Consider the following 53211-nt stretch of genomic DNA (forward strand, 5'->3'; position numbering starts at 1 on the left):
GCTGATACTGGCCACAAGTTTAAGTGAGCTAGATAACCTACACCAAGTATGGCCGCTCACGGCCGGTCTGCCCTGCGGGACCTGTTCGACGAGTCGCCCACCCCCCACATCGCCCACCCTCCGCGAACCCACCATCGCGACTTCTACGTCGCCACCGACGGGTCCTTTCGCGAATCGGGCGGTGGTCTGGGCGCCGTTATCGAAACGCGCGACGGCACCCGCGTCGCTCGGATCGCGACTGCGGACGCGCCGCCGGACAACAACGTCGCCGAGTACCGAGCGCTGCATCTCGGTCTCGACGTGCTGGCCGCTCGAGCCCCGGCGGACGCCCGGGTCGGCGTTCTCGTCGACCACGACGCCCTCGCCAGCAACGTCAACAACACCGTCCTCGCGACCGGTCATCCCGACCGGAAACCGCCACAGCCGATCTCGGTCCCGACGGCGACGCGGTACCACTGGCGAGGGATCCAGGCCCGGCTCAGCGGGTTCTCGGAGATTCGGGCCGCCCGGATCGACAGCGATCAGAACCCCGCTCACCCGCTCGCGAACGCGCCGGCACAGTACCAGCACGTCAACCGGGAACCCGATCGCTGCGTCCTTCCCGAACCGCCCGAGGCGAGCGCGCCGACCGAGTTCCCGCCACCCTCGCGCGCCGACCGCAACGGCGGAGGCCGCGCCTCGGACTGACGCCGACCGGAACCGCCACCGTTTTTCCGTCCCTCGAGAGAGTCGTCCTCGATGAGTCTTCGCGTCGCCGTCGCAGCCCCCTTCATCCAGCACGGAACCGACCGCCTGCAGGAACACGCCGTCGTCGTCGCGCTCTCGCTGGATCGCGACTGGTTCTCGCCCGACCAGGCAAAGCGGCTGATCGACGTCGCGACCCAGGAGGGGCTGCTCGACCACGAGGACGGCGACCTCGTCGCTGCCTTCGACCCCACCGACGTTCGAATCCCCGAGGAGTTCGTCCCCGACGAGGACCTGCTCCGGGAACGGTCGGCGTTCGAGCGGGTTCTCGACGGGCTCGTCGCCGAGGGCGTCGAGAAACACGAGGCCGTCGGCGCAATAAACGGCCTCCAGGGGGAGCTGGGGGTGACGATCGAGGCCGCGGCCGTCGTCTACGCTCGCCGGCGGGGGATCGACGTCTCCGAACTCGTCCCGGTCGCTCGCTCGGCGCTGATCGAAGAGCGTTAGGTCGCCGACAACTGACCCCGACCATGGTCGAGGAACGAACTACCGACGGCCGACGGATCGCCGAACTGCTCGCCTCGGAGCTCGACGGGCGCGAGGACGGCTCGCTCGAGGCCGTCTCGGTCGCAAACGCCGACCGGGACGTCGAGCCGTCGGCCGACGGCGCGCGGGCGTACGACCTCGTCGCTGGAGCGGAAGCCGACCGAATCGCCCGAGCGTTCGTCCACCCGGACAGACTCCACCTCGAGTTCGAGCGCGGGCGGGAGCTCGCGGCCGAGACGGCGACGGAACTCGAGTTGCGAGTTCGACCGAAAGCGTCGAAACCTCCGAAAACGCTGGTGTTCGTCGAGAGCGGCGCCGCGGTAAAACGAGCGACCGACGTCGTCGATGCCGTCGTCGGCACTGACACCTAACCTTCAGACCGGGCGCTACGATCCGATCGCCGAGTCCGTCTCCTCGAGCGCCGCGACCGCCTCGGGGACCGCCGTTGCGACCGCGTTCTGGTCGACGTGGGCGGCCGCGCGCGGATCGGGATCGGGGCCGTCCTCGAGCAGGATCTGGATCGCGGTCATTCCGGCGCCGGTTGCGCCCTCGACATCGGCTTCGACCTCGTCGCCGACGTACACCGTCCGTTCGGGATCGACGGCGAGCTCGTCCGAGATCGCCTCGAAGGCGCGGATATCGGGCTTGCCGGCCTCGAGCTCGCCGGTCACCAGCGCCGCGTCGAAGGCGTTCTCCCAGCCCAACGTCGTCAGTTTGTCCCGCTGGGCGCGGACGGGACCGTTCGTCAGCAGCCCGATGCGGTAGCGTTCGTTTAGCTTCGCGAGCATGGACTCGACGCCCGGCAGGGGCTCGAGGTCGGCGGCGATCTCGTCGCGGTAGGCCGCGGCGACCTCGGCCGGCTCGGCCTCGGTCTCCCGTCCCTCGAGCAGCTCGGTGAAGATCGGCTCCCGGGTTTCCTGGGTGAGGTTCCGGCGGTGAGCCTCGAGGTAGTCGGCTCGCGACAGCTCGGGCGCGCCGGCGGCGTCGGTCGCCGCCTCGAGGATCGTCGTCCGATCCCGCTGGGGAACTGCGAGCGTGTAATCGAGGTCGAAGACGACCGCCTGTAACATGGTCGCAGCAAGGGAGCGAACCCGTTTGAACCTATTGTTTCCGCGCTGTGGCGATCCGGTCAGTCGTCGCTCGAGCGCGCCGCGGGATCCGAACGAGCCTCGAGTCGCGGGACGACGACGTCCTCGATCCGGCACGTACTGTATGGGCGCCGTTCGGATAATGACGGTAAAAGAACGTCGTCGACGGCGAAGGCGCAGATCGTCTCGGCGGTCCCCTAGACGGCTCACTTGCGTGTCCGCGAGCACGATACTCGCGACATCGAGAGCCGTGAGACCGATCGGAAGGGATAGGCAGCTTTTCCCGTCGCAGGGATGCTAGCTACGGGTATGTTCGAAGCAGCCGACGTTGGAGTACTCGCACGAAACTTCGGTATCTACGCCGTCGGCGTCGGGTTGGCAGTCGCCGGGGCGCTCGGTCTCGCCGGCGCGGTCGAACTGCTGCCGGCTCTCGCCGCGGTGCTTTTCGTCGCCGGTCTCGCGCTCGTCCTCGTCGTTCACGAATTCCTCGGCGGGCCGGTTTGAAAGGGCTCAGTCGCCGAACCGCGTGGCGAACCCATAGCGCTCGAGCGTGGCGAGGGTATCCCGGTGGTCCTCCCGAATCTGTTGTCGCGATCGCTCGTCCTCCAGGACCGTTTCGACAGTCTCGACGAGCTGATCGGCCGCGAGGACGCTGGGAACGTTGACGAACGTCGCTCCGGCGTCCAGCAGTTCGCGCCCTTCCCGGGACGTTCCGGCCCGGAGGATCACGCCACAGTCCGCCTCGAGGTCGAGTACAGCCTCCGAGACCGGGCGGTGTTCGACCGTCGACACGGTGAGGATCGCATCGTCGACGTTCGCTTTCGTCCAGGGATACTCCGCCATGGCGTCGCCGAGGACGTAGTTTCGACACTCCGCGCGGAGGTCCTCCCAGATGACCGGATCGTTCTCGATGACGACGTACTCATGATCGATCCGCTCGCAGGTCTCGACGAGCCACCGACCCTGGCGTCCGTAGCCGACGATAACGATGTGGTCCTCGAGACCGTCCGTGACGTAGCTTCGGTCGTCGATCTTTCTGGTCTGGCGCTTGCTGACGAATCGGCTGACGACCGTCTCGTACACGTCGTCCTCGTAGCGTCGGGCGACGGAGGTGAGGATCATCGTGACTGCCGCGGCGAGGATGATCGCGTCGAACAGGGTCGGGGCGATGGTTCCGAGAAGCAGCCCCTGGATCGCGATGACCAGCGAGAGTTCGCTCACCTGGTTCAAACTCGAGCTGGCGAGGTAGCCAGTTCGGATGTCGTACCCTTCGTAGGTAAAGGCGAGCATGAGGACGATCGGGTTGACGACCAGCACGAGACCGACGAGCGCGAGCGAGATCGTCGCCATCTCCACGGTGGGAAATTGGACGAGCGCGCCGACGGTGACGAAGAAGATGGCCACGAAGAAGTCCCTGATCGAGCTGATCCCGTTTCGAACGCCAAGCGATTCTGCGCCCTCGCTGCGAACGGCGATCCCGGCCGCGAACGCACCGACGACGATCGAGATGCCGACGTACTCCGCAGCGGCGATGAAGCCGATGAGTATCGAGATGCTCCCCATCAGGACGAGTTCCTCGACGCCGTCGGCCAGCCGAAGCAGTAGCGGGAATCCGTGGCGATAGATGAGCAGCGCCGCGATCAGAAACAGGACGCCGTACCCGATTTGTGACGTGACGACCTCCGCAGTGAAGACCTCGGCCGAGAGGATCAGGATGAGACCGATCGCGACGAGATCGTCGAAGAAGTGGATCGAGGAGGCGAGCCGTCCGTGGACGAGGTTGTCGCGGATCTCCGTCTCGAGCAGTCCGGCGCCGACGATCGTCGAACTCAGGGTCGCCGCGGCGCTGAAGTAGATCGCGTTTCTGACCGGGTCGGTGAAGCCGAACCACTCGCCGAAGAGGTAGCCGATACCGAACGCGATCGGAGCGACGACGACGAGCAGCGTGATCGCCGCTCCCTCGCCGTCCCTGATGACCGATCGAAGCGCGTCGAACTCGACGCGGATGCCGAACACGAACACCAGGAAGGCGATTCCCCACTGGGCGAGTTCGATGAGGTCGGTCTGTTCGATCGAGACCACTCCCATCTCGGCGCCGAAACCGACGATCAGACCCGCGATGATGTAGAACGGGATCGGCGAGAGCCCGAAGTGATTCGCAAACAGCAACAGGATCCCGGCGGTAACGAAGACGACCGAGAGGGCGATGACCAGCTCAGCCATCGGTCTCACCTCCGGCCTCAGCTCGCGCTGATTCCGGTCGTAGTTCGTCCGCTTCGATACGGCCCTCGCGTCGAATTCGTTCGATATCTTGCTCGATAGCGTCCATAAAGGCCGCTCGGTCGGTGATGTACTGCTCGAGGAACTCGCTCAGCTTCTCGGCGGTCAGATACGTGTTCATGATGACGTACGCCGCTCCGCGATCGTAGAGGTCGCGAGCGTCGTCGATCCGCTCGGCCTCGACGAACACCGCCGCGTCATCGGGGGCCTCGTCGAGGACGGCCTTGTTGACGTCGACCTGCACGCTCGAGCTCAGCACGAAACTCGCGTTCTTCAGGTTCGCCGCCTTTCGGACCTCGCCGTGGCGGAAGTCGCCGAAGATGTGGTCGTAGCGTCCCTCCCGCTCGATCTCGTCGATGTGTTCGGTCTTGCGGTCGATGACGACGACGGTACCGTACTCCTCCTCGAGAACCGGCAGCGCCCGTTCGGTAACCTCGTCGTAGCCGATCGCGATCGCGTGATTCTTGTACTCCGCGAGTTCGGTGTCGACTTTCCCCTCGGACTCGAACCGGCCGAACCACGGTTTCACCCAGCTGTAGATGGTGTGGTTGTACGCGATGATGTACGTCGAGACGCTCATCGTCAGCAGCGCCATCAGGCTCAGGTAACCGAGCACGTCGGAGTCGATATAGCCCTGCGTAAAGGCGAGCGCACCGACGACGAGCGAGAACTCGCTGACCTGGACCATGTTGATCGAGCCGAGGAACGAGGTCTCGACGCTGAACCCCTCGCGGTCGATGAGGTAGAACATGATCCAGAAGTTACCGACCATCAACACGATCGACGCGATGATCGCCTCCTGCCAGTAGGCCAGCAGGGCGCCAACGCCCTCGATCTGGAGCCCGATGCTCGCGAAGAACACGAGGATGAAGAAGTCGGTGATCGGGGTGATCCGGTCCTCGAGTTCCTTGCTGTAGGGCAGTTGTGCGAGGCTGATCCCCGCCAGGAACGCGCCGACCTCGACCGAGAGGTCGAACCCTTCGGCGATCGCGATGAACAGGAAGGCCCACGCGATCGCGACGATCAGGAAGACGTCCTTGTTGTTAGCGATCCGGCGGAAGACCTGCGGCAGGAGATACCTCGAGGAGGCGATCGAGAAGAGGCCGATGAAACCCATCATGACGAAGATTACGGCGAGCGTCGTGGCGATCTCGCCCGCGTTGTCGAGCGAGTCGGCGCTGAAAAGCGCCAGCACGACGACGAGGTAGATGTCCTGGACGATGAGGACACCGACGTCGATCTTGCCGGGCAGCGACGTGATCTCGTCCTTGTCGGTCAGCACCTTGACGATGATCGGCGTCGCACCGAAGACGGTCGCCAGCGCGATGACGAGCACCTCGGTCGTGTCGAAGCCGAGCACGAGCGCGACCAGGAAGGCGAGTGCGGTTTGGAGTACCGTCTGCCCGATGGCAACGTTCGTGATCGGACGTAAGATCTCGCGGATATCCTCGAAGCGCATCTTCATCCCCAGCAAGAACAGCAGGAAGCCGAGCCCGAGTTCGGCCATCAGATCGACGAGCCCCTCGTCGGTGACGACGTCGAACATCACCGGGCCGAGGATGATTCCGGTTAGAATGTAGGCGATGATCGTCGGCTGGCCCGTCTGCCGAGCGATCAGTCCGACGGTCGTCGCGACGACGATAATGATAGCAAAGTCGGCTGCGAGGGCGATTTCACTCATCTACGGACCAAGTCGTGCGGGTCTTTGCGCAGTTCCATTTTATGCGTTGCGTTTCGAGCGCGAAATCAGCAGTTCGAACGGGACCGACCGGTCCTCGTGTGGACCGCCGTACGTCGGCTCCAGCGAAACTGCGATCCGAGTCCTGCGGTCGCGCCGGAGCTCGGTACAGCAGATCGTCTCAGTCCGCAAGCCCCTCGATGAGGAACTCCGCCGAGGTGAGGTTCGTCGCGATCGCGGTGTCGTGGACGTCACAGATCCGGAGCAGCGCGGAGATGTCCGGCTCGTGGGGCTGGGCCCGCAGCGGATCCCGAAGGAAGACGATCCCGTCGACCCGCTCCTCGGCGACCTCCGAGCCGATCATCAGGTCGCCGCCGAGCGGTCCCGACTGCTTGCACTCGATCTCGAGGTCGGTCTCTTCCATCAGTCGTTTCCCGGTGGTTCCGGTCGCGATCAGTTCGTACTCCCGGAGTTGGTCCTCGTGAGCCTGTGCGAACTCGATCAGGTCCGACTTCTTCTCATCGTGGGCGATGAGCGCGACGCGCGTCATACATCCCCCTTCTCGCAGAGCCAGATAACCCTAGGTGAGCCGGCGCGAACGGAAGCGCTTTTGTCGGCCGCTCGCACGAGCCAAACCATGACAGCCCTCGATGCCCACCACGTCGGACTCACTGTCGGCGACCTCGAGCAAACGCTGCCGTTCTACCGCGACGTGCTCGACCTCGAAGTGCTCGACCGGTTTTCGGTCGAGGGCGAGGCGTTCGCCGACGCCGTCGGCGTCGACGATGCGGGCGCCGACTTCGTCCACCTCGACGCGAACGGCGTCCGCCTCGAACTCGTGGAGTACGACCCCGAAACCGACCCCCGACCGGCGCCGGAACTCAACGAGCCCGGGGCGACACACGTTGGCCTCGCGGTCGACGACCTCGAGGCGTTCTACGCCGACCTGCCCGAAGACGTGCCGACGATCAGCGAGCCCCGAACGACCGCGAGCGGAACGTCGATCTGGTTCCTTCGGGATCCGGAGGGAAACCTCGTCGAAGTACTGGAAACGTAACGGGCGAAAAGGAGGTCAGCTCAGCAGGTACCGGAGCCCCGGGAAGCGCTCGACGAGCGTCTGCCCGCCGACCTCGAGGCGTGCGATGTAGCGGTCCAGGCCGAGGATCCGTCCGGCACCGAAGGCCGCCAGCGCCAGGAAGACAACGGCGTAGATCAGCGTCGAGTCGAACAGCGCGAGCCAGGCGCCCTCCCAGCCGCCGAGGTAGAACATGCTCATCTGGATGGCGCCCCCCAGGGCTGCCAGCCGGACGAACGCGCCCGCGATCAGCGCGACGCCGATCAGCACCTGCGTGACTGGGACGACGACGTTGATGATCTCGAGCAGCATCGCGTTGCCCGCCATCGCGGCGTACAGTCCGCTGACGGGACTGACGGGGTCGACGCCGTGGAGCAGGAAGCCGCTGGCGTCGAACGCCTCGCCGCTGACGAACGCGAACTTCCCCAGACCGGCGAACAGCATCATTCCCCCCATGACGGCTCGTAGTGCAACGACGAACCACGCGCTAAGCGCGTGGGGTTCGCCGACGAGGTCGATCCCCCCGTAGCGGCTTTCGAGCCGGTTTCGAGCTGTCGTGGACATTGTCGGTCACCGTTACACTCGAGTGTAGACGCCCTCCCATCATATATCGGAAACTCGATTCTCACGGGTGTGGAAACCAGCCCGACGTTCAGAGTTGTTTTCGTTCGAGTATCCGTCGTCGACGATCGCTCCGGAGGATGACAATCTTTTCGACCGACCCGAACCACGTTCGGACATGAACTTCTTCGATCGCCTGCGCGACCGCATTCGAACGGTCGACAGCGTCGTCTCGGTCGGACTCGACCCCGACCCCTCGAGAATCCCCGACCACCTCGCCGAGCACGACCTCCCGCGGTGGGCGTTCAACCGACGGATCATCGACGCGACTCACGAACACGCGGCCGTCTTTAAGCCGAACGCCGCCTTCTACGAGGATCCCGACGGCTGGCGCGCTCTGGAGGAGACGATCGCCTACGCCCACGGGAAGGACGTTCCCGTCCTGCTCGACGCCAAACGGGCCGATATCGGCAACACGACCCGGCAGTACGCCGAGTTGCTCGAGCGCGCGGACGCGATCACGGTCAACCCCTACATGGGTCGGGATTCGCTCCAGCCGTTTCTGGCTGACGAGGAAGCGGGTGTGTTCGTCCTCTGTCGCACGTCGAACCCCGGCGGAGAGGACCTTCAGGACCTCGAACTCGCGAGCGGCGAGGCCGTCTACGAGCGCGTGGCCGCGCTTGCGGACCTCTGGAACGAGAACGACAACGTCGGCCTCGTGGTGGGTGCGACCAAACCCGAAGAGCTCGAGGAGCTGCGCGAGCAGGTTCCCGATCTTCCCTTCCTCGTGCCGGGAATCGGCGCCCAGGGCGGCGACGCCGAGGCCGCCGTGGAGTACGGACTCGCCGACGGCGTCGGGCTGGTTAACTCCTCGCGAGGGATCATCTTCGCGGGAGAAAATAGCGAGGACTTCGCGAACGTCAGCGGACAGGCAGCGAAACGGCTCAAAAAGCGGCTGAACCGGTACCGCGACAGTTAGCTTCCTACTCCGTTCGCTCGCCGACGTCGCCGTCCTCGCAGGCGGTCGAGACGACCCGTCCCGCGACCCGCCCGTCGACGACCCGGCCGACGATTTCGACCTCGATCGGTCCCCGAGGGGGTCGCTCCTCGAGTTCCTCGAGACCCTCGACGACGGCGACGTCCATCGGGCTGGCGTCGGAGGGGTGGGCAGCCACGAGGGTCCCGTCCCGCTGCTCGAGCTCGAGGCAGAACCGCTCGCCGACGGCGAGCGACTCGCCCAGCAGATCGCGGATCGACGTCATCGACGGGCACCCATCCTCTCAGAACCGGTGGACGTCGACGTCGTCGGACTGACGATCGGGCTGGCCCTGGGCCACGCAGTCGGCACACAGCCCCGGTCCCGTCTCGTAGTGTTGCTCGCAGGCGAGCGTCCCGCAGTTGGCACACCGCTCCTGAGCCGGCTTCGACTCACAGATCTGGCAGAGGCCACTGATGCTCATAGCGGATAGTACGGGCTCGAGCGGCTTGAAAGGGAACCCGGCAACGCCCGTTCGATCGACCCGGTATCCGTCGACGGCGACCGCCGATCACGCGCTTCCGATCTCGAGTTCGTAACAGCGCTCGAGCAGCGCCTCGAGTTCGTCGCTGGGTACCGACCGTCTGACGGTCCCGCTTCGCCGGTCGTACTCGATCAGTTGCCGGTCCGCCAGCTTCGGCAGGTGTGCGTGATAGAGGTCGATCAGCACAGACTCCCGGTCGTCGACCGAGACTCGCTCGGCGGGAACCGACGTCTCCCGGGCGGCGATCGTCGTCGCCAGCGACTCGATGCTCGCGACCTCCGTCTCGGAGAGATAGTAGAGCACGTCGCGGCGTCGTCGGTTACTGAGAATGGAGAGGAACTCGTCCATCGACGATCGTTGCTCGCCGACGGCGGGTAGTTCGACGCCCGATTCGGCCGTCGTACCGTGGTCCTCTCCGTCTTCCGAGCGATAGTCGACCATATATCCGTACGATCTCGAGCGGCGTTAATAAACTTACTAGAGAGCTGCTACGCCGGAACGTACGAAATCAATACAAAAACCATCTGGTAAGATTAAATAAATTTGTCTATTGAGTCCTTGGTCTTATTCTCAGAGGCTGCATAACATCCGCGAGCTTTTCCTAAGCGACCGTCGTACCCCGTGACGGATGACGAACGACCGATCCCGGAACAACGCCGGAGTCGACGAGAGAGACGGGACGGCCGCCGGGATCCGGTCTCGTCCGAGTATCTCGATCGTCGAACGGGTCGCGGACGAAACCGGTCGATCCCCCCTCGAGTTGCCGCCGCTGAACGAGACGGTAGACGTCGACGCGCTCGATCGGTTGCTCGAGACCGACGGCTCGAGCGGTCCGTGGCCGACCGTCGTCTTCCGGTACGCCAACCGTCGGATTCGGGCGACCGCCGACGGAGTGATCGAGCTCACGAACCCGGAGGAAATCGACGTCTCTGCCGTCGACGAGTGGACCCACGTTTCGATCGTCGAGGAACAGGGCGGGCGCCCCATCGCAGTACGCATCGCGTCGGCCATCGCGAGTCGGTCCGGTTGGGATCGAGACCGAGTACGGACGGCGATCGGAGAGGTGATCGATCCGGACGCACTGGCCCGCCTCAGCCGGCAGCGTGAGAACGGTATCTCGCGTCCCGGTGCGACGGTCCTGCTCTCGGTGCTCGGACACGACGTCGTCGTCGACCCCGGTGGGACGGTCAGCGTCGGCTCCACACTCGGACGGCTGAAGCGAACGGGCGGGAACGTGTTGATCGCCGGCGGCGTCCCCGACGACCTCGTCGACGTCGCCAGCGCGAATCTCCTCGGCGATCCCGACCGAAACCGCCGCCACCTCTTCGCGCTGCTCGATCGCGACCGACGGGTCGTCTCCGACCGACTGGCGACGACCGATATCGCGTCGGCACAGATCGTCGACTACGCGATGACCGCACGCTCGGTCGCGTCGGCGGGAGCGCCCGTCGCCGACGCCGTCGCCGTCGTCGACGAACCCACCGATCTCGACGAACTCGAGGCTGCGGTCGACGCACGGGTCCGGGCGTTCGGAACCGACACACCACTCTCCGAACCCGGGGATCTCCGGCTCTGTGTCGACTCGCTGCGGCCGATGCTCGACGAGCGCGGAACCGACGGCACCGTCGCGCTCCTCGAGCCGATCTGCGAGGCGGTTCGTGACGTCTCGGGCCTGGGCCACTACGTGTTGCCGGTCGACCGCGACGACCCCCTCGTCGATGCGCTCGAGTCGCTGTTCGACGCGACCGTCGAGCTTCGCGTCGGCGACTGCGGCCCGCAGCAGCGCTGGCACCTCCACGAGAGCGGGTACACGACCGACTGGATCGGGCTCGCCCGATCCGGCGAGCGATGACCGCCGATCCGAGGTTCCAGCCGCTCAACGACGGCGCCGGACTCACCGTCGTCGATCCGATCGAGAACAGGCAGTGTCCGTTCCGAACCGACGAGCCCGTCTCGCCCCGCCCGATCGAACCCGCCGGATTCTCCTTTCCCGTCGACGGCGCCGTCGAGCTGACGGCCGCCGAACTGGTATTTCCGTACGTCGTTCCCGTCTACGTCCGCGACCCGACCGGCGAGATGTTGCTCGAGACCGACTCCTGTGCCTACGAACGGCTCCCCGACGGGGAGTACGTCCTCGAGCTGATGGCCCCGATCCAGCTCTACGTGCGCGTCCGGAGCCCGGTGACGATCGCATCGGCCGACGACCGGCTGGCGTTCGACTTCGGCGAGTCGACGACGGTGCGTCTGGGGGCGCGGTCCCGACACGAACGCCCCGCCGCCGCGGTTACGACGACGACCGAGCCGGCGGACCTGGCGCGTGCCGTCTCGACGTTCGGCTCGGCGCTGAAGACCCACAGCTGCGATCGCTCGCTGCCGTCGCTTCGGGGCCACCCGCCCCGACTGGAGCTGGGATCGGCGGTTCGAATTCCGTCGGCGGTCGAACCGCCCGACTCCGGCGTCCGCCTCGTCGTCCCCCCGAATCGGTCGGCGATCTACGCCGCCAGCCCGCTCGCGTACTACCTCGCGGCGACGGTCGAGACCGGTCCGAACCCGAGAATCGAAACCGAGGGCGGATTCGTCTATCCGCTCGGGGAAACGACCGAGTCCGTCGTCCGAGCGATCGAACGCGCGCTCGAGCAGGTGTTCTTCGTCGACTGCGTGGCCCGAACGGAGGGGCTGTATCGGGTCGCCCTCCACGAGCGGGATCGGTTCGAGGAGCGGTTCGACCTCGCGCTCGGCGAGCTGTACGAGGCCGACCTCGCCGACCGGCTCGAACCGGTCCTCTCGATCCCGTACGACTCGATCGCGGACCTCCTCCCGCGGTGGAACCTCGTCACGCACGCGACGGCCGACCCGGAGAACGCGACCGTGCTCCCCTATCTCGCCGACGAGCTGTCGATCGTGCGTCCGGCTCCCGAGGACCGGTCCGAGACCGACGCGGCCCCGATCGCTACGCTCGCGATCGACGAGTTCACGCGTTCCCGCGCGGGAGTCGACCACGGGACGGAGTTCTCGTACGTCTCTCCCCCGTCGACCGACGCCTTCGGCCAGGCGTGGCTGGGCGAGGGCGTTCCGATCGGTGCGACCAAACTCCTTCGGAGCGCCTTCGAGAACGGGCTCGAGCGCTCGCCCTCGACCGGCGCCGTCGAGGTAGCGATCGTCTGTAACGACCCGGAGATGGCCGCGGAGTTCGATACGAGCGACGGCACTCTCTACGGGGAACGCGAGAAGCTTCCGTTCGAGGTAACGGTACACAGATCCGTCTCCGGCGAGGAGCTCCGGGAGCTGTTCGCGACCGATATCGACTTCCTCCACTACGTCGGCCACGTCGAGAACGGCGCGTTCGTCTGTTCGGACGGCCCGCTCGAGGCACGGGAACTGGCGGACGTCGGCGTCGACGCGTTCCTGATCAACGGCTGTCGCTCGTACGACGTCGGCGTCCGCGTGATCGAGCGGGGCAGCGTCGGCGGAATCGTCACCCTCAGCGACGTCGGCAACCGGGACGCGATCGCCGTCGGTCGGCTCGTCGCGCGGCTGTTGAACAACGGGTTCTCGATCCGGGACTCGACTTCGATCGCCCGCAATCAGCGGCTCGTCGGCAACCAGTACGCCGTCGTCGGCGACGGGAGCGTCACCGTCGGCCAGGCCGGCAGCGGGGTTCCGAACACTGCCCGGATCGAACCGCTCGGCGACGGCGAGCACCGGCTGCGACTCGAGCTTCACCACGTCGATAGCGGACCGGGCGCCCAGTACGTCCCCTACATCGACGGCGTCGATCGACACTTCCTCGCGGGCACCGAACTCCCGCCGATAGACGTCTCCATCGGAGCCCTCTCTCGGTTCCTCAGGCTGGCGGAGATCCCGGTTCGCTGGGGCGAAGAATGGTACTGGTCGACGGACGATCGGTTCGCCGAGTAAGGACGGCTTACCAGGTGCCGCCGCCGTTGCCGGCGATCCCGACGTCCGCTGCGGCCGTTCCGACCTGCGAGAGCAGGAGACAGGCCGCGAACAGGACGCCGATCAGTCGTGGGTGCTCCGTGAGGACCGTCCGTAACGCATTGTTACTCGAGGACATCGCGTCGAACGGTACCGCTGCACGAGCCATAGCTATTGTTCAGTTAACCACACGCAGATTGCTAATCCTTGCTCCGATGGAAATCGGAGTTCATCCGAGGGTAGACGGCTATTACCGACGCGTGAGCGGAGTTAATCGAGTATTGAGACCGGCGAAACGGGGTCGCCGTCAGCTGTGACCCCCGTCGCCCGACAGAGTCCCATGCTAACACGTCTCTCCGCCGGGAAGTTTTTATCGGCTCGCCAGTTACCCCCTCTTATGAGCCGTGACCGGGTCCTCCTCGAACGGGCCCTGGACCGTGGCGAACAGGACGGCGGAAGCGTCGAGTTCAAGGAACGGCTCCTCCGGGACGTCCACCTCGAGGGCGGGCGCCGAGAGAGTCTGGCCGCGCAGCTTCGACATCGCCTGCTGTCGGGTGACGGCGAGGCGACCTACGTCGTCGGCGTCACCGACGACGGCGGGCTCGCCGGCATCGACCACGACACCTTCTCCGAATCGATGGACGTCCTCTCCCTGCTCGCCGAGGAGGCCGACGCCCATATCGACGACGTTCAGACCTGGGGCGTCGAAGAGGGACTCGTCGGCGTCGCGCAGGTCCAGGACGGATCGATCCTCGAGACCGACGACGAACACCTCGTCATCGGGACCGCCGGCCACGTCGACCACGGCAAGAGCACGCTGGTGGGCTCGCTGGTCACTGGCACCGCCGACGACGGTGACGGGGCGACCCGAGCGTACCTCGACGTCCAGCCCCACGAGGTCGAGCGCGGGCTCTCGGCGGATCTCTCATACGCCGTCTACGGCTTCGACGACGACGGCCCGGTTCGCGTTCGCAACCCGGATCGCAAGGCCGACCGCGCGAAGGTCGTCGAAGAGGCCGATCGGCTCGTCTCGTTCGTCGACACCGTCGGCCACGAGCCCTGGCTGCGAACGACGATCCGCGGGCTCGTCGGCCAGAAACTCGACTACGGCCTGCTCGTCGTCGCCGCCGACGACGGACCGACCCAGACGACCCGCGAACACCTCGGCGTCCTGCTGGCGACCGAACTGCCGACGATCGTCGCGATCACGAAGACCGACGCCGTCTCCGAGGAGCGGGTCGAGGAGGTCGAACGCGAGGTCGAACGACTCCTTCGGGACGTCGATAAGTCCCCGCTTCGGGTCGCCCGTCACGGCGTCGACGCCGCCATAGAGGAAATCAGCGAACGCGTCGTCCCGATCGTGACGACCAGCGCGATCACGATGGACGGGCTCGACACCCTCGACGAACTGTTCGACCGGCTTCCGAAGACCTCCCAGGACGCCGGGGAGTTCCGGATGTACGTCGACCGCAGCTACTCCGTGACCGGCGTCGGCGCCGTGGCGTCGGGCACGGTTATGTCCGGCGAGGTCGAGGCCGGCGACGAACTCCTGATCGGGCCGATGCCCGACGGCCGCTTCCAGGAGGTAGAGGTCCGCTCGATCGAGATGCACTACCATCGGGTCGACCAGGCCAGCGCCGGCCGGATCGTCGGCATCGCGCTCAAGGGCGTCAAGGAGAGCGCGATCGAGCGCGGGATGGTGTTGGTCCCCCGAGAGGCCGACCCCGAGCCCGTTCGGGAGTTCGAGGCCGAGGTGATGGTGTTGAACCACCCCACCAGGATCGGCGACGGCTACGAGCCGGTCGTCCACCTCGAGACGATCGGCGAGGCCGCCTCCTTCTCGCCCGAGAACGGGCGGCTGCTGCCCGGCGACACCGGCGAAACCACCGTCCGGTTCAAGTTCCGTCCGTACCTGATCGAGGAGGGGCAGAAGTTCGTCTTCCGGGAGGGACGAAGCAAGGGCGTCGGGACTGTCACTGACGTCCGCCCTGCCGACTAGTCGGTCTTACGCCGAACGAGGCGGCGTCACCGCCAGGGTGGAGAACGCAGTTCGGCCAGCGACTCGAGAACGTAGCTCGGCCGTGGCTCCGGATTCGTCGTTTTCGCTCCTCGAGGGACCCACACCGAATCGAGCCCCGCGGCTCGAGCGCCGGCGACGTCCGAGGACAGTGAGTTCCCGACGTACACCGCCCGCTCCGGTCTCGAGCCGAGCTCATCGAGGGCGACCGAGAACGGCTCGGGATCGGGCTTCGGCGCGGTGTCCTCGCCCGCGAACACGGTCGTCTCGAACGCGCGCCCGAGCCCGGTCGCCTCGAGCTTCTGGCGTTGCATCGCGGACAGTCCGTTCGTGATCAGTCCCAGTGCGTACTCCTCGGCCAGTTCATCCAGCGTCGCGGTCGCACCCGGTAGCGCCTCGACGTTGCGCTGGTCGCGTTCCTCCCGGAACTCGCGGGCGACCGCGACGCCGTCCGCGCGATCGTGACCCGCGTCGACGGCCAGATCGCCGAAACAGCGCTCGTGGAAGTCGGCGAAGCCGTCGGCCCGCTCCAGGTACTCGCGGTACCGGTCGTAGTAGGTCGCCGGCTCGAAGACGGGGCCGACGCCCGCGCGCTCGAACGCGAGCTCGAGCACCTCGTCCGCGCCGCGGCGATACCGACAGAGCGTGTCGTCGAGGTCGAAGAGCACGGTGTCGATCGGCTCGCTCATCGACCGTCCGAAGGTGCGATCGCGAGAAAAATCGGTCGATCGTCGGCGGTCGTCGAACCGGGCTACAGATCGAACGACTCGGCGAGGAGTTCCTCGTCGGTTTCACCGTGGCTGTGGGTCGGCCCGCCGAGTACGTCGACGGTGACCGCCGCGGGCGCGAACAGATCGGCGGGAACCTCCTCGAACTGCCAGTCGAGATCGTCGAACACCTCGGCGAACGGACGGCCGTGTGCGTCCGCGGCCGTCGAGGGGATCGAGTCGAAGACGTCGTCGTCCTTCCGGACCGTCAGGTGGGCTCGGCCGCCGTAGGCGAGCGCGTCGTTCGTCCGGGCGATCGCGGTCTGCTCGTCGCCCGCGACCGGCGCGACCGGCGCCCGCCCCGTCGCGGAGACGATATCGTTCGGGTCGTACCCCAGCTCCGTCAGCCGGTAGGTCGCGAGCTCGGCTGCGCGAGCGGCGGACGTGATACTCCCCGCGAGACTCGCCGTCCGGTAGGCCAGCAGGAAGACGCTGCTCGGTTCGACCTCCGCGAGCTCCGCGACCTGTTCGGCGGCCGACGCCGGCGGCAGCTCGTCGCTCTCGACGGCCAGTGCGGTCAGATCGAACGCGTCCGTGTACCCGACCTTTCGGAACTCCTCCTCGCGTGCGACGAGCGCGCGTGCGGGCCCGCTGCCGAGCCCCTCGAAGTCCTCGGTCGCGAGTTCCCAGCCGGCCTTCTGTGAACACAGCAACGAGAGCGCGGGCTGGTCGGTCGTCAGCTCGACGTAAGGGATCGAGGTGCCGTCGACCTCGCCCAGCAGGTGACTCGGCGTGGCCATCCCCGCGGTCTGGATCTCCGTCAACAGTAGTCCCGCCTCGACCCCGCCGTCGAACTCGACGCCGAAGTCGAGTACGGTCGCCTCGTTCTCGAGGTCGAACCCGCCGATGTTCAGCTCCTCGGCGTAGTCGAGGGCTTCGTCGACCAGCTCGATCGCCATCCGGTTGAGACTCTCCATACCCTCCCCTCTAGCGTCTGGCGTAAAACAGTTTGTCAGTTCGGTCCCTCGACCGCCGTCGCGAGATTCATACAGGCTACTGTGTGTCGTTACAGCGGACCGTATCAGGCGTCGGCCTCGTACCCCGCGTCCTCGATCGCGCTCCCGATCGCGTCGACGGTCGTCCCCTCGCCGTGTTCGACGCGCACCTGGTCGGTCTCGTGGTTCGCGGTGGCCGAGGACACGCCCTCGAGCGCCTCGAGGACGTCGGTGACGTTTTCCTCGCAGCCGCCACAGGACATCCCGTTCACGTCGATGGTCGTCTGTTCCATACTCTCGGTCGCCACTCGGGACAGTTCGGTCTTCCGCATTGGTCGGCCGGGGATCGGATACCGACTCGTGGTTTGATATGCGTTCCCGCAGTCGGTTCGAACATGTACACGGTTCTGGTTCCGGTCGACGGCGACGACGACCGGGTCGATGCACAGCTCGAGGCCGTCCGCGAGCTGGCCGCGGAGGAGAAAGCAGTTACCGTCGACGTACTCCACGCGCGCGAAGAGCTCGACTTCTCGGCCGAGGACGTCGACGACGTCGCCGTCGGCACGCTCGAGGAGGAGCTGACGGAGCTCGAGGGGCTCCCGGCGACGGTCTCGAGAATCGCCGCGGCGCTGCGGGAGGCGGGCGTCGAGACCGACGTCCACGCGGCGACCGGCCGTCCCGAGGCGGCGATCCTCGACGCGGCCGAGCGCTTCGACGCGGACCTGCTCGTACTCGGCGCGCGCCGTCGATCGCCCGTCGGCAAGGCGGTGTTCGGAAGCGTCGCCCAGTCGGTCCTGCTCGAGACGAACCGCCCGGTGATGGTCGTCCCGACCTGATATTATCGGTCGCTCGATGCGGGGCGGCCGAGGGCCTCCTCGACGGCCTCGACCTTCTCCGAGGCGGCGGCGTCGCGGGTTCGCTTGTCGTCGATCTTCAACACGGTGCTCACCCGGTCGCCGTCGACGGCCTCGTGGGCCGCCTGGGCCGCTGCGAACAACTCGTCGGCCGAGTCGGCCTCGATCACCGTCCCCATCGGGTTCGTCTCGTAACCGACGTCGTACTCCTCGAGGGCCTCGACGGCCTTCGCGACCTCGTCGGCCATGCTCTCTTCGGTTACCGGTGCGACGCTGAGTAGTGCAACGACGGTCATACTCGACACTGTCCGTACCGCGGGTAGTAAATCCAGAGCCTGCAGACGATGCCCGACGGAACTCGCCGGACCGACTCGAGACGCGACAGAAACAGCCGCCGAACGACGGGCTCGATCCGGTTACCGGCGCGGTCCCGGCCGACGGCTCTCGGCGGGCGGATAGATGACGATGTCGCCGTTGGCGTAGACGTACACCTCGTGCTCGAGGGCGGTGAAGGCGATGTGGCCGCCGGTCCGCTCGGTGCCGTCGGCCTTCGGCCGGAAGATCCGATCGAGGGCGTCGGGGTCGATGCTGTCGTACAGCGAGAACTCCCCCTGAGAGACGTCCGTGTCCGCGATCGACGCGAGCGCGTGGACGATCGTCGCGGTCAGCGTCGCCGTGTCGTCGTCGTCGTAGTGGAAGACGTAACGGTCCTCGCCCTGTTCGTACCGGAGTTCGTCGCTCTCGTCTCTTGATGTGGACTCGGTTTGCATGGGAACCTGTTCGTTCGGCCGTTCGCTGTTGGGTATCGTCCCGGAGTATAAAAGCTACTCGCCGTCGGAAACGCTTCTCGGAACCGACAATCGGTGGCGTTGACTACTCCGACGGGCGGCGTCGATACGCCGTGGTCGGCTACGCCCGGCGAGCGCAGCCGCATCGCCCGACCCGGGTCAGAACGACTCGTGAGGCCACTCCTCGCGCTCGCCCAGCGCCGGCGGCGTTCGGTCGCTGTACCCCTTCCGTCCGATCGCGCGCTCACCGACGGTATTGAAGATCGCAACCCGCGCGTCGGCGGCCGATTCGAGTCGTTCGTTGGGAACCAGCTCGAACAGCTCGCGCAGCGTCTGTTCGCCGTTCGGGAGTCCCAGTACCGCGTCGCCGTAGCGCTCGGTCAGTTCGTTGCTCGTCGCCGGATACTGGTGCTCCTCGAGTTCGCGAGCGAGCGATCCGAACTCGATTCCCAGCTCTCTCGTTCGCTCGTCGTCTGGTCCGGTCATCCCGGCTTCGAAGCCGTCGCGGACCGTCTTAAACGCAGCCAGTGGTTTCACGTCGGCACCGAGCGCGAACGCGGTTCATCTCGAGTTACTCGCCCCAATCGACGGTTGGCACCTCGTCGTCGAACCGTGCGGCTCGAGGCCGATCGCTTCTCAGGAACTCGGAACGGGAGAACTCGGCCGGAGAAACGAGGCTGCTCGAGGGATTGCGTCTCGAGGCTCTCGAGGTTGTTCGCCGTAGAAGTGCGCTGGCTGGGATTTGAACCGCTCCCGAGAACCTGCTCGCTACGCTCGCAGAACCTCGGTATGTTTCAAACCCAGATTCGATTTCTCCGAACACGGATACTCGCGCTGCCACGCAGCGCTCGCGATGTTGTGTTCGGAGAAATGCGCTGGCTGGGATTTGAACCGCTCCCGAGAACCTGCTCGCTACGCTCGCAGAACCTCGGTATGTTTCAAACCCAGATTCGATTTCTCCGAACACGGATACTCGCGCTGCCACGCAGCGCTCGCGATGTTGTGTTCGGAGAAATGCGCTGGCTGGGATTTGAACCCAGGTTGTGACCATGGCAAGGTCACGTGATACCACTACACTACCAGCGCCCTGTTGCAGTTTTACGTCTCTCGAGTGAATTGATAAGGGTTACGAATCGCTCGACTCGAGTACGGATCGAACCCTCCGTCCCGCTTCGGTGGTCGACGGCGATCCGGATCACTATCCCAGGATACTCGGAATGGCTCGAGCGACTCGAGGCGTTCGTCGGTGTCGGACGCCGGCTGGGATTTGAACAACGCGAAGACGGTCGCCTCGCTTCGCTCGGCGCTGCGACTTCTCTCGTTCAAATCCAGGACGACTTTACGGCTCACGGATGACGAGCACACGCTACGCGGTGCTCGTCGAGGTTGTTCGCCGTAGAAGTGCGCTGGCTGGGATTTGAACCCAGGTTGTGACCATGGCAAGGTCACGTGATACCACTACACTACCAGCGCCCTGTTGCACGCTTACCTATCTCTGGAAGCTGTATAAGGATTGCGAATCGAGGGATGTGTGACTCGTCCAGCCGTACCATGCGCCGATCGATCGCCCTCCCGTAGTGGCCGTCTGACGGCCTCGAGGACGCGTTCACGCGAAAGACGGATCAGCACTCGTGATAGTGTGTCCCGAGGACCCGTATGCGCCGATTTCCCACCTGTGAGCCGTTCACAGCCGGAATCGAATCCGCTACCCTTTTAAGACTTTGTCGGCAAGACATCGCTACAGTCTAGTGACGCGGCGCCGAAGCGTGGGCATGACCGTCAGCGTGCTCGTGCCGTCGTCGCTCACCCGCGAAGCCGAGGACAAACGCGAGGCAACTCGCAAGCTCGGATACGTCGCCCGCGCGGCGACCGTGTTCCGGGCGGATCGGCTCGTCGTCTTCCCCGACCGGGAAGGCGAACGCGGGCGATTCGGCGGCGAGTTCGTCGACACCGTCTTGCGGTACGCGACGACGCCCCCCTACCTCCGAAACGAGGCCTGGGGGATGCGCGACGAACTCGAGTACGTGGGCATCCTGCCCCCGCTCCGCGACGTGTCACAGACCGGCTCCGAATCGAACGGTTCGGGGTCGTCAAGACAAGGAATCGTGACCGAGGTCGGACCTGATCAACGCGTGCGGGTCAATTGCGGCTTGCAACACCCGATCTCCCTCAACGTGCCTCCCGGTATGGAGCTCGAGGAGGGGGAGCGCGTGACCGTCAGGATCTCTTCGCGACGACCGGTCCGGGCGAAGCTCGTCGACGACTCCCTTCCGGGGCTCGACGTCGAGCGGACGGACCTCCAGGCAGCACTCGGCCGTGAGGACGCCGGCGTCCGCATTGCAGCCTCCCGATTCGGTGCAGAACTCACCGTCGGGCGGCTGGGGACGCTGGCCGGACGCCGCGAGCGCGACGGGATGACCGTCGCCTTCGGGGCACCCGAGAGAGGGCTGCCGGACATCCTCGGAATGGACGAGGAGGCCGTCGACGCGCTGTCCAACTGGGACGGCGTCGACGGTGACGGAGTCGAACCCATCGATCCGGGGTTCGACCTCTGGCTGAATACGGTTCCGGACCAGGGAAGCGACGTGGTGCGAACGGAAGAGGCTCTGTTCGCCACGCTCGCTCCCCTCACTCTCAGAGAGTGATAGAATGCCACAACCAAATTCACCACGCAAAGGCTCACTCGGGTTCGGCCCACGACAGCGCGCCTCCTCGGAGGTTCCGCGCTTCAATTCGTGGCCGGACGACGACGGACAGCCGACGCTCCAGGGTTTCGCGGGCTACAAGGCCGGCATGACCCACGTCGTGATGGTCGACGACGAAGCGAACTCGCCGACCGAGGGGATGGAGGAGACCGTCCCCGTCACGATCGTGGAGACGCCGCCGATGCGCGCGGTCGCCCTGCGTGCGTACGAGGACACACCGTACGGAAAGAAACCGATCACCGAGGTCTGGACCGACGAGTTCGTTCCCGAACTCGATCGCGTTCTGGACCTTCCCGGTGACGACTACGACGCCGATGCGGCCGAAGACGAACTTCGAGAGCTGCTCGAGGGCGGCCGCGTCGACGACGTTCGCGTCATCACGCACACGGTGCCTTCGGCGGTACCATCGGTACCGAAGAAGAAACCGGACGTGATGGAGACGCGCGTCGGCGGCGGCTCGATCGACGAGCGCGTCGACTTCGCGCTCGAGCTGATCGCCGACGGCGGGGAACACGTCATGAACGACACGTTCCGCGCCGGCGAGTACGTCGACGCAAGCGGCGTCACGAAGGGGAAAGGGACCCAGGGTCCCGTCAAGCGATGGGGCGTCCAGAAACGCAAGGGCAAACACGCCCGGCAGGGCTGGCGCCGTCGCATCGGCAACCTCGGCCCCTGGAACCCCTCCCGCGTCCGCTCGACGGTCCCCCAGCAGGGCCAGACCGGTTACCACCAGCGGACGGAACTGAACAAGCGCCTCGTCGATATCGGCGACGGCGCCGACGCGACGGTCGACGGCGGCTTCGTCAACTACGGCGAGGTCGACGGGCCGCACGCGTTGATCAAGGGCTCGCTCCCCGGGCCGAACAAGCGTCTCGTACGCTTCCGCCCGGCGATCCGACCCGGAGACCAGCCGCGCCTCGATCCCGAGGTCCGGTTCGTCTCCACCGCATCCAACCAGGGATAACACATGGACGCAACAGTACGCAACCTGGACGGCTCGGACGCGGACACGATCGAGCTCCCGGCGGTCTTCGAGACCCAGTACCGCCCGGACCTGATCGCCCGTGCCGTTCGTGCCGCCCAGGCCAACCGAAAACAGGACTACGGCGCCGACGAGTTCGCCGGTCTTCGAACGCCGGCCGAATCGTTCGGTAGCGGCCGCGGGATGGCCCACGTCCCCCGACAGAACGGACGCGGTCGACGCGTTCCCCAGACGGTTTCGGGACGCAAGGGACACCCGCCGAAAGCCGAGAAGGACTGGACCGAATCGATCAACACGAAAGAGAAGAAGCTGGCCGTCCGCAGCGCTATCGCCGCGACGACCGACGCCGAGCTCGTCGCCGACCGCGGTCACGAGTTCGACGGCGACGTCGAGGCACCGATCGTCGTCAGCGACGAGTTCGAGGAGCTCCAGAAGACCAAGGAGGTCGTCGAGTTCCTCGAGGCCGCCGGTCTCGCCGACGACATCGAGCGAGCCGACGAGGGTCGCAGCGTGCGCTCGGGTCGCGGAAAGACCCGCGGACGCAAGTACAAACAGCCCAAGTCGATCCTCTTCGTCACCTCGAGCGAGTCCGGCCCGTCCCGTGCGGCCCGGAACCTCGCCGGCGCGGACGTCACGACGGCCGCGGAGGTCAACGCGGAGGATCTCGCGCCGGGCACCCAGCCCGGTCGACTGACCGTTTGGACCGAGAGCGCACTCGAGGAGGTGGCCGACCGATGAGCGGAGCGATCGACCACCCGCTCGTGACGGAGAAGGCGATGAACGACATGGACTTCGAGAACAAGCTCCAGTTCGTCGCCAACCCCGACGCCACCAAACCCGAGATCCGAGAGGAAGTCGAGCGACGCTTCGAGGTCTCGGTCGATAGCGTCAACACACAGATGACGATGAACGGGAAAAAGAAAGCAACCGTCAAACTCTCCGAGGACGACGACGCCCAGGAAGTCGCCTCGCGTATCGGGGTGTTCTAACGATGGGACGACGCATTCAGGGACAACGACGCGGCCGCGGGACCCCGACGTTCCGTGCCCCGTCGCACCGATACAAGGCGAAGCTCACCCACAAGAAAGAGGAAGACGACGACGTGATCCGCGGGACCGTCGTGGACATCGAACACGACCCCGCCCGCTCGGCGCCCGTCGCCGCCATCGAGTTCGAGGACGGCGACCAGCGACTCGTGCTGGCGCCGGAGGGGATCACCGTCGGTGAGGAGATCCAGGTCGGCGTCAGTGCGGAGATCAAGCCCGGCAACACGATGCCGCTGGCCGAGATCCCGGAAGGGGTTCCGGTCTGTAACATCGAGGCCAACCCCGGCGACGGCGGTCGATTCGCCCGCGCCTCGGGTGTCAACGCGGACCTGATCACCCACGACCGCAACGCCGCGGTCATCCAGCTTCCAAGCGGCGAGGTCAAGCGCCTCGATCCGCAGTGTCGTGCTACCATCGGCGTCGTCGCCGGTGGCGGACGCACGGAGAAGCCGATGGTCAAAGCCGGAAACAAGTATCACAAGATGAAAGCCCGGGGTACCAAGTGGCCCCGCGTCCGCGGTGTTGCAATGAACGCGATCGACCACCCGTTCGGTGGCGGTGGCCGACAGCACCCCGGCAAACCGAAGTCCGTCTCGCGGGACGCCCCGCCGGGACGGAAGGTCGGTGACATCTCCTCGCGCCGTACCGGCCGAGGTGGAAACAAATGAGTCAGGAGTACAGAACCGGCCGCGAAGGTGAGTTCACCTACCGCGGTCACACGCTCGAGGAGCTGCAGGAGATGGAGCTCGACGAGGTCGTAGAACTGCTGCCCGCTCGCAAGCGGCGAAGTATCAAGCGCGGACTCTCCGTCGAGCAGGAGAAGCTGCTCGAGAAGGCCCGCGATAAAGGCGAGGAAGAGACCGCTAACGCGCCGATCCGAACGCACCTGCGCGACATGCCGGTGCTGCCGGAGTTCGTCGGACTGACGTTTGCCGTGTACAACGGACAGTCCTTCGAGCGCGTTCGCGTCGAACCCGAGATGATCGGACACTATCTCGGCGAGTTCCAGCTGACCCGCACGTCCGTCGAGCACGGACAGGCCGGGATCGGCGCGACTCGATCCTCGAAGTTCGTCCCACTGAAGTGATCACCGCATGGGAATCAACTACTCAGTCGACGCGGATCCGGACACGACCGCGAAAGCGATGCTCCGGGAGCGTCACATGAGCCACAAGCACAGCAAGGAGGTCGCCCGCGAGATCAAGGGCCGAACCGTCGCGGACGCCCAGGCGTACCTGCAGGACGTGATCGACGAGGAGCAGTCGGTGCCGTTCAAGTCCCACAACTCCGGCGCGGGTCACCGCTCGGACGTCGAAGGTTGGGACGCCGGCAAGTACCCCGAGAAGGTCTCGGGCGAGTTCCTCGATCTGCTCGAGAACGTCGAGTCCAACGCCGACCACCAGGGCTTCGACGGTGCCTCGATGAAGATCGTTCACATCGCCGCCCACAAGGTCGGCGAGTCCGTCGGCCGCAAACCCCGCGCGATGGGGCGTGCGACCGCCTGGAACACACCGGAGGTCGACGTCGAGATCGTCGTCGAGGAAGCCGACGAGAACGAGGAGGATGAGAACTAATGGCTGACGAACACCAGTTCATCGAAAACGGCCTGCAGCGGTCTCAGATCGACGAGTTCTTCGAAGAAGAGCTCGGCCGCGCAGGCTACGGCGGTATGGACGTCGCCAAGACGCCGATGGGAACCCAGATCGTTCTCAAGGCCGAGAAGCCGGGGATGGTCATCGGCAAGGGCGGCGAGAACATCCGGAAGGTCACGACGGCTCTCGAGGAGAAGTTCAACCTCGAGGACCCCCAGATCGACGTCCAGGAGGTCGACGAACCCGACCTCAACGCACGGATCGTCGCGGACCGACTGGCCAACGCACTCGAGCGTGGCTGGTACTTCCGGAAGGCCGGTCACACCACGATCGACCGAATCATGGACTCCGGCGCGCTCGGCGCAGAGATCGTCCTCTCCGGGAAGGTCACTGGCGCTCGCTCGCGCGTCGAGAAGTTCAACCGCGGCTACATCAAGCACAACGGCGAGCCCGCCGAAGAGGTCGTCGACCACGGCCAGGGCGTCGCAGTGATGAAGCTCGGCACGATCGGCGTCGACGTGAAGATCATCCCGCCGGGTGCCGAACTCCCCGACGACTTCCAGGTCCACGACGAGATGGACCCCGAAGAGGTCGTCCCCGACGCCGTCGAAGCCAACGAGGCCGAGGGCGTCGAGGAGCTGCTCGAGGGCGAGCCCGAGGAGGCCGAGGCCACCGAGGAAGGCGCCGAAGCCCCCGCCGAGGACGCCGTCGAGCCCGAGCCCGAGGAAGAGGACATCGAGGAGGTCATCGAAGCGGAGGTCGACGCCGTCGAAGACGAGGACGTCGACATCCCCGACGAAGCGCCAATCGAGGAGGACTTAGACGAGCTCGAGGAGGACGTCGAAGCCGAGGCCGAGGAGCTGATGGCTGAGATGGACGACGAGGCACAGGACGCCTCCGAAGACGCGGACGAGGACGAGGGAGGTGACGCCTGATGGCGATCCTCCACGTCGAAGAGGTCCGTGACATGACCGCCGCCGAGCGAGAGGACGAACTCGAGGAGCTCGAGACCGAGCTGCTCAACCAGAAGTCCGTCCTCGCGGCCGGTGGCGCCCCGGAGAACCCGGGTCGTATCGGCGAACTGAGCCGCACCATCGCCCGGATCAAGACGATCCAGCGAGAGGAAGGCGACCTCGAGGACGAGGCCGCAGCGGACGACACCGACGAGTAACACACGAACAATGGCACTAACACCCGAAACGCTGCCCCGACACGAACTCAACGGACTGCCCGTCCGCGTCGTCGAGAGTGACGACGACGGACGAGTCGGCCTCGAGGGACGGGTCGTCATCGAGACGACCAACACGCTCTCGGTAGAAGTTCGAGAGCAGGGCGCGTCTCGGGTCGTTATGGTGCCGAAGTCGGGCTCGACGTTCGAGTTCGCGATCACAGATGACGCCGCCGACGCCGCGAAGGCGTCGGGGACCGCGTCCAAACTGGCCGACACTCAACCTGCAGGGGCGGACGATTCGTCCGTCCTCGCAGACCGAGTCGGCGGCGATGCCGCCGACTGTCGTGGCGACGATTCTTCACGGAATCGCCGCCACGCTGCCGGCGAGGACGTGGCCTACGTTACGGTCGATGGCTCGCGACTGCTCTCACAACCCGCCCGACGCACGGAAACGAATGGTGACTCACCATGGCAATAGGATTAGACGTTGAAACCCCTCCGGAACCAGAGAACCCGGAGGAATACGACTACGAGAAGTGTCCGTTCTACGGCGAGCTCTCCGTTCGAGGTCAGATCCTCGAGGGGACCGTCATCTCGACGGACATGGACAAGACCGTGGTCGTCGAACGAGAGTACGATGTGGCGGTTCCGAAGTACGACCGCCAGATGAAGCGTCGCTCGCGCATCCCGGCCCACGTACCGGGCGTGCTCGAGCCGCTCTCGGTCGGTGACACGGTCAAGATCGCAGAGACCCGACCACTGTCGAAGACGAAATCGCACGTGGTCGTCGAAGTAACCGAAGAGGCAACCGCGGAGGACATCGCCGCGCTCACCCGTCAGGCCGAGCCTGACCGTGAGCTTTCCAGCAGCGATGTCACCGAGGGTGCCGAAGAGGAAGCCGTCGAGGGTGATCAGTGATGGAGGCGATGAAAGCCGACGTCACCCAGGGCCTGAAGAAGGGATCCCTGGTCACGTGCGCCGACAACACCGGTGCGCGCGAGCTGAAGGTCATCAGCGTCTCGGGCTACCAGGGCACCAAGAACCGCCAGCCGAAGGCGGGGCTCGGTGACAAGGTGACCGTCTCGGTCACCAAGGGTACCCCCGAGATGCGCCGCCAGGTCCTCGAGGCCGTCATCGTCCGCCAGCGGAAGTCGATCCGCCGACCCGACGGGACGCGCGTGAAGTTCGAGGACAACGCGGCGGTCATCATCGACGAGAACGAAGAGCCCCGCGGGACGGAAATCAAGGGCCCGATCGCTCGCGAAGTCGCCGAACGCTTCGGCGCGATCGCCTCGACCGCAACGATGATCGTCTGAGTATGAGCAAGCAACCACACAAACAGCGAACCCAGACGGAGCGTGCACCGCTGCACAAGCGACAGAAGCAGCTTCACGCGACGCTCTCGGATGACCTCCGCGAGGAGTACGACACGCGACGGACCCGCGTCAACGCGGGCGACACCGTCGAGGTCATGCGCGGCGACCACGCCGGCGAGACCGGCGAGGTCCTTCGTGCGATCCTCGAGGACGGCACGATCCACGTCGAGGACGTGACCGTCGAGACGGCCGACGGCGAGGAAGTGCCGCGGCCGCTCGACCCGTCGAACGTCCGGGTCACGGATCTCGACCTCGAGGACGAGCGCCGCGAGGCGCGCCTCGAGGGCGACGCGAACGAAGACGAAGACGAAGGTGATAGCGAATGACGAAACATCAGAAACGACTGTCCGTGCCGAAGTCCTGGCCAGTCGAGCGAAAGACCGACGTCTTCACGGTCAAGGCCGACTCCGGCCCGCACGGTGAGGACGGTGTTCCGCTCGTCGTCCTGCTTCGGGACGTGCTCGGCTACGTCGACTCGAAGAAGGAAGCGCGGTACGCCCTCTCGCAGGACTCGATCCTCGTCAACGGGGAACCGATCAACGACGAACAGCGCCCGATCGGCATGTTCGACATCGTTGCGTTCCCCGGTCGCGAGGAGTACTACCGGGTCTTCCCCGACGAGGGTGGCCGACTCGCTTTGACCGAGATCGACGCCGACGACGCCGACAGCCGCCTCGGCAAGATCGAGGGCAAGCGTCAGGTTCCGGGTGGCGACACCCAGCTGACGCTGCACGACGGAACGAACATCCTCGCCGAGGAAAGCGAGTACAGCACGAACGACTCGGTCGTCGTCGACAACGACGACAAGTCGGTCGTCGCACACTTCCCCTACGAGGACGGTGCACTCGTCACGGCCGTTAGCGGCAACCACGGCGGGAAGATCGGCGAGGTCACCGATATCGACGTCACCCCCGGCAGCGGCTCGAACATCGTCACCGTCGAGACCGACGACGAGCTGTTCGAGACCGTCGAGGAGTACGTCGTCGTGATCGACGAGAACTTCACGGGCGACGAAGGTGATGACGATGAGTAGTGAAGCCGAAGGCGAGTTCCACGAGATGCGCGAGCCCCGCGTCGAGAAGGTCGTCGTCCACATGGGCGTCGGCCGCGGTGGCCGCGAACTCGGCAAGGCCGAGGACATCATCGAGGAGGTCACGGACCAGCAGAGCGTCCGGACCCAGGCCAAGCGGACCGAGCCCGACTTCGGCATCCGACAGGGCGACCCGATCGGGACGAAGGTCACCCTTCGCGGCGAGGATGCGGCCGAGTTCCTCGAGACCGCCCTGCCGCTGGCGACGCTCGCCGAGAACCAGTTCGACAACACTGGGAACTTCAGCTTCGGGGTCGAGGAACACACCGAGTTCCCGAGCCAGGAGTACGACCCGAACGTCGGGATCTACGGGATGGACGTTACGGTCAACCTCGTCCGCCCGGGCTACCGCATCGCCAAGCGCGACAAGGTGACTCGATCGATCCCGTCGAAGCACCGACTCACCCCCGAGGACGCGATTCAGTACCTCGAGGCGAACTTCGACGTCAACGTAGAGGAGTCCACGGATGAGTGAAACCGACGTAGAAAACGACCAGACGGGCGAGCACGCGGCAAAGCGCACCGGCCAGATCGAGGAGTGCCAGCGCTGTGGCCGCAAACAGGGACTCGTCGGCAAGTACGACATCAACCTCTGTCGACAGTGTTTCCGAGAGATCGCCCGCAACATGGGATTCAGGAAGTACCGATAACATGACTGGAAACGACCCACTCAGCAACGCGCTCTCGGGGATCGACAACGCCGAGAGCGTCGGGAAACTGAGCCACGAGGTAACGCCCGCTTCGAACGAGATCGGCAACGTGCTCGAGGTCTTCTACGACCGCGGGTACATCGACGGCTTCGAGTTCGTCGACGACGGTAAGGCCGGTCAGTTCGAGGTCGAACTGAAAGGAGCGATCAACGAGTGTGGCCCCGTTAAGCCCCGCTACGCAGCCGGTGCCGAGGACTTCGAGAAGTGGGAGAAGCGATACCTCCCGGCTCGAGACTTCGGCGCGCTCGTCGTTACGACGAGCAGTGGCATCATGAGCCACTACGAGGCGCGCGAGCAGGGGATCGGCGGCCAGGTGATCGCATACGTCTACTAATCATGCGAGTCGAACTGGAAACCCCCGAAAACGTAACTGTCGAGGTCGATCATCTCGACGTGACCGTCGACGGACCCGAGGGCGCCGTGACCCGGCGTCTCTGGTACCCCGACGTGACCGTCGAAGCGGAAGACGACCAGGTGGTCATCGAAAGTGCGGCCGAGGACGCGAAGACGAACGCGACCGTCGGCACCTTCGAGAGTCACCTGAAGAACGCGTTCCACGGCGTGACCGAGGGCTGGGAGTACAAGATGGAGGTCTTCTACTCTCACTTCCCGATGCAGGTCCGCGTGGAGGGCGACGACGTCGTCATCGAGAACTTCCTCGGCGAGAAGGCACCGCGACGCACGACTATCCACGGTGAGACCGACGTCTCCGTCGACGACGAACGGCTCGTCCTCTCCGGTCCGAACAAGGAGGACGTCGGCCAGACGGCGGCAGACATCGAGCAGCTGACCCGAGTCAGCGGCAAGGACACCCGCGTCTTCCAGGACGGGGTCTACATCACCGAGAAACCCGCGAAAGGAGGTGCCTGATAGATGGCTGACGACGAACCAGAGACCGAGACCGAGGACGCCGCGGCCGAAGAGGGTCCGCAGGATCTCGAGGATATCAGCGGCGTCGGCGCGAGCAAGGCCGACGCGCTCCGCGACGCCGGCTTCGAGACGATCGACGACGTCAAGGAGGCCGACCAGGAGGACCTGGCCGAGGCCGACGGCGTCGGAAACGCACTCGCAGCTCGTATCAAGGCCGACGTCGGCGACCTCGAGGTAACCGAGGAGACCGAGGCCGAGATCGAAGACGAGGGCGTCGAGGAAGCAGAAGAGCCAGAAGAGGACGTCGAGACCGAACTGCAGCCCCGCGGGCTGACCGAGAAGACGCCCGAGCTCTCCGAGGAGGAGCAGCGCCTGCTCACCCGACGCAAGCAGGCGGGCAAGCCGCAGTTCAATCGACAGGACTACCACAAGAAAAAGCGGACGCCCGAATCCTGGCGCCGTCCCCGTGGCCAGCTCTCGAAGCAGCGCCGCGGCATCAAGGGCAAGGGCCCGAAGGTCCAGGCCGGCTACCGAACCCCCGAAGCGGTTCGTGGCAAACACCCGAGCGGATTCGACGAGGTCTACGTCGAGAACACGGACGATCTCGAGGGTGTCGACGGCGACACGGAGGCGGTCCGCATCTCCTCCTCGGTCGGCGCGCGCAAGCGCGAGCGCATCGAGGAGCAGGCCGAGGATCAGGGCGTTCGCGTCCTGAACCCGACCTACGAGGAAGTCGAGGTGGAATCCAATGACTGATCTCTCCGCACAGAAGCGACTGGCGGCCGACGTCCTCGACGTCGGCAAGAACCGCGTCTGGATCGACCCGGACGCCCAGGGAGACATCGCCGAGGCGATCACCCGCGACGAGATCCGCGAACTCGTCGAGGACGGCCGTATTCAGGCCAAGGACGCCCGCGGCAACTCCCGAGGTCGCGCCCGCGAGCGCAACGCGAAACGCGCCTACGGCCACCGCAAGGGCCAGGGCAAGCGCAAGGGCAAGAAGGGCGCCCGCCAGAGCGAGAAAGACGAGTGGCAGGACAAGATTCGTGCACAGCGCCGGAAGCTGCGCGAACTCCGCGACAAGGGCGAGATCACGCCCACGCAGTACCGCGAGCTCTACAAGAAGGCTGGCGGTGGCGAGTTCCGTAGCGTCCGCTACCTGTTGAACTACATCGACGAAACCTACGGTGACCAGTAATGGCGACAGGACCACGATACAACGTTCCGATGCGTCGTCGCCGTGAGGTCCGGACGGACTACCATCAGAGGTTGCGCCTGCTGAAATCGGACAAGCCCCGCCTCGTTGCTCGGAAGAGCAACAAGCACACTACGGCGCAGCTGATCGTTCCGGGCCCACAGGGCGACGAGACGCTCGCGAGCGCACACTCGAGCGATCTCGAGGAGTACGGTTGGGAAGCACCCACGAGCAACATTTCCGCGGCCTATCTGACCGGCCTGCTGGCCGGCAAGCGGGCGGTCGACGCCGGCCTCGAGGAAGCCGTCCTCGACATCGGCCTCAACAAGGCGACGCCGGGCAACAAGGTGTTCGCCGTTCAGGAGGGGGCGATCGACGCCGGTCTCGAGATCCCGCACAACGATAGCGTGCTCGCGGACTGGTCGCGTACCCGCGGCGAGCATATCGCCGAGTACGCCGAGCAGCTCGACGAGCCGCTGTACAGCGGCGAGTTCGACGCGACAGAGCTACCAGAACACTTCGACGAGGTACGAGAGGCGATTCTCGAATGAGTGGAAACAACTACAACGACGGTGGATGGGAACCCGTCACCCGTCTCGGCCGAATGGTCCAGGAGGGCGAAATCGACACGATGGAGGACGCCCTCAACTCGGGACTCCCGCTAAAGGAGCCCGAGATCGTCGACCAGCTCCTTCCCGGACTGGACGACGAGGTGCTGGACATCAACATGGTCCAGCGCATGACCGACTCCGGACGACGCGTGAAGTTCCGCTGTGTGGTCGCCGTCGGCGACCGCAACGGCTACGTCGGCTACGCGGAAGGCCGCGACGACCAGGTCGGGTCCGCCATCCAGAAGGCGATCGGTATCGCGAAGCTAAACATCATCCAGGTCCCCCGCGGATCGGGCTCCTGGGAGGACCGCTCGGACCGACCACACTCGCTGACCCGACAGACGACCGGCAAGGCCGGCTCCGTCGAGGTCGAGCTGATCCCCGCCCCCGAGGGGCTGGGACTGGCCGCCAGCGACACGGTTCGTGCCGTCCTCGAACTGGCCGGCATCGAGAACGCCTGGACGAAGAGCCACGGCAACACGCGGACGACGGTCAACCTCGCGAAGGCGACGTTCAACGCGCTCGAGAACGCCTCGCAGTCGCGCCATCCGAGCTCCCGGAGCGGCCGGGAGGAAGCGGAGGTGGCTGACCAATGAGAGCGGTCGTCCAGGTTCGCGGCGAGGTCAACCGCAACACCGACATCCAGGACACCCTGGAGATGCTCAACATCCACAGCGTCAACCACTGCGCGCTCGTCCCCGAGACGGATACGTACGACGGGATGGTCGCCAAGGTCAACGACTACGTTGCGATCGGCGAACCCGATCAGGACGTCCTCGAGACCGTCCTCGCCAAGCGCGCGGAACCGCTCGAGGGGCGACAGGCGGACGTCGACGAGGAATGGCTCGCCGAGAACACCGCGTACGACGACTTCGGTGCGCTCGCCGACGCGCTGCTCGCTGAGGAGACGACCCTTCGCGAGGAGGGTCTCTCCCCGACGCTGCGTCTCCACCCCCCACGCGGCGGTCACGAGGGGATCAAGAACCCGACCGTGGACGGCGGCCAACTCGGAAAACATACAACCGAGGAGATTAATCAACTGTTAGAATCGATGCGATAAACCATGACGAGTAAAAAACGACGCCAGCGCGGATCCCGGACGCACAGCGGCGGCTCCCACAAGAACCGCCGAGGAGCCGGCCATCGCGGCGGACGCGGACGTGCCGGCCGCAGCAAACACGAGTTCCACAACTACGAACCGAAGGGCAAACACGGCTTCAACCGACCGGACGAGCTTCAGGCCGACGTCGCCGAGATCGACGTCCAGAAGCTCGACGAGGACGCGATCCTCTACGCCGCCGAGGGTGAGGCCGAGGAGACCGACGACGGTTACCGACTCGACGCGCGCGATATCGTCGAGAGCGGCCACGACGTCGACGTCGTGAAGGTACTTGGCTCCGGCCAGGTCCGGAACACACTCGAGGTCACGGCAGACGCCTTCTCGGCGGCTGCCCAGGCGAAGCTCGAGGACGCCGGCGGGAAGGCGGTGCTCTCCGAGCGAGCCCAGCAGGAAGCCGAGGGCGAAGCTGAGGCCGAGGGCGACACCGACGACGAGTCAGAACAGGTCGAGGACTAACGCATGGGATGGAAGGAAGCCGCTGAACCGGTTCTGACACGGATGCCGACGGTACGTCGTCCGGAGGGGCACGTCCCCTTCAAGCGAAAGCTAGCGTGGACGGCCGGCATCCTCGTGTTGTACTTTTTCCTGACGAACATCGCCCTGCTTGGGATGCAGGCCGATGGTGCAACCGACCTCTTCGGGGAGTTCCGTGCGATCCTCGCCGGTGAGCACGGTTCGTTGCTCCAGGTCGGTATCGGTCCGATCGTCACGGCAAGCATCGTGATGCAGCTACTAGGCGGGGCGAACCTCCTGGGTCTCGACACCGACGACCCACGGGATCAGGTGCTCTACCAGGGACTCCAGAAGCTTCTGGTCATCATCATGACGGCGCTAACCGCGCTCCCGATGGTGTTCGCCGGCGGCTTCCTCCCCGTCCAGCAGTCGCTGTCGCTCGGCGGGCTCACCTTCGACAGCACGCAGCTCCAGGTGCTGATGTTCCTCCAGATCTTCATGGGCGGGGTTCTTATCCTGTACATGGACGAGGTCGTCAGCAAGTGGGGTGTCGGCAGCGGGATCGGCCTGTTCATCATCGCCGGCGTGAGCCAGCGACTGGTCACCGGATTCATCCAGCCCGCAGAGGGCGGGTTCTTCTACGACTGGTACCAGATCATCTTCGGCGACGTCGATCTCGCCGGGGACACGCTGAACACGCTGTTGCTCGGTGAGGGCCAGATCATCGCCCTCATGACGACGCTGCTGATCTTCGGGATCGTCGTCTACGCCGAGTCCGTGCGCGTCGAGATCCCGCTCAGCCACGCCCGCGTGAAGGGCGCCCGCGGTCGCTTCCCCGTGAAGCTCATCTACGCGAGCGTCCTGCCGATGATCCTCGTTCGGGCGCTGCAGGCGAACATCCAGTTCATGGGCCAGATCCTCGACCGGACGTGGGCCGGTATGCCCGCCGCCCTGGGCCAGTACAACGCACAGGGAGAGCCCGTCAGCGGGTTCTTCTACTACACCGCGCCGATCTACTCGCCGGAAGACTGGATGTGGTGGACCGGTGAGGTCGCCCAGGCGACGTGGATGGTGCTGATCCGGATCTCCATCGACCTGACGTTCATGGTCATCGGTGGAGCGATCTTCGCCATCTTCTGGGTCGAGACGACGAACATGGGGCCGGACGCGACGGCCCGACAGATCCAGAACTCCGGGATGCAGATCCCCGGGTTCCGACAGAACGTCGGCGTCATCGAGAAGGTCATGGAGCGGTACATCCCGCAGGTGACCGTCATCGGCGGCGCCCTGGTCGGCCTGCTGGCCGTCTGGGCGAACATGCTGGGTACCATCGGCGCCGTCACCGGGACGGGGCTGCTGCTCGCGGTCTCGATCACGTACAAGCTGTACGAGGAGATCGCCGAGGAGCAGATGATGGAGATGCATCCGATGATGCGCCAGATGTTCGGCCGCGAAGACTAACGGCTCCGTTTCCTTTTGTTGCACTCGAGTACGGTACACAGTCCATCGCTCGAGACGTGTTGCGTTCTCCGGATGCGCCTCGTGCGTCTCACGTGCAGACGTGTACGGAGTCAGGCTCCGCTCTGTCGGTATCAGTTGTAGGATGCAGAGCGCTCATGAGAGCGCTCTCACGGACGCTCGAGCACGAACTGGACGACGGTCTCCATCAGACGCGACCGCAGTCGGTCGCAAGTGAGGTGACGAGAGAGCGTCTCCAGATCGGAACGGCGCCAGGGATGTCGAGATCCGAATCGGGCTGCGAGTTCTCGAGCAGCCCACCACATGCATCGAGCGGGGTCGAGGACAGATCGGCTCGCATCTCGGCGAGAAGCTGCTGTCGCACCGAGACGGGCGCGTGAACAACGCCAGTCCGAGTAACGAGCCAGAACGTTCGAGGTTGTCGAACGGCGACGAGCCGCGATCCTCGCCGTCTACAGGTGGAGACTGGCCGAGTGCGTTGAGTCGTCCGGACGCCCCCGGTCTTCCGTGACCTGAGTGGAGTGCCGATCCGGGAAGTCCGCGAACCCGTCGGCCTCGTTTGGTGATGGGGAACCGCCGACATCTCGATCCACTCGACCTCGAGGCAGTTTAATGTGCAGACTCAGCTGCCCCTGGAGGTCGGCACGGAGAGCTCGACGAGCAATCGCGTCTCGAGTGGGGGGCTCGACGGACTGCCGATCGATGGGAGGCATCGAAACGAGTTACGTGCCACCCACATTCGACCAGGAGTGCAATGATTTGTGGCGGCCACTACGGGACAGCGATCGACGACCCGGCAAGAATCGTCCGCGCGGCGGTGTTGGTCGAGTTCGAGAGAGCCGACGCTGGCCGAATGTGGCGTCGAGAGAGAAGTTTGGAAATCAGTTACTGGATCGAGTAGCCCGCGGCGATGGTCAGCAGGAAGACCATGAACACGGCGATCCCCATCATGTAGGTGATCGCGCGGGGCTCCTCGATCAGGTGCTGATAGTAGGCGGCGATCAGCAACACCTTGATTACGGCTAGGATGATCGTCCCGCCGATCGCAGCGGCCTCAGGGAATATTTCGGGGAACTGAAAGAACACGAACTTTCCGGTACCCAACACCAGCAGTACGACGTAAATGAGGGTGTACGTGCGAACGTCGGCCATTGGTGAGCAATGAGTGTGTGGGCCACTTATACCTTCCTCATGCGGGCGATGGAGGGCGAACTCGAGGCGGACGAGGCGATCACGTTCGGTCGATTCGCCCGTCTCGGGCCGGACACGAACGCGACGACGAAAGCGTCGATTCCGCCGCGTGAGAGCGACGAGATCCGACGGAAATTCTGCTCCACAAGCCGGCGACGCTGATGGGCTAAGGGCGAGGTCCCGGAGATACCGGTTTCTCGACACCCACTCCGGGTCGGTGCTCCGAACCGGGAGCAATCGCAGCGGAGCCGTCCCGAGAGGACGACGTGGCGGAGCCGGTGGGCGAGCCGATGGCTGAGATCGGCACACACTACGAGCGATCGGCGGCTCGAGCGAAGCGTCCGCGGCCGGTATCGCGGAGCCCGAACGACCCCGTTGCCCGGTACGTCCGGGACGAAACGAGCGGCGGTCGCGGGGCTCACGCGGGTAGTGAGCGGTTCAAAAAACGGATCGCGTTCTCGAGAGGGTCGATGTAGCGGCGAACCGCTACATCAGGTAGAACAGCGGGAAGAGGATGACCCAGACGATGTCGACGAAGTGCCAGTAGAGTCCGAAGAACTCCACCGGACGGTGATCCTCGAGGTAGGCGTCGATCGACCAGATGCGGTAGATCATGAAGATGGCGATCAGCAGCCCGAGGATCACGTGCAGGGCGTGTAGCCCGGTCGTGACGAAGTAGATGGAGTGCTCGATGCTGGTCCACCAGTACTCGTCGATCTGGAACTTGTAGGCGTACTCGTAGGCCTTCACGCCCATGAACGTGAGTCCCAGTGCGAGGGTCGCACCTAGCGTCGCGAGCAGTCCTCGCTTGTTCTTGCGTTCGGCCATCACCAGCGCGAGGATGACCGTGAAGCTCGAGGTCAGCAGGACGTAGGTGTTCAGCAGGCCGGGCCAGGAGGCGAACGGAATCGTCTCCCAGTTACCCCAGCCGGTGTGAAGGCGCATGAACACGAACGCGCCGATCGCGGCGCCGAAGACGACGACGTCGGACGCGAGGAACACCCAGACGCCGAACTTCGTGTTGCCGACGCCCTCGAAGGGCCAGCGCTCGGCGATCTGCATCTCGGGGGCTTCGAACTGCTCGACGCCGAACTTGAATAGCGTGTACGCCATGATCGCCAGCCCGAGTGCCGTGATCACGGGGTATATGATGTTCGGCTCGGCTGCCGTCCCAGAGAGACCCTCGGGCGGAGCAGCGGTTCCCTCGGCGAACTCGACCACGTACGGCGTCAGACCCGAGAGACCGAGGAAGAACGTGAACAGACCAGCACCGATGCCGAGCGGCCAGATGCTGGCGTGGTCGGCGTGTTCCTCCTCGTGGGTTGCCTCGGTCTTGGCGACCGTTCCCTGTCCGTATTCGGCGCCACCGTCGGGGACGGCCTTCGAGTCCTCGACGAACTCGAGCGAGCCAGAGGCGTAGCTGGGACGGCCGTCCCAGTTCTCGAGCGGTGGGGGCGAGGGGATCGCCCACTCTGCCGTCCGGGAGAACTCCCAGGGGTTCTCGGGTGCTCGCGGGCCCGCGACGAGACTGTGTGCGAGCGTCGCGAAGACGAGCAACACGCCCGCGCCGAGAACGAACGCGCCGACGGTCGCGGCCTGGTGGTAGATCTCGATACCCTCTGCGAAGTGGAAGACACGTCGGGGCGTCTCCCAGGCGAGGAACATCGGGAAGTACAGCAGGTTGAAGCCGATGAAGTACACCGCGAAGCTGAGCTTACCCAGCGACTCGGAGTACATCTTCCCGGTGATCTTCGGCCACCAGTAGTAGAGGCCGCCGATCAGGGCAGTGACGCCCGAAACCATCACGTAGTGGAAGTGGGCGACGACCCAGTAGGTGCCGCGGAACTCGTAGTCGAGCACGACCGCACCCAGGAACACCCCGGTAATGCCGCCCAGGATGAACAGGACGAGCGCGCCGAGGCTAAAGAGGAACGGGGTCGTAAACCGCACCCGTCCCTTGACCATCGTGTAGATCAGCGCGAAGACCATCAGGTCGAACGGTAGTGAGATCCCGATGGTCGTCGCCATCATCAGCGTCTTGATCTCGAGGTTGATGGTCGTCAGGAACATGTGGTGCATCCAGACGAGGAACGACTGGACCGCGACGAGGACCATCGAGATGATGACCCACTTGCGGCCGACGAGTCGTCGTCCCGTAAACGTCTGGAACGTCTCGAACATGATCCCCAGCGCGGGGAAGAAGACGATGTACACCTCCGGGTGTCCGAAGAACCAGAACAGGTGGGCCCACAGCAGACCCGACCCCTGATCGGTCGCGAAGTACTGGGTCAGGAACAGCCGGTCGATAGAGAGCAACAGCAGTGCGGCCAGCAGCGCCGCGAACGCGAACAGCATCATCCAGACGGTCAGCAGCCACGACCACGTAAACAGCGGCATGTTCCACAGACCGAGTCCCTCCGCGCGCGAGCGGTGGATCGTCACGAGGAAGTTGACCGTCCCGATCGTGATCGAGAAGACGAACAGCATCAACGCGAGGACCGTCGCGTTGCCACCGGTCGTCGCCTCGAGCGCCGGCGTGTACGTCGGCACGTTCAGCGGCGCGTACATCGTCCACCCGCCGGAGAACGAGCCACCCTGGAAGAACGAAATCCCGAGGAGGATCCCCGAGAACAGGTAGAACCAGTAGCTCAGAGCGTTCAGGCGCGGGAACGCGAGGTCCTTCGCCCCGATCTGTAGCGGGACGAAGTAGTTCGCGAAGCCGGCTGCAAACGGCGAGAGGAACCAGAACACCATCAGCAGTCCGTGGACCGACACGGCCTGGTTGAACTGGCTGTCCGTCAGCAGTCCGGTTCCGCCGCTCTCCCAGAGATGCGCTCGGAACAGCAACGCCAGGACACCGCCGAGCACCAGGAAGAACAGGGCGGTTCCGAGATAGAGGATCCCGACGTCCTTGTGGTTGGTCGTGACGAACCAGCGCTTGACCGACGTCATCGGCGGGAGGTCACCCATCAGTCGTCACCTCCGTCGTCTTCCTCGTCGTTCTCGTCCTCGGTCTCCTCTTCCTCATCGTCCTCGTCGTCACCGTTCTCGTCGTCGTCAGCCTCGTCATCACCGTTCTCTTCGTCGGCTTCGTCGTCACCGTTCTCTTCGTCGTTAGCCTCGTCGTCACCGTTTTCGTCCTCGGCTTCCTCGTCGTCGCCGTTCTCGTCATCGTCCGGCGCTTCGTCCTCAAGGAACTCCTCGAACTCCTCTTCCTCGACGACCTCGAGGGTGCCGTCCATCGCGGAGTGGCCGTCGCCACAGAGTTCGAAGCACTCGATCGTGTGGGTGTCACCGGCCTCCTCGGCCATGAACCACGTTTCGTCGGTTTCACCGGGGATCGCGTCGGCTTTCACGCGTAGATCAGAGATCCCGAAGTTGTGCCAGACGTCCCCGCCGGTAACGCTGATCCAGACCGGCGTGTCCTCCGGAACGGTCATGGTATTGACCGTCTCGGCCCCGTTCTCGTACTCGAAGTACCAGGCGAAGCCGTCACCCTCGACGTCGACCTCGATGGCGTCCTCCTGTGGGATGTCGTCACCCGGATCCTCGACGTACAACAGCATTCCGTACGTCCAGATCACGAGCGAGATCACGACGATCGCGCTCAGGCCGAACGATAGGAACAGTTTCTTGCCGCCCTCTCCTCCTGTCGGTAACTCCCCAAGTACTGGCGTGTCGTCGTCGGACGTCTTCGCAGCGCCGTCGCGATACTTGTACGCGTTGTACAGCGTGTACGCAACGACAACGACACCGACGAGCGTTCCGAGTCCGAGAAAGACCAGGAAGATCTGCTCGAAGACGTCGACGCGCGTTTGCACCTGCAGGGGAATTGTAGCTGTGCTGAAGATTGTGTTCACCTCGTTTGAAGACCGCTTATATGTCGGTCGATGGTTGCCGTGGGCACTTATCTATTTGGAAACGCACCCGGCGAATTCGCGTCACTGCGCGCTGTCGGGTGGGTATTGCCGACCTCGACCGACTCGCTCGACAGTTTCCGTGTCGATCCATCACGAGCCAGTTGGAGTGGGGAACCTTTTTTCTGTCGCTTGTGTCCCTCACTCATAGACAGGCATCTGATAGGAGTGATCGAACGAGCGAACAGGTTCGGGCGAAGCGGGTTCAGTCCCGCCGTTCGCCCAGGACTCGCTCGCGAAGCGACCGCGAGCTCTCCTTCTCTGCGAGCAGAACCGGGACGTCGAGGTCGGTCGCCACGTCGAAGACGAGCGACCCTCGCACCAGCCGCGAGAGCACGCCGCGTCTGGTCGCCCCGAGGATCACCAGCGAGTGGTCGGACGCCGCGCGCTCGATCGCCTCCCCGACGTCCCCGGAGTCGTCGACGATGTGGGTGGTTCCCTCGAGTCCCTGCTCGGCAGCCCACTCCTCGAGGAAGGCTTCACCCTCCTCGCGCTCGTCGGGATCGTCGACGACGTGCAACAGGCTGATCTCACTGCCGTACTCCGCCTGGAGCGCGCGTGCGACGGCGGCGCTGACCTCCGAACCGCTTCCGCCCGCCGTCGGAAGGAGGATCCGATCGGCCGTCACCTCCTCGCCGTCGAGGATGACGAAGTCACACGGCAGGTCGTGTGTGAGTTCGTCGAGTGGGCGCTCGACGCGGCCCTCGCCGACGGTCGATCGGCCCCAGCCCATGACGACGGTGTCGACGCCGTACGTGCCGGCAGCGTCGAACACCTCTTCGAAGGACCGGTGGGAGACGATCGTCTTCGTCTCGACGTCAGCGTCGAACGTCTCGGCCGACGCCTCCGCGTCGGCCAGCAGCCGCTCGGATTCGGCGCTGATCTGATCGATCTGCTCGGCGCCCTTCTGCAGGGGCGTCTGGTCGGGTACCTGAACGATGTGGGTCGCGAGGACGGACCCACCCTTCGCTTGCGCGATGGCGCTACCGAGCGTGATCAGCGCCTGTTCGGTGCGCGGGTTCGCGATGGCGACCATGACGCGGGGCCCCGACTCGGCGTCCCCGATCGGTTTCACCGCGGTTGCCGCAGACACCGCCGGCTCGGGCATCTCGTCGGATCGGTCGAGGATATAGGAGGTGAGGATCCCCTCTCGGTCCGTCTCCGTTCGCGCGTAGAAGAAGTACCAGAGGATGGCGAAGACGACGAACAGACCACTGATCGCGGTCGCCACGTTGCCCATGAAGTAGATGAGCGCGAGCGAGAGGACGAAGCCCGCGATCGGAGTGAACGGGTAGAGCGGAACTTCGAACTCCGGATCGTACTCCGGGACGTCCGCCTCCCGAAACACGATCAGTGAGGCGTTGATCAGCGCGTAGACAACCAGGTGGAGAACGCTGGCGGCGCTCGCGAGGATCTCGACGGTTTCGCCGAGCGCGATGATGAAGACGATGATCATCAGCCCGGTCAGCGCGATCGATCGGTACGGCGTCGCGTAGTTGGGGTGGATCTCGTTGAGCCAGTCGGTGACGATCTTGTCCCGGCCCATCGCGAAGTTGATTCGGGCCGAGGCGAGGATCGAGGCGTTCGCGCTCGAGGCCGTCGCCAACAGCGCGGCGAGCGTGATCGAGGTGACGCCAATACCGAGAATCGGAATCTCGAAGCCGACGACGGCGAACTCGTAGTCGAAGACGGTTTCGGCTGCATAGGACATCGGCGCGTTCTCGGCCTGGTCGAGGAAGAACTCGCTGTGAGGGATCAGCCCCATCAGGAGGCCCACGAGGATCGTGTAGATGCCCATCACGATCACGACGCTGCCGACGATCGCGATCGGAAGGTTCCGACCGGGATTCTTCAGTTCCTCCCCGATCGTCGCGATCTTCGCGTAGCCCAGATAGGAGACGAACACGAGCGCGGCGCCCGGAAGGATTGCGCCCGTTCCCTCGGGAGCCAGTCCGCCTTCGGCGGTGACCGTCGCCCAGTCGAACGAGAAGAAGCCGGCGACCGCGAAGATCGTCAGGATCCCGAGCAGAATCGTGACGATGACGGTCTGAATACTACCGGTTTCCTTGGCGCCGATGTAGTTGACGCCGACGAAGACCGCACCCGCGATGATTGCGCCGATCTGGATCTCGTTTAACGTAAACGGACCGAGCGCGATCGTCGGCAACAGCGAAACGGTCCCGAGAACGGGAAGCGAGACGACGGTGCCGTCCAACAGATCCGCGAGGTAGCCACCGAAGCCGATCGAGTAGAACGCGCTGGCGAAGGCGAGCCCGATCCAGTCACCCATTCCCGATATCGAGCCGAACAGCGGCCCGAGCGCGCGGTTGATGTAGTAGTAGGCGCCGCCGGCTTTCGGCATCGCCGTCCCGAGTTCGCTCACCGAGAGGGCGTTGATCAGCGCGATCATTCCACCGATAATAAACGAGAGGACGACGGCGGGTCCGGCCTCCTGGGCGGCGATCCCCGGCAGGACGAAGATCCCCGCACCGATCATCGTCCCGATACCGATCGTCAGCGCCGAGAGCAGCCCGAGGTCCTTCGCGAGTTCCTCGTCACTCATTCGTTTTCCTCCATCGGTTCGAGCTGCGCGAACTGCGGGGCGTCGTGGGCTCGGATAGTCGACATCGAGTTCGTTGCCGCATTTAGGTCACCTCGATCGGCTGTCGGCTCTGCACGTAGCTCCGCTCGTGGAGAGACGGGTATCTAGACGTACCGAACGAGAGATGCATGTCCGTGTGAAACTACCTGAGCAATATAAATGGGCCGAAATCGGACTGCGCGCGCCGATGGTGTGCCGAATCTACGCGGCGACAGCGGCTGACAACGCCGTCTCGAGGCGGCGAAGGAGTCAAATTATCCCTCGACGTCGACCGACGATGTCGAGGCCATCGAAGCGAACGCTGCTTCGTGAGGAACGATTTCGGCTGTCGGTCGGCACACTCTTACAGCATCTCGAGGACGCGATCGAGAACCGTCGCGTCGACGAAGAGGACGACGTGATCCCCAGGTTCGACGACGGTCGTTCCTCGCGGGGTGATCAGCTCGCCCCGTCTCGAGATCGCACCGATCACGACGCCGTCAGGGAACTCGGCGGCCGCCTCGGCGATCGGGCGTCCGGTGAGGGCGCTGTCCTCGCTGACCTCGACCTCGATAACTTCGGCGCGATCGTGTTCGACCATCGCGATCTTCTCGGTGTGACCCGCGTGCGTGAATCGAATAATCTCCTCGGAGGTCTCCTCGCGGGGGTTGATCGCGACGTCGATGCCGACCTGTTCGAAGAGTTCGGCGTACTGGAGGTTCTCGATCACCGCGATCGTCCGATCGACCCCGAGACGCTTGGCCAGTAGCGAGACGAGGAGGTTCTTTTCGTCGCCGTCCAGTGCCGCCACGACGAGATCGGCCTCGTCGATGTGTTCTCTGACGAGAAAGTCGGTGTCGGTGGCGTCGCTTTCCATCACCATCGTGTTCGGCAGCGCCTCTGCGACCTCCCGGGCACGGTCGTGGTCTTGCTCGATCAGGCGGGGTTCGTAGCCGTGATCCTCGAACTCGCGGGCGGTCTGGAAACCGATCTCGCTGGCGCCGATGATGACGATCTCCCTGTTCTCGCTGTGACCGGGCGTCGTGATATCCGAAGCGAACCCCTTCACCGAGTCGGGGCTCCCGATAACGACGACCCGATCGCCGGAGTGGATGATCGACTCCCCGGTCGCGACGATCATCTCACCCTCCCGGAAGATCGCGGCGAACGTCATCGAGTCGTAACAGTCCGCCTCCTGGATGGAGAGATCGGCGACGGGGCTGTCCGGGCCGATCTCGAACTCCGCCATGCGGACGAGCCCGCCCGCGAACATGTTGACGTCCTGGGCCGCCGGCAGCCCGGAGATACGGAAGATCGTCTGGGCGGCAAGCAGGTCCGTACAGACCATGAAATCGACGCCGAACGCCCCCTGGGTTCCCTGCCAGGTTTCCAGCAGCGTCCGCCGTCGTACGCGGGCGATGGTGAACGCGTCGCTTTCGGTCTTGGCGGCGCCACAGATCACGACGTTCGACTCGTCGTTGTCGGTGGAGGCGATCACGAGATCGGCCTCCTCGATCCCGGCCTCCCGAAGCGTCGCGATCTCGGTGCCGTTGCCCTGGATCGCGAGGACGTCCATCGAATAGGTGAGGTCCTCGACGATCTCCTCGTCCCGGTCGATGACGACGACGTCGTGGGCTTCCTGGAGGTTCCCCGCGATCGACTGTCCAACCTCGCCGGCACCGACAATGATCACGTGCACGCTGACCACCTGCCGGTCGCGTGCAGGAGACCGATGTTCTCGAGACGAGACGACGATCGACAGCGCGAAGATTTGGCAGACGTCATACCTAACAATGTGAGGACCCCGCCTGCAGCGGCAGACGTCGGACCTCTAGACCGGAGCGATCCGATTCCGTGTATACCGTATCCTCTATTTTCGGCCGCGATAAATCCAGCGACTGGACGAACCGAACGGCTTTCGACCACTCTCGCCAGTCCGGATTCGGCGACAGGTTCTATACCCGATAGCTCCTCTTCTCTCGTATGCCAGAGGAAGTGCTATTCAAATTCGAACGGTCGATGGAGCGCAACGAGATCGCCGATTACCTCCGCTCGGTCGCCGACTCGATCGACGGCGAGGGTGACCTTTCCCTCGAGGCCGGCGGCGAGTCGGTCACGATGTCCCCGCCCGCCCGCCCAACCTTCGAGATCAAAGCCGAGCGCGAGACCTCGAGTTCGGGCGGCCCCGCCGAGCTCAGCGTCGAGTTCGAACTCGAGTGGGACGAGGGAAGCGAAGGCGAGGACGGCTCGGGCGGCGAGCTCCGAATCGAGTAGTTAGACGGACAACGGTCCGTCTCAGAGATCGACGACCCAGACGCGAAACGCCTCGGGGAGCCCGTAGACGCGGGCGAAGACGGCGTCGACGAACTGCCCGATCCGGTTCGGATCGGCCTTCGCGCTGATCCGGACGTTGACCCCCTCGGCCTCCTCCGATCGGTTGATCTCGTCGATCTTGAACACGGGAAACTCCGAGAGCAATCCCTTGAGCGCCTCGAGTTCTTCGTCGGTACAGTCGACGTTGATCGTGCCGTCGGCGAACTGGACCCAGGGTGTGCCCAGTTCGGGGTCGAGGTCCTCGGCCGCCGAGACGGAGTCCGCGTCGACCTCGAACGTGACGAATCCCGCGCCTCGCTCGCGGTGTGCCTGGATTCCGTCGGCGTACAGCTTCCGTCGCTCGGCCGGCTCGTCGGCGTCGAATCGCGTCATACCCGTACGGACGTGCCCGATTCTTTAAGCCTTTATGTGACGGTGCTGAACGGGGGAACATGGCACAACCACACATCCTGATCCTGGGTGCGCCCGGGGCGGGAAAAGGGACACAGAGCGCAAACATCGCGGAGGAGTTCGGTGTCGAACACGTTACGACCGGTGACGCACTCCGTTCGAACAAGGAGATGGACATCTCCGACATGGACACGGAGTACGACACCCCCGCGGAGTACATGGACCAGGGTGAACTCGTCCCCGACGAGGTCGTCAACGCCATCGTCGACGAGGCGCTCTCCCAGGCCGACGGCTACGTGCTCGACGGCTACCCGCGGAACTTGGAGCAGGCCGAGGAGCTCGCGGAGATGACCGACCTCGACGTCGTGCTCTACCTCGACGTCGACGAGGAGGAGCTGGTCCACCGACTGACGGGCCGTCGGATGGATCCCGAGACCGGCGAGATCTACCACGTCGAGTACAACCCGCCGGAGGATCCCGAGATCGAGGGGCGCCTCGAGCAACGCGAGGACGACACCGAGGAAACCGTCAAGGAACGACTTCGGGTCTACCGGGAGAACACGGAACCGGTCGTCGAACACTACGAGGAGGAGGGGGTCCTCGAGCGCGTCGACGGCAACCAGGCGCCCGACGAGGTCTGGGCGGACGTGAAGGCGACGATCGAAGACGCCGCCTGAGCCGGACCGAACGTACTCGAGTCCGATCGGGGCTCGGGCGCGCGAAGAAAAACACTTGTATATCGGACGTACCCTAGCCTCTGGCAGATGACGCGTACAGCCGAGAAGATCAACGCCCTCGTCCGCGAGGATTCCTCGATGACGGAGGCCCTCGAGTCGATCCGCGAGGAAGCCGACAGGAACGGCGGCGAGGTCCAGTGGGGAGATGTCAACGACGATCTGACCAGCGGACAGTGGGGCCGACTGATCGAGAAGGGGGTGTTGGTCGACGGCAACGAGGGGTTCGAGATCGCCGACCGCGAGGCCTACGACGAGGCTCTCGACGGGGATGGCGACGTCAGCGGCGGGGTGCCCGACGTCGACATCGACGAGGAGGCCGCGAGCTGGTCCCAGTGGGACAAGATGGCCGGTCTCGGATCGGTTCTGCTGATGATCGGCTACTGGCTCGACTCGGTTCGGAACACGGTCGGTGGCACGATCGACATCGTGTTCGGACCGCTCGACGCGGCGCTTCCGTTCTACGCGGTGATCCTCTCGGTCGCGCTGCTGACGGGACTGTACTCGACGCTCCTGCAGGCGAACCTGATGAACCCCGAGCGGATCGGAAAGTATCAGGAACGGATGAAGGCGATGCAGGAAAAACAGAAGGACGTCCGCGAGCGCAAGCAGGAAGCCGAGGAACGCGACGCGAGCGAGGCCGAGATCGAACGGCTCGAGAACGAGATGGAGGAGGTCCGCGAGGAGCAGATGGAAGCGATGGCCGACAACCTCGGGATGTTCAAAGAGCAGTTCCGGCCGATGGTCTGGATCATGCTGTTTACGATCCCGCTGTTCCTCTGGATGTACTGGAAGATCCTCGGCGGCCACATCACCGAGGCCGACCGGATGATGATCATGCCCATCGTCGGCGAGGTCGCCCTCGACGAGGGGCTGCTCGGACCGATGTGGGCCTGGATCGTCTGGTACTTCCTCTGTTCGATGGGCTTCACCCAGCTGCTTCGCAAGGCGTTGAACATCGACATGACGCCCTCGAGCGCCTGACCCTCGCGGAATCTCCCGGCGCTACCGGGCTCGAGGCGTCGACCGATTCAAAACCCATTTTACCCGTCCCGTCGCAGTTCGAATATGTTACTTACCGTCTCCGGCCCGCCGGGAAGCGGGAAGAGTACGACCGCGGAACTCCTCGCGGACGCCTTCGATCTCGACCACGTCAGCGGCGGCGACATCTTCCGCGAACTTGCCGACGAGCGGGGGTATACACCGCTCGAGTTCAACAAGCTGGCCGAGGAGAACGACGAGATCGACCGGGATCTCGACCGTCGGCTTCGCGAGATCGCCACCCAGGAGGACGACCTGGTTCTCGAGTCCCGGCTGGCGGGCTGGCTCGCCGGCGATCACGCAGACTTTCGGTTCTGGCTCGACGCGCCGGCGTCGGTCCGCGGCGAGCGGATCGCCGAACGCGAGGAGAAGGATCCGCGGCGGGCGACCGAGGAGACCGAAGCCCGGGAGGCGAGCGAGGCCCAGCGCTACCAGGAGTACTACGGGATCGACATCCGGGATCTGACGATCTACGACCTCTCGGTGAACACCGCTCGCTGGGATCCGGACGCCGTCCTCGACATGCTCGTCACCGCCGTCGACGAGTATGAGGCCCACGGCGACGAGGGGAAAGCACCCGTCATCGCAGACTACGAGTTCTGATGGCGTTGCGTGGCCCACCCGAGGAACGCTCACCCGCCGAACTGCTGCAGTTTGGCGTCGTCAACCTCGACAAACCACCCGGCCCCTCCTCCCACCAGGTCAGCGGCTGGCTCCGCGACGAAGTCGCCGACGCCCTCACCGAACGCGACACAGAGCCGATCGACCAGGCGGCCCACGCCGGCACCCTCGATCCGAAGGTAACGGGCTGTCTGCCGGTTATGCTCGGCGAGGCGACCCGACTCGCCCAGACGTTTCTCGAAGGCGAAAAGGAGTACGTCGCCGTCCTCGAGTGTCACGGCTCGGTGCCGGGAGACGCCGAGTCGATCGCCGCCGAGTTCGAGGGGCCGATCTACCAGAAACCGCCCCGGAAGAGCGCCGTCTCGCGTCGGCTCCGGGTGCGAGAGATCTACGACCTCGACGTCCTCGAGGTCGAGGACCGACGACTCCTCCTGCGGATCGGCTGCGAGAGCGGAACCTACGTCCGCAAGCTCTGTCACGATCTGGGACTCGCACTCGGTACCGGCGGCCACATGGGACACCTCCGCCGGACGGCGACGACGCCGTTCGACGACTCGACGCTGCACACCGCCCAGACGTTCTACGACGCGCTCGCGTTCTGGCTCGAGGACGACGACCCCGAGCCGCTGTACGAAGTGGTCGAGCCGGCCGAACGGATCCTCGAGCACATTCCTCGAGTGGTGATCGCCGACAGCGCGGCCGAGCAGGTCGCGACCGGTGCGCCCGTCTATGCACCCGGCGTGCTCGAGGCCGGCGACGCCGAGCGGGGGTCGCTGGTGGCCTGTTTCACGCCCAACGGCGCCGCTGTCTGTCTGGGCACACTGGTCGGGGATCCCGACGCGGACTCGGGAACCGTCGTCGACCTCGAGCGAGTACTGGTCTGAGCTCGGAACCCGACTCGGATCGAAACGACACGCTTAAACGGCAGACGGCCATCGGTCAAAGTACGGGACCGTGGGGTAGTGGTATCCTCTGCGGATGGGGTCCGTAGGACCCGAGTTCAATTCTCGGCGGTCCCACTTTTCGCGACGCAACGAACGAGGGAGTGGAACGACCGGAGTGACGTGAGGAGAGGAAAGTGGGACCAGAGAGCAGCTCCGCTGCGACCGTGGTCCCACTTTTGCCGCGAACAAAACCGTAAGCGGCAGAACTGTGGAAAGAGCCGAGAATTGAGAACGCAAGTCGCAGCCAGCGGGCGGCCAACGGGCGCGAGCTGGACCGTCTTGCATCTGTTCAATTCTCGGCGGTCCCGTTGTTTTCGGAGAAAACGTGGGAATACGAGGACGAGCATAGCGAGTCCTCGGCAGTCCCATTTTCACGACGTAACGAACGAGGGAGTGGAGCGACCGTTGTGAGGTGAGGAGTGAAAATAGGACCAGGGAGCAACTTTGCTGCGACCGTAGTCTCACTTCTACTGTGAACAAAAACGTGAGCGACAGCGATGTGGAACGAGTCGAGGAGCGACGCATCTCCGCGTGCAGGTCGACTCCAGGAGCGTATCGAGTACGGCAGTGCCCGCATCGAACGGGGAAGACGGTGGGTCCTGATGAGAACACCGGCCGGAACACGCTCGTGTCGTCCGTAGCGAACACGGTGAGTAGCCGAGGGCGACGTATCGTCTCGAGCGCACGTGCCGGTTCGGTGATCGACGGGGATAGCGGCGGGGTCTCCGACCGGACCGTTCGCAGACCGGACGACGAGAGGCGGGTCCGAACGAATTCGGGACGGCGTGACGAAAGTCACGACAATTCCGGTAAACGATCGGTAACTCGAGCTGACGATCACCCGGTTCAATACGCTCGTCGCGAGCAACGAATGATGCCGGGAAGAGTTACCGGCGACACACCATCACCACCCGCCGACCACCACCACCACTCCGACCCGGCGTTTCGATAATGACAACCCAAAACCGAGAGAAGCGAGCCGGCGTCTGCGAGAACTGCAGCGCGGTCTGTGCCGTGTGGCGTCGCCCCGACGGTGAGATCCTTCCGATCAGTTCGACGAGCGGCTGTGACTGTGAAGAACCGTCGATCCGTGTCGTGGACGCGCTTGGAACGCCGGACGGAACCCACAGTACCCGCTGAACGTCGATCACGAGCCGATTGCACGGCGGCCAGGCGACGGCGTGCGAACCGTTTCAGTCAGGACTACAGTCGCATCGGCTCTCCGTCGAGAAGTCGGAACTCGGTTCCGTCGCATCTCGGACACGCGTCCTGTCGGTTCGGGATCGGGTCGGTACCACCCTCCGCCAGGAGGACGAACTCGCAGTTGCTACACTCGACGAACTCTCGCACTGTCGAACGATTGGGGCTCGACCGTCGAGTATTCTGTACCCGGTTGTGTAGGTATGGTCGCTTCACTGGCGCGAACCAAGAAGACAGCGCTCCTCGCTCCCGGGACCGCAGACCAAAACGGCGGGCGTTCCACACCATAGTCGAGAGCGCTCGGTTCGTGGGTCGTTCCCTTCGGGGCCGGAGACAAGTCGTCAGCGACCGCGCGATCGGCGGCTTTATCGGCGTTCGTTGCCCAGAATCGGCTATGACGGTCGTTCTCGCCGGTATCGGCGCCGACAGCACGAACCTCGGGGCGCTCGGGCCGCTGTACGACGACGGACGCTTCGAGTACGTCCCGATCCCGGAGAAGACCCGAGAGACGGCGGAGACGGAGACGCTCGGCTCCTGGACGCTGCGCGGAGACGACGGCACCGCGGCCAACCTCACGACCCGAATCGAGCCCCAGCCGGTCCGCGGCGGCCGCGAGCCCGTCTCCGGCGACGACCTCGAGTCGTGGCCGTTCCACCGCGACCCCAACTTCGAGGCGCTGACCTACGGCGAACACCGCACCAGCGGGTACGTCTCCCGGCTGCGAGCCCTCGAGCCCGGCGACGTCGTCGGCTTCTACGCCGGACTCCGGCGACCGGGCGGCGACCGCGCTCACCGCTACCTGATCGGCTACTTCACCGTCGACTCGGTCGCGGTCGTCACTCCCGAGCAATCGGGAAAGGAGCGGCGAGCGGTCCTCGAGGCCCATCCCCAGAACGCCCACGCCAAGCGCGCGCGGGGCGACGAGCTCTACCTCGAGAAGCCGGTCGTGATCGTCGACGGCCGGGAGCCGGGCGGGCTGTTCGACCGGGACCCGATTCGAATAAGCGACTACTACGTCAGGGAGGGCAACGTTCAGGCGCAGTACTACCTGCGCGAGGAGATCGAGTCCGCGTGGAACGTCGAAGCCGGCGGCGCGAACATGATGTTCAAACCTGCGTACCGGTGTGAACTCTCGGGCGAACGGTTCCGCGAGCTGGTCGGCCTACCCGGTGAGCGATCGACTGCGGACGCCACCCCCGGAGCGGAGTGAGGGCCGTCAAAACCGATCGGTTTCATGTGTCGACGACCCGAACGCTCTCCGTAGTGACCGACGAGACGCCCTCCCGCCACGACCGCGTGCGCAGCCATCGGACCCCCGGTGTCGCTAACTCCCTCGCCCACTGGACTCGAGCGCGCAGTCCGCTCCGGGTCGCGATCAACTACGTCGTCGTCTGGCTCGTCCGAATCTCGCCGAGCCTGCGGCTCAAGCGCTGGCTGTTACGACGGATCGGCGTCACCGTCGGCGCCGGCGTCTCTTGGGGCCTCGAGGCCACTCCCGACGTGTTCTGGCCCGACCTGATCACCGTCAAGGACCACGCGATCGTCGGCTACGATGCGACGCTGCTGTGTCACGAGTTCCTGCAAGACGAGTACCGAACGGGCGAGGTCGTCGTCGGCGAGCGGGCGATGATCGGCGCGGGCGCGATCGTGTTGCCGGGCGTCGAGATCGGTGCGGGGGCGAGCGTCGCGGCGAACTCCCTTGTCACCCGGGACGTCGAACCGGGAGCGACCGTCGCGGGTGTGCCGGCCCGACCGATGGACGCGGAGTCGCTCGAGGACGGCTAACGGAGCCGACTACAGCGAGGACCAGGCCTTTCGCGCGCGGTTCGCCGAGGAGACGTCGGCGATCCAGCGGGCGGCGATCGCCTTCTTCAGGTTCTTCGCGGGGACGCCGCCGAAGGTGTCGACGGGGAGCGCGAGACCGAACGCGGGCTTGACGCCGTGGGCGACGGCCTTGTCGCCGACGGAGACGACCGTCCCCTTGTCCTTGTGCTCCCAGGTCTTCAGCGGTCGGTTCTGGATGGCGCGGTTGATGTTCTCGGCGGCGACGTCCGCGGCCTGCCAGGCGGCCTGCGCGGTTGGCGGTGCGGGTCGGTCCCCCTGGTCGACGATCGCCGAGTCGCCGATCGCGAAGACGCGCTCGTTCGACGTCTGGAAGTTCGCGCTGGCGTTGACGCGGTTGTGCTCCTTTTCGAGGTCGGCCGTCTCGAGGGCGTCTCGGCCCGTGATCCCGCCGGTCCAGACGAGCACGTCGTGGGAAAGCGGCTCGCCCTCGTCGAAGTGGATCACGTCGTCGTCGGCTTCCGTGATCGGATCGTCCGTGTGGATCTGGACGCCGGCGTCCTGGAGCAGGTCGCGAAGCGCCTGCTGGATCTCCGGATCGTTTCCGGGGAAGATCTCCTCTAAGGCCTCGACGAGGTGGATCTCGAGGGGTGCGCGGTGGTTGTCGCGGAACTCCGCGATCTCGCCGGCGGTCTGGATGCCCGAGAGCCCGGCGCCGCCGATGACGATCTGAGCGGGGTCGCCGCGGGTCGCGTCGCGACTCGCCTCCACGACGGCCTCGTGGATCTCGAGGGCGTCGTCGAGGCTCTTGAGGGTCAGCGAGTGGTTCTCGAGGCCGGGGATGCCGTAGTAGGCGGTCTGGCTCCCCAGCGCGACGAGGACGTAGTCGTAGTCGACGTCCTCGCCATCGGCGAGTTCGACGACCCGTTCGTCGGTGTCGAGACCGGTGACCTCGTCCTGGACGAACCGGGTCGAGGGTGCCGCGATCTCCTCGACCGGAATCGTGATGTCCTCCTGGACGTTGGGATCACGGATCACGCGGTGGGACTCGTGCAGGACGAGGTGGTAGTCGACGTCGGCGATCCAGGTCAGGCGCGCGCTGTCATCGAGTTCCGATTGGAGCGTTTTGACCGCACCGGCCCCGGCGTAGCCGGCGCCGAGCACGACGACGTTCTCTGTCATACCTGACACTCCGAATCACTCCGATACAAAGGTGTTGAAAGCGGAATCACCACGAGAGAGGTTCACACGCGCGAAGATGAAGCGACCCGACCTCGCTCAGAGGATGCGCTTCCCGAACGCGCTCGCCGTGAGATCGGCCGCGAGCGTCGCCGTCTCGTTTCGCTC

At 65.1% G+C, this 53211-nt stretch carries 67 protein-coding genes and 3 tRNA genes (1 of these 70 only partly in view); 45 read left to right on the plus strand and 25 right to left on the minus strand.

All coding sequences use genetic code 11. The features are described 5' to 3' along the window. The first annotated feature begins 48 nt into the window (after positions 1-48). From QA609_RS13505 to QA609_RS13515, 3 genes are read left to right on the plus strand one after another with little or no spacing between them, the layout of a single operon-like run. Positions 49-687, plus strand: a complete 639-nt coding sequence (locus tag QA609_RS13505) for a ribonuclease H (RefSeq protein WP_278303141.1) — start codon at positions 49-51, stop codon at positions 685-687. 51 nt (positions 688-738) lie between these two features. Next, entirely contained in the window at positions 739-1191 is a 453-nt protein-coding gene (locus QA609_RS13510) for a DUF2240 family protein (RefSeq protein WP_278303142.1), read from the plus strand. 23 nt (positions 1192-1214) lie between these two features. Continuing rightward, positions 1215-1601, plus strand: a complete 387-nt coding sequence (locus QA609_RS13515) for a hypothetical protein (protein ID WP_278303143.1) — start codon at positions 1215-1217, stop codon at positions 1599-1601. A gap of 15 nt (positions 1602-1616) precedes the next feature. Here QA609_RS13515 and QA609_RS13520 read toward each other — a convergent pair whose 3' ends face one another. Continuing rightward, on the minus strand, positions 1617-2300 hold the full coding sequence (locus QA609_RS13520; protein ID WP_278303144.1) for an HAD family hydrolase: 684 nt from the start codon (positions 2298-2300) through the stop codon (positions 1617-1619). A gap of 327 nt (positions 2301-2627) precedes the next feature. Here QA609_RS13520 and QA609_RS13525 point away from each other — a divergent pair, with 327 nt between their 5' ends. Continuing rightward, complete coding sequence (locus QA609_RS13525) at positions 2628-2822, plus strand: hypothetical protein (RefSeq protein ID WP_278303146.1); 195 nt, start codon at positions 2628-2630, stop codon at positions 2820-2822. A gap of 6 nt (positions 2823-2828) precedes the next feature. Here QA609_RS13525 and QA609_RS13530 read toward each other — a convergent pair whose 3' ends face one another. From QA609_RS13530 to QA609_RS13540, 3 genes are all read right to left on the minus strand, one after another. Continuing rightward, positions 2829-4541, minus strand: coding sequence for a cation:proton antiporter (locus QA609_RS13530; protein WP_278303147.1), 1713 nt, complete (start codon positions 4539-4541; stop codon positions 2829-2831). Continuing rightward, positions 4534-6279 carry a cation:proton antiporter gene (locus QA609_RS13535; RefSeq protein ID WP_278303148.1) on the minus strand — a complete coding sequence of 582 codons (1746 nt, stop codon included), beginning with the start codon at positions 6277-6279 and terminating at the stop codon, positions 4534-4536. Before QA609_RS13535 ends, QA609_RS13530 begins: the two co-directional genes overlap by 8 nt. Positions 6280-6457: 178 nt before the next feature. Continuing rightward, positions 6458-6826 (minus strand): methylglyoxal synthase, encoded by a 369-nt coding sequence (locus QA609_RS13540; protein WP_278303149.1) that lies wholly within the window; start codon positions 6824-6826, stop codon positions 6458-6460. Positions 6827-6913: 87 nt separating this feature from the next. Here QA609_RS13540 and QA609_RS13545 point away from each other — a divergent pair, with 87 nt between their 5' ends. After that, on the plus strand, positions 6914-7333 hold the full coding sequence (locus QA609_RS13545; RefSeq protein ID WP_278303150.1) for a VOC family protein: 420 nt from the start codon (positions 6914-6916) through the stop codon (positions 7331-7333). Positions 7334-7348: 15 nt separating this feature from the next. Here QA609_RS13545 and QA609_RS13550 read toward each other — a convergent pair whose 3' ends face one another. After that, positions 7349-7915, minus strand: a complete 567-nt coding sequence (locus QA609_RS13550) for a DoxX family protein (RefSeq protein WP_278303151.1) — start codon at positions 7913-7915, stop codon at positions 7349-7351. 175 nt (positions 7916-8090) lie between these two features. Between QA609_RS13550 and pyrF the strand changes: the two genes are divergently transcribed. Beyond that, positions 8091-8891 (plus strand): orotidine-5'-phosphate decarboxylase, encoded by an 801-nt coding sequence (pyrF, locus tag QA609_RS13555; protein WP_278303152.1) that lies wholly within the window; start codon positions 8091-8093, stop codon positions 8889-8891. A gap of 4 nt (positions 8892-8895) precedes the next feature. Here the strand turns inward: pyrF and QA609_RS13560 are convergent, their stop codons facing one another. The 3 genes from QA609_RS13560 to QA609_RS13570 all read right to left on the minus strand — a co-directional run bounded on the left by QA609_RS13560 (position 8896) and on the right by QA609_RS13570 (position 9873). Further along, entirely contained in the window at positions 8896-9174 is a 279-nt protein-coding gene (locus tag QA609_RS13560; RefSeq protein ID WP_278303154.1) for a hypothetical protein, read from the minus strand. Positions 9175-9192: 18 nt separating this feature from the next. Next, positions 9193-9372, minus strand: coding sequence for a hypothetical protein (locus QA609_RS13565; protein WP_278303155.1), 180 nt, complete (start codon positions 9370-9372; stop codon positions 9193-9195). Positions 9373-9459: 87 nt separating this feature from the next. Then, positions 9460-9873: a hypothetical protein gene (locus tag QA609_RS13570; protein ID WP_278303156.1), complete on the minus strand. Its 414-nt coding sequence runs from the start codon at positions 9871-9873 to the stop codon at positions 9460-9462. Between the two features lie 187 nt (positions 9874-10060). Here QA609_RS13570 and QA609_RS13575 point away from each other — a divergent pair, with 187 nt between their 5' ends. Both QA609_RS13575 and QA609_RS13580 read left to right on the plus strand, forming a co-directional pair. Beyond that, entirely contained in the window at positions 10061-11284 is a 1224-nt protein-coding gene (locus tag QA609_RS13575) for a HalOD1 output domain-containing protein (protein WP_278303157.1), read from the plus strand. Next, positions 11281-13350 (plus strand): hypothetical protein, encoded by a 2070-nt coding sequence (locus QA609_RS13580; RefSeq protein WP_278303158.1) that lies wholly within the window; start codon positions 11281-11283, stop codon positions 13348-13350. The genes QA609_RS13575 and QA609_RS13580 overlap by 4 nt, the downstream gene beginning before the upstream one ends. 7 nt (positions 13351-13357) lie before the next feature. Here the strand turns inward: QA609_RS13580 and QA609_RS13585 are convergent, their stop codons facing one another. Next, positions 13358-13537, minus strand: a complete 180-nt coding sequence (locus QA609_RS13585; RefSeq protein WP_278303262.1) for a hypothetical protein — start codon at positions 13535-13537, stop codon at positions 13358-13360. 228 nt (positions 13538-13765) lie between these two features. Between QA609_RS13585 and QA609_RS13590 the strand changes: the two genes are divergently transcribed. Then, positions 13766-15367, plus strand: a complete 1602-nt coding sequence (locus QA609_RS13590; protein ID WP_278303159.1) for a GTP-binding protein — start codon at positions 13766-13768, stop codon at positions 15365-15367. A gap of 26 nt (positions 15368-15393) precedes the next feature. On the opposite strand, the gene QA609_RS13595 is transcribed toward QA609_RS13590, so the two are convergent. From QA609_RS13595 to QA609_RS13605, 3 genes are all read right to left on the minus strand, one after another. Then, positions 15394-16074 carry an HAD family hydrolase gene (locus QA609_RS13595; protein ID WP_278303160.1) on the minus strand — a complete coding sequence of 227 codons (681 nt, stop codon included), beginning with the start codon at positions 16072-16074 and terminating at the stop codon, positions 15394-15396. Between the two features lie 62 nt (positions 16075-16136). Beyond that, on the minus strand, positions 16137-17069 hold the full coding sequence (mch, locus tag QA609_RS13600) for a methenyltetrahydromethanopterin cyclohydrolase (protein ID WP_278303161.1): 933 nt from the start codon (positions 17067-17069) through the stop codon (positions 16137-16139). A gap of 104 nt (positions 17070-17173) precedes the next feature. Continuing rightward, positions 17174-17380: a heavy metal-associated domain-containing protein gene (locus QA609_RS13605; RefSeq protein WP_278303162.1), complete on the minus strand. Its 207-nt coding sequence runs from the start codon at positions 17378-17380 to the stop codon at positions 17174-17176. A 102-nt stretch (positions 17381-17482) separates the two neighbouring features. Between QA609_RS13605 and QA609_RS13610 the strand changes: the two genes are divergently transcribed. Further along, positions 17483-17923: a universal stress protein gene (locus QA609_RS13610; protein WP_278303163.1), complete on the plus strand. Its 441-nt coding sequence runs from the start codon at positions 17483-17485 to the stop codon at positions 17921-17923. 2 nt (positions 17924-17925) lie between these two features. Here the strand turns inward: QA609_RS13610 and QA609_RS13615 are convergent, their stop codons facing one another. From QA609_RS13615 to QA609_RS13635, 5 genes are all read right to left on the minus strand, one after another. After that, positions 17926-18237, minus strand: coding sequence for an MTH1187 family thiamine-binding protein (locus QA609_RS13615; RefSeq protein WP_278303164.1), 312 nt, complete (start codon positions 18235-18237; stop codon positions 17926-17928). 120 nt (positions 18238-18357) lie between these two features. Beyond that, positions 18358-18711, minus strand: a complete 354-nt coding sequence (locus QA609_RS13620; RefSeq protein WP_278303165.1) for a HalOD1 output domain-containing protein — start codon at positions 18709-18711, stop codon at positions 18358-18360. A gap of 177 nt (positions 18712-18888) precedes the next feature. Continuing rightward, the gene (locus QA609_RS13625; protein WP_278303166.1) at positions 18889-19215 is read right to left on the minus strand and encodes a hypothetical protein; all 327 of its coding nucleotides are present in this window, start codon (positions 19213-19215) and stop codon (positions 18889-18891) included. Positions 19216-19744: 529 nt separating this feature from the next. Further along, positions 19745-19815 (minus strand) — tRNA-Gly (locus QA609_RS13630). Between the two features lie 316 nt (positions 19816-20131). Continuing rightward, positions 20132-20202: transfer RNA gene (locus tag QA609_RS13635), tRNA-Gly, on the minus strand. Between the two features lie 299 nt (positions 20203-20501). On the opposite strand from QA609_RS13635, the gene QA609_RS13640 reads away from it, so the two are divergent. The 25 genes from QA609_RS13640 to secY are packed head-to-tail and all read left to right on the plus strand — an operon-like array spanning position 20502 to position 35111. Beyond that, a complete protein-coding gene (locus QA609_RS13640; protein ID WP_278303167.1) occupies positions 20502-21374 on the plus strand; it encodes an RNA methyltransferase in 873 nt (290 codons plus the stop codon). Positions 21375-21378: 4 nt separating this feature from the next. Further along, complete coding sequence (locus tag QA609_RS13645; RefSeq protein ID WP_278303168.1) at positions 21379-22398, plus strand: 50S ribosomal protein L3; 1020 nt, start codon at positions 21379-21381, stop codon at positions 22396-22398. 3 nt (positions 22399-22401) lie between these two features. Continuing rightward, positions 22402-23154, plus strand: coding sequence for a 50S ribosomal protein L4 (rpl4p, locus tag QA609_RS13650; RefSeq protein ID WP_278303169.1), 753 nt, complete (start codon positions 22402-22404; stop codon positions 23152-23154). Continuing rightward, the gene (locus QA609_RS13655; protein WP_005559266.1) at positions 23151-23405 is read left to right on the plus strand and encodes a 50S ribosomal protein L23; all 255 of its coding nucleotides are present in this window, start codon (positions 23151-23153) and stop codon (positions 23403-23405) included. Before rpl4p ends, QA609_RS13655 begins: the two co-directional genes overlap by 4 nt. 2 nt (positions 23406-23407) lie before the next feature. Next, a complete protein-coding gene (locus tag QA609_RS13660; RefSeq protein ID WP_278303170.1) occupies positions 23408-24130 on the plus strand; it encodes a 50S ribosomal protein L2 in 723 nt (240 codons plus the stop codon). Further along, positions 24127-24549: a 30S ribosomal protein S19 gene (locus tag QA609_RS13665; RefSeq protein ID WP_278303171.1), complete on the plus strand. Its 423-nt coding sequence runs from the start codon at positions 24127-24129 to the stop codon at positions 24547-24549. The genes QA609_RS13660 and QA609_RS13665 overlap by 4 nt, the downstream gene beginning before the upstream one ends. Positions 24550-24556: 7 nt before the next feature. Next, the gene (locus QA609_RS13670; RefSeq protein WP_278303172.1) at positions 24557-25036 is read left to right on the plus strand and encodes a 50S ribosomal protein L22; all 480 of its coding nucleotides are present in this window, start codon (positions 24557-24559) and stop codon (positions 25034-25036) included. Next, positions 25036-25989, plus strand: coding sequence for a 30S ribosomal protein S3 (locus QA609_RS13675; RefSeq protein WP_278303173.1), 954 nt, complete (start codon positions 25036-25038; stop codon positions 25987-25989). The genes QA609_RS13670 and QA609_RS13675 overlap by 1 nt, the downstream gene beginning before the upstream one ends. Next, positions 25989-26225 (plus strand): 50S ribosomal protein L29, encoded by a 237-nt coding sequence (gene rpmC, locus QA609_RS13680; protein WP_278303174.1) that lies wholly within the window; start codon positions 25989-25991, stop codon positions 26223-26225. The genes QA609_RS13675 and rpmC overlap by 1 nt, the downstream gene beginning before the upstream one ends. 10 nt (positions 26226-26235) lie before the next feature. Beyond that, complete coding sequence (locus QA609_RS13685; protein ID WP_278303175.1) at positions 26236-26703, plus strand: ribonuclease P protein component 1; 468 nt, start codon at positions 26236-26238, stop codon at positions 26701-26703. Beyond that, on the plus strand, positions 26694-27143 hold the full coding sequence (locus tag QA609_RS13690; RefSeq protein WP_278303176.1) for a 30S ribosomal protein S17: 450 nt from the start codon (positions 26694-26696) through the stop codon (positions 27141-27143). The genes QA609_RS13685 and QA609_RS13690 overlap by 10 nt, the downstream gene beginning before the upstream one ends. Further along, positions 27143-27541, plus strand: a complete 399-nt coding sequence (locus QA609_RS13695) for a 50S ribosomal protein L14 (RefSeq protein ID WP_005559258.1) — start codon at positions 27143-27145, stop codon at positions 27539-27541. Before QA609_RS13690 ends, QA609_RS13695 begins: the two co-directional genes overlap by 1 nt. A 2-nt stretch (positions 27542-27543) precedes the next feature. Next, on the plus strand, positions 27544-27927 hold the full coding sequence (gene rplX, locus QA609_RS13700) for a 50S ribosomal protein L24 (protein ID WP_278303177.1): 384 nt from the start codon (positions 27544-27546) through the stop codon (positions 27925-27927). Beyond that, the gene (locus QA609_RS13705) at positions 27924-28634 is read left to right on the plus strand and encodes a 30S ribosomal protein S4e (RefSeq protein WP_278303178.1); all 711 of its coding nucleotides are present in this window, start codon (positions 27924-27926) and stop codon (positions 28632-28634) included. The genes rplX and QA609_RS13705 overlap by 4 nt, the downstream gene beginning before the upstream one ends. Beyond that, a complete protein-coding gene (locus QA609_RS13710; protein WP_278303179.1) occupies positions 28627-29166 on the plus strand; it encodes a 50S ribosomal protein L5 in 540 nt (179 codons plus the stop codon). Before QA609_RS13705 ends, QA609_RS13710 begins: the two co-directional genes overlap by 8 nt. Continuing rightward, complete coding sequence (locus tag QA609_RS13715) at positions 29159-29341, plus strand: 30S ribosomal protein S14 (RefSeq protein ID WP_278303180.1); 183 nt, start codon at positions 29159-29161, stop codon at positions 29339-29341. The genes QA609_RS13710 and QA609_RS13715 overlap by 8 nt, the downstream gene beginning before the upstream one ends. 1 nt (position 29342) lies before the next feature. Continuing rightward, positions 29343-29735, plus strand: coding sequence for a 30S ribosomal protein S8 (locus tag QA609_RS13720; protein ID WP_278303181.1), 393 nt, complete (start codon positions 29343-29345; stop codon positions 29733-29735). A 2-nt stretch (positions 29736-29737) separates the two neighbouring features. Next, positions 29738-30271 (plus strand): 50S ribosomal protein L6, encoded by a 534-nt coding sequence (locus QA609_RS13725; RefSeq protein ID WP_278303182.1) that lies wholly within the window; start codon positions 29738-29740, stop codon positions 30269-30271. 3 nt (positions 30272-30274) lie between these two features. Further along, positions 30275-31027, plus strand: a complete 753-nt coding sequence (locus tag QA609_RS13730; protein WP_278303183.1) for a 50S ribosomal protein L32e — start codon at positions 30275-30277, stop codon at positions 31025-31027. Continuing rightward, positions 31020-31469: a 50S ribosomal protein L19e gene (locus QA609_RS13735; protein ID WP_278303184.1), complete on the plus strand. Its 450-nt coding sequence runs from the start codon at positions 31020-31022 to the stop codon at positions 31467-31469. The genes QA609_RS13730 and QA609_RS13735 overlap by 8 nt, the downstream gene beginning before the upstream one ends. Then, positions 31469-32017, plus strand: coding sequence for a 50S ribosomal protein L18 (locus QA609_RS13740; RefSeq protein ID WP_278303185.1), 549 nt, complete (start codon positions 31469-31471; stop codon positions 32015-32017). The genes QA609_RS13735 and QA609_RS13740 overlap by 1 nt, the downstream gene beginning before the upstream one ends. Next, entirely contained in the window at positions 32014-32673 is a 660-nt protein-coding gene (locus QA609_RS13745) for a 30S ribosomal protein S5 (protein WP_278303186.1), read from the plus strand. Before QA609_RS13740 ends, QA609_RS13745 begins: the two co-directional genes overlap by 4 nt. Then, entirely contained in the window at positions 32670-33137 is a 468-nt protein-coding gene (gene rpmD, locus QA609_RS13750) for a 50S ribosomal protein L30 (protein ID WP_278303187.1), read from the plus strand. The genes QA609_RS13745 and rpmD overlap by 4 nt, the downstream gene beginning before the upstream one ends. A 3-nt stretch (positions 33138-33140) precedes the next feature. Then, positions 33141-33653, plus strand: a complete 513-nt coding sequence (locus QA609_RS13755) for an uL15m family ribosomal protein (RefSeq protein ID WP_278303188.1) — start codon at positions 33141-33143, stop codon at positions 33651-33653. Positions 33654-33656: 3 nt separating this feature from the next. Continuing rightward, entirely contained in the window at positions 33657-35111 is a 1455-nt protein-coding gene (secY, locus tag QA609_RS13760) for a preprotein translocase subunit SecY (protein WP_278303189.1), read from the plus strand. Positions 35112-36014: 903 nt separating this feature from the next. On the opposite strand, the gene QA609_RS13765 is transcribed toward secY, so the two are convergent. Further along, the gene (locus QA609_RS13765) at positions 36015-36281 is read right to left on the minus strand and encodes a cytochrome C oxidase subunit IV family protein (protein WP_278292964.1); all 267 of its coding nucleotides are present in this window, start codon (positions 36279-36281) and stop codon (positions 36015-36017) included. A 9-nt stretch (positions 36282-36290) separates the two neighbouring features. On the opposite strand from QA609_RS13765, the gene QA609_RS13770 reads away from it, so the two are divergent. Beyond that, the gene (locus tag QA609_RS13770; RefSeq protein ID WP_278303190.1) at positions 36291-36482 is read left to right on the plus strand and encodes a hypothetical protein; all 192 of its coding nucleotides are present in this window, start codon (positions 36291-36293) and stop codon (positions 36480-36482) included. A gap of 324 nt (positions 36483-36806) precedes the next feature. On the opposite strand, the gene QA609_RS13775 is transcribed toward QA609_RS13770, so the two are convergent. The 4 genes from QA609_RS13775 to trkA all read right to left on the minus strand — a co-directional run bounded on the left by QA609_RS13775 (position 36807) and on the right by trkA (position 44517). Then, the gene (locus QA609_RS13775; RefSeq protein WP_278303191.1) at positions 36807-39290 is read right to left on the minus strand and encodes a cbb3-type cytochrome c oxidase subunit I; all 2484 of its coding nucleotides are present in this window, start codon (positions 39288-39290) and stop codon (positions 36807-36809) included. Beyond that, positions 39290-40147 carry a cytochrome c oxidase subunit II gene (coxB, locus tag QA609_RS13780; protein ID WP_278303260.1) on the minus strand — a complete coding sequence of 286 codons (858 nt, stop codon included), beginning with the start codon at positions 40145-40147 and terminating at the stop codon, positions 39290-39292. Before coxB ends, QA609_RS13775 begins: the two co-directional genes overlap by 1 nt. A 295-nt stretch (positions 40148-40442) precedes the next feature. Beyond that, positions 40443-42800, minus strand: coding sequence for an amino acid permease (locus QA609_RS13785; RefSeq protein ID WP_278303192.1), 2358 nt, complete (start codon positions 42798-42800; stop codon positions 40443-40445). Between the two features lie 382 nt (positions 42801-43182). Continuing rightward, positions 43183-44517, minus strand: coding sequence for a Trk system potassium transporter TrkA (gene trkA / locus QA609_RS13790; protein ID WP_278303193.1), 1335 nt, complete (start codon positions 44515-44517; stop codon positions 43183-43185). A gap of 284 nt (positions 44518-44801) precedes the next feature. Here trkA and QA609_RS13795 point away from each other — a divergent pair, with 284 nt between their 5' ends. Next, the gene (locus QA609_RS13795; protein WP_278303194.1) at positions 44802-45092 is read left to right on the plus strand and encodes an amphi-Trp domain-containing protein; all 291 of its coding nucleotides are present in this window, start codon (positions 44802-44804) and stop codon (positions 45090-45092) included. 21 nt (positions 45093-45113) lie between these two features. Here QA609_RS13795 and QA609_RS13800 read toward each other — a convergent pair whose 3' ends face one another. Continuing rightward, complete coding sequence (locus QA609_RS13800; RefSeq protein WP_278303195.1) at positions 45114-45524, minus strand: hypothetical protein; 411 nt, start codon at positions 45522-45524, stop codon at positions 45114-45116. A gap of 59 nt (positions 45525-45583) precedes the next feature. Between QA609_RS13800 and QA609_RS13805 the strand changes: the two genes are divergently transcribed. The 8 genes from QA609_RS13805 to QA609_RS13840 all read left to right on the plus strand — a co-directional run bounded on the left by QA609_RS13805 (position 45584) and on the right by QA609_RS13840 (position 51867). Then, positions 45584-46219: an adenylate kinase gene (locus QA609_RS13805; RefSeq protein WP_343233800.1), complete on the plus strand. Its 636-nt coding sequence runs from the start codon at positions 45584-45586 to the stop codon at positions 46217-46219. Positions 46220-46306: 87 nt separating this feature from the next. After that, entirely contained in the window at positions 46307-47260 is a 954-nt protein-coding gene (locus QA609_RS13810; RefSeq protein ID WP_278303198.1) for a DUF106 domain-containing protein, read from the plus strand. 84 nt (positions 47261-47344) lie between these two features. Further along, complete coding sequence (cmk, locus tag QA609_RS13815) at positions 47345-47920, plus strand: (d)CMP kinase (protein ID WP_278303199.1); 576 nt, start codon at positions 47345-47347, stop codon at positions 47918-47920. Beyond that, entirely contained in the window at positions 47920-48822 is a 903-nt protein-coding gene (locus QA609_RS13820; RefSeq protein WP_278303200.1) for an RNA-guided pseudouridylation complex pseudouridine synthase subunit Cbf5, read from the plus strand. The genes cmk and QA609_RS13820 overlap by 1 nt, the downstream gene beginning before the upstream one ends. Positions 48823-48886: 64 nt before the next feature. Further along, positions 48887-48957, plus strand: a tRNA-Pro gene (locus QA609_RS13825). An 876-nt stretch (positions 48958-49833) separates the two neighbouring features. Beyond that, positions 49834-50022: a hypothetical protein gene (locus QA609_RS13830; RefSeq protein ID WP_278303201.1), complete on the plus strand. Its 189-nt coding sequence runs from the start codon at positions 49834-49836 to the stop codon at positions 50020-50022. Between the two features lie 454 nt (positions 50023-50476). Then, positions 50477-51292 carry a hypothetical protein gene (locus QA609_RS13835; RefSeq protein WP_278303202.1) on the plus strand — a complete coding sequence of 272 codons (816 nt, stop codon included), beginning with the start codon at positions 50477-50479 and terminating at the stop codon, positions 51290-51292. 53 nt (positions 51293-51345) lie between these two features. Continuing rightward, positions 51346-51867: an acyltransferase gene (locus QA609_RS13840; RefSeq protein WP_278303203.1), complete on the plus strand. Its 522-nt coding sequence runs from the start codon at positions 51346-51348 to the stop codon at positions 51865-51867. A 9-nt stretch (positions 51868-51876) separates the two neighbouring features. Here QA609_RS13840 and QA609_RS13845 read toward each other — a convergent pair whose 3' ends face one another. Together QA609_RS13845 and rocF are read right to left on the minus strand one after the other, a co-directional pair. Further along, on the minus strand, positions 51877-53046 hold the full coding sequence (locus QA609_RS13845) for an FAD-dependent oxidoreductase (RefSeq protein WP_278303204.1): 1170 nt from the start codon (positions 53044-53046) through the stop codon (positions 51877-51879). Between the two features lie 96 nt (positions 53047-53142). Then, a protein-coding gene (gene rocF / locus QA609_RS13850; protein WP_278303205.1) for an arginase crosses the window boundary here: on the minus strand, positions 53143-53211 show its 3' portion. Its footprint extends 852 nt past the window's final position; 69 of the gene's 921 nt are visible here — the last part of the coding sequence; its start codon lies off the right edge, out of view; the stop codon is at positions 53143-53145.

This window comes from Natronococcus sp. A-GB7 (genome assembly GCF_029688865.1).
GTDB lineage: Archaea > Halobacteriota > Halobacteria > Halobacteriales > Natrialbaceae > Natronococcus.

Excerpts from the sequence above, each read along its gene's own strand:
- QA609_RS13735 (WP_278303184.1), top strand. The coding sequence starts at position 31,020 with ATGACTGATCTCTCCGCACAGAAGCGACTGGCGGCCGACGTCCTCGAC.
- QA609_RS13685 (WP_278303175.1), top strand. The coding sequence starts at position 26,236 with ATGGCACTAACACCCGAAACGCTGCCCCGACACGAACTCAACGGACTG.
- QA609_RS13660 (WP_278303170.1), top strand. The coding sequence starts at position 23,408 with ATGGGACGACGCATTCAGGGACAACGACGCGGCCGCGGGACCCCGACG.
- QA609_RS13615 (WP_278303164.1), bottom strand. The coding sequence starts at position 18,237 with ATGACCGTCGTTGCACTACTCAGCGTCGCACCGGTAACCGAAGAGAGC.
- QA609_RS13595 (WP_278303160.1), bottom strand. The coding sequence starts at position 16,074 with ATGAGCGAGCCGATCGACACCGTGCTCTTCGACCTCGACGACACGCTC.
- QA609_RS13800 (WP_278303195.1), bottom strand. The coding sequence starts at position 45,524 with ATGACGCGATTCGACGCCGACGAGCCGGCCGAGCGACGGAAGCTGTAC.
- QA609_RS13525 (WP_278303146.1), top strand. The coding sequence starts at position 2,628 with ATGTTCGAAGCAGCCGACGTTGGAGTACTCGCACGAAACTTCGGTATC.
- QA609_RS13605 (WP_278303162.1), bottom strand. The coding sequence starts at position 17,380 with ATGGAACAGACGACCATCGACGTGAACGGGATGTCCTGTGGCGGCTGC.
- QA609_RS13690 (WP_278303176.1), top strand. The coding sequence starts at position 26,694 with ATGGCAATAGGATTAGACGTTGAAACCCCTCCGGAACCAGAGAACCCG.
- QA609_RS13740 (WP_278303185.1), top strand. The coding sequence starts at position 31,469 with ATGGCGACAGGACCACGATACAACGTTCCGATGCGTCGTCGCCGTGAG.
- QA609_RS13795 (WP_278303194.1), top strand. The coding sequence starts at position 44,802 with ATGCCAGAGGAAGTGCTATTCAAATTCGAACGGTCGATGGAGCGCAAC.
- rpl4p (WP_278303169.1), top strand. The coding sequence starts at position 22,402 with ATGGACGCAACAGTACGCAACCTGGACGGCTCGGACGCGGACACGATC.
- rplX (WP_278303177.1), top strand. The coding sequence starts at position 27,544 with ATGAGCAAGCAACCACACAAACAGCGAACCCAGACGGAGCGTGCACCG.
- QA609_RS13560 (WP_278303154.1), bottom strand. The coding sequence starts at position 9,174 with ATGACGTCGATCCGCGATCTGCTGGGCGAGTCGCTCGCCGTCGGCGAG.
- QA609_RS13515 (WP_278303143.1), top strand. The coding sequence starts at position 1,215 with ATGGTCGAGGAACGAACTACCGACGGCCGACGGATCGCCGAACTGCTC.
- QA609_RS13675 (WP_278303173.1), top strand. The coding sequence starts at position 25,036 with ATGGCTGACGAACACCAGTTCATCGAAAACGGCCTGCAGCGGTCTCAG.
- QA609_RS13725 (WP_278303182.1), top strand. The coding sequence starts at position 29,738 with ATGCGAGTCGAACTGGAAACCCCCGAAAACGTAACTGTCGAGGTCGAT.
- QA609_RS13585 (WP_278303262.1), bottom strand. The coding sequence starts at position 13,537 with ATGGCTCGTGCAGCGGTACCGTTCGACGCGATGTCCTCGAGTAACAAT.
- QA609_RS13530 (WP_278303147.1), bottom strand. The coding sequence starts at position 4,541 with ATGGCTGAGCTGGTCATCGCCCTCTCGGTCGTCTTCGTTACCGCCGGG.
- QA609_RS13835 (WP_278303202.1), top strand. The coding sequence starts at position 50,477 with ATGACGGTCGTTCTCGCCGGTATCGGCGCCGACAGCACGAACCTCGGG.
- QA609_RS13580 (WP_278303158.1), top strand. The coding sequence starts at position 11,281 with ATGACCGCCGATCCGAGGTTCCAGCCGCTCAACGACGGCGCCGGACTC.
- QA609_RS13710 (WP_278303179.1), top strand. The coding sequence starts at position 28,627 with ATGAGTAGTGAAGCCGAAGGCGAGTTCCACGAGATGCGCGAGCCCCGC.
- QA609_RS13510 (WP_278303142.1), top strand. The coding sequence starts at position 739 with ATGAGTCTTCGCGTCGCCGTCGCAGCCCCCTTCATCCAGCACGGAACC.
- QA609_RS13550 (WP_278303151.1), bottom strand. The coding sequence starts at position 7,915 with ATGTCCACGACAGCTCGAAACCGGCTCGAAAGCCGCTACGGGGGGATC.
- QA609_RS13655 (WP_005559266.1), top strand. The coding sequence starts at position 23,151 with ATGAGCGGAGCGATCGACCACCCGCTCGTGACGGAGAAGGCGATGAAC.
- QA609_RS13520 (WP_278303144.1), bottom strand. The coding sequence starts at position 2,300 with ATGTTACAGGCGGTCGTCTTCGACCTCGATTACACGCTCGCAGTTCCC.
- QA609_RS13610 (WP_278303163.1), top strand. The coding sequence starts at position 17,483 with ATGTACACGGTTCTGGTTCCGGTCGACGGCGACGACGACCGGGTCGAT.
- QA609_RS13640 (WP_278303167.1), top strand. The coding sequence starts at position 20,502 with ATGACCGTCAGCGTGCTCGTGCCGTCGTCGCTCACCCGCGAAGCCGAG.
- rpmD (WP_278303187.1), top strand. The coding sequence starts at position 32,670 with ATGAGAGCGGTCGTCCAGGTTCGCGGCGAGGTCAACCGCAACACCGAC.
- QA609_RS13545 (WP_278303150.1), top strand. The coding sequence starts at position 6,914 with ATGACAGCCCTCGATGCCCACCACGTCGGACTCACTGTCGGCGACCTC.
- QA609_RS13570 (WP_278303156.1), bottom strand. The coding sequence starts at position 9,873 with ATGGTCGACTATCGCTCGGAAGACGGAGAGGACCACGGTACGACGGCC.
- QA609_RS13565 (WP_278303155.1), bottom strand. The coding sequence starts at position 9,372 with ATGAGCATCAGTGGCCTCTGCCAGATCTGTGAGTCGAAGCCGGCTCAG.
- QA609_RS13715 (WP_278303180.1), top strand. The coding sequence starts at position 29,159 with ATGAGTGAAACCGACGTAGAAAACGACCAGACGGGCGAGCACGCGGCA.
- QA609_RS13805 (WP_343233800.1), top strand. The coding sequence starts at position 45,584 with ATGGCACAACCACACATCCTGATCCTGGGTGCGCCCGGGGCGGGAAAA.
- QA609_RS13720 (WP_278303181.1), top strand. The coding sequence starts at position 29,343 with ATGACTGGAAACGACCCACTCAGCAACGCGCTCTCGGGGATCGACAAC.
- QA609_RS13575 (WP_278303157.1), top strand. The coding sequence starts at position 10,061 with ATGACGAACGACCGATCCCGGAACAACGCCGGAGTCGACGAGAGAGAC.
- secY (WP_278303189.1), top strand. The coding sequence starts at position 33,657 with ATGGGATGGAAGGAAGCCGCTGAACCGGTTCTGACACGGATGCCGACG.
- QA609_RS13645 (WP_278303168.1), top strand. The coding sequence starts at position 21,379 with ATGCCACAACCAAATTCACCACGCAAAGGCTCACTCGGGTTCGGCCCA.
- QA609_RS13765 (WP_278292964.1), bottom strand. The coding sequence starts at position 36,281 with ATGGCCGACGTTCGCACGTACACCCTCATTTACGTCGTACTGCTGGTG.
- QA609_RS13810 (WP_278303198.1), top strand. The coding sequence starts at position 46,307 with ATGACGCGTACAGCCGAGAAGATCAACGCCCTCGTCCGCGAGGATTCC.
- QA609_RS13770 (WP_278303190.1), top strand. The coding sequence starts at position 36,291 with ATGAGTGTGTGGGCCACTTATACCTTCCTCATGCGGGCGATGGAGGGC.
- QA609_RS13730 (WP_278303183.1), top strand. The coding sequence starts at position 30,275 with ATGGCTGACGACGAACCAGAGACCGAGACCGAGGACGCCGCGGCCGAA.
- rpmC (WP_278303174.1), top strand. The coding sequence starts at position 25,989 with ATGGCGATCCTCCACGTCGAAGAGGTCCGTGACATGACCGCCGCCGAG.
- QA609_RS13590 (WP_278303159.1), top strand. The coding sequence starts at position 13,766 with ATGAGCCGTGACCGGGTCCTCCTCGAACGGGCCCTGGACCGTGGCGAA.
- QA609_RS13745 (WP_278303186.1), top strand. The coding sequence starts at position 32,014 with ATGAGTGGAAACAACTACAACGACGGTGGATGGGAACCCGTCACCCGT.
- cmk (WP_278303199.1), top strand. The coding sequence starts at position 47,345 with ATGTTACTTACCGTCTCCGGCCCGCCGGGAAGCGGGAAGAGTACGACC.
- QA609_RS13775 (WP_278303191.1), bottom strand. The coding sequence starts at position 39,290 with ATGGGTGACCTCCCGCCGATGACGTCGGTCAAGCGCTGGTTCGTCACG.
- QA609_RS13535 (WP_278303148.1), bottom strand. The coding sequence starts at position 6,279 with ATGAGTGAAATCGCCCTCGCAGCCGACTTTGCTATCATTATCGTCGTC.
- QA609_RS13695 (WP_005559258.1), top strand. The coding sequence starts at position 27,143 with ATGGAGGCGATGAAAGCCGACGTCACCCAGGGCCTGAAGAAGGGATCC.
- mch (WP_278303161.1), bottom strand. The coding sequence starts at position 17,069 with ATGGAGAGTCTCAACCGGATGGCGATCGAGCTGGTCGACGAAGCCCTC.
- QA609_RS13625 (WP_278303166.1), bottom strand. The coding sequence starts at position 19,215 with ATGACCGGACCAGACGACGAGCGAACGAGAGAGCTGGGAATCGAGTTC.
- QA609_RS13820 (WP_278303200.1), top strand. The coding sequence starts at position 47,920 with ATGGCGTTGCGTGGCCCACCCGAGGAACGCTCACCCGCCGAACTGCTG.
- QA609_RS13665 (WP_278303171.1), top strand. The coding sequence starts at position 24,127 with ATGAGTCAGGAGTACAGAACCGGCCGCGAAGGTGAGTTCACCTACCGC.
- QA609_RS13705 (WP_278303178.1), top strand. The coding sequence starts at position 27,924 with ATGACGAAACATCAGAAACGACTGTCCGTGCCGAAGTCCTGGCCAGTC.
- QA609_RS13620 (WP_278303165.1), bottom strand. The coding sequence starts at position 18,711 with ATGCAAACCGAGTCCACATCAAGAGACGAGAGCGACGAACTCCGGTAC.
- pyrF (WP_278303152.1), top strand. The coding sequence starts at position 8,091 with ATGAACTTCTTCGATCGCCTGCGCGACCGCATTCGAACGGTCGACAGC.
- QA609_RS13845 (WP_278303204.1), bottom strand. The coding sequence starts at position 53,046 with ATGACAGAGAACGTCGTCGTGCTCGGCGCCGGCTACGCCGGGGCCGGT.
- QA609_RS13755 (WP_278303188.1), top strand. The coding sequence starts at position 33,141 with ATGACGAGTAAAAAACGACGCCAGCGCGGATCCCGGACGCACAGCGGC.
- QA609_RS13505 (WP_278303141.1), top strand. The coding sequence starts at position 49 with ATGGCCGCTCACGGCCGGTCTGCCCTGCGGGACCTGTTCGACGAGTCG.
- QA609_RS13830 (WP_278303201.1), top strand. The coding sequence starts at position 49,834 with ATGACAACCCAAAACCGAGAGAAGCGAGCCGGCGTCTGCGAGAACTGC.
- QA609_RS13785 (WP_278303192.1), bottom strand. The coding sequence starts at position 42,800 with ATGAGTGACGAGGAACTCGCGAAGGACCTCGGGCTGCTCTCGGCGCTG.
- QA609_RS13670 (WP_278303172.1), top strand. The coding sequence starts at position 24,557 with ATGGGAATCAACTACTCAGTCGACGCGGATCCGGACACGACCGCGAAA.
- QA609_RS13540 (WP_278303149.1), bottom strand. The coding sequence starts at position 6,826 with ATGACGCGCGTCGCGCTCATCGCCCACGATGAGAAGAAGTCGGACCTG.